48 protein-coding genes (2 of these 48 cut by a window edge) are annotated in these 57671 nt (G+C 45.9%); 22 read left to right on the top strand and 26 right to left on the bottom strand.

Annotated elements, in window-relative coordinates:
• The 5 genes from LZZ85_RS05105 to LZZ85_RS05085 all read left to right on the top strand — a co-directional run.
• Positions 1-91, top strand: the 3' end of a protein-coding gene (locus LZZ85_RS05105; protein WP_237869176.1) for a DNA topoisomerase IV subunit B. Its footprint begins 1805 nt before the window's first position; 91 of the gene's 1896 nt are visible here — the last part of the coding sequence; its start codon lies off the left edge, out of view; the stop codon is at positions 89-91.
• 114 nt (positions 92-205) lie between these two features.
• The gene (locus LZZ85_RS05100) at positions 206-1057 is read left to right on the top strand and encodes a DUF1835 domain-containing protein (RefSeq protein ID WP_237869174.1); all 852 of its coding nucleotides are present in this window, start codon (positions 206-208) and stop codon (positions 1055-1057) included.
• A gap of 1 nt (position 1058) precedes the next feature.
• On the top strand, positions 1059-1445 hold the full coding sequence (gene gloA2 / locus LZZ85_RS05095) for an SMU1112c/YaeR family gloxylase I-like metalloprotein (protein WP_237869172.1): 387 nt from the start codon (positions 1059-1061) through the stop codon (positions 1443-1445).
• A 173-nt stretch (positions 1446-1618) separates the two neighbouring features.
• Positions 1619-4144, top strand: coding sequence for a DNA gyrase/topoisomerase IV subunit A (locus tag LZZ85_RS05090; protein WP_237869170.1), 2526 nt, complete (start codon positions 1619-1621; stop codon positions 4142-4144).
• Positions 4145-4150: 6 nt separating this feature from the next.
• Entirely contained in the window at positions 4151-4798 is a 648-nt protein-coding gene (locus LZZ85_RS05085; RefSeq protein WP_237869168.1) for an MgtC/SapB family protein, read from the top strand.
• A gap of 118 nt (positions 4799-4916) precedes the next feature.
• On the opposite strand, the gene LZZ85_RS05080 is transcribed toward LZZ85_RS05085, so the two are convergent.
• The 6 genes from LZZ85_RS05080 to LZZ85_RS05055 all read right to left on the bottom strand — a co-directional run bounded on the left by LZZ85_RS05080 (position 4917) and on the right by LZZ85_RS05055 (position 13070).
• Positions 4917-5840 carry a hypothetical protein gene (locus LZZ85_RS05080; RefSeq protein ID WP_237869165.1) on the bottom strand — a complete coding sequence of 308 codons (924 nt, stop codon included), beginning with the start codon at positions 5838-5840 and terminating at the stop codon, positions 4917-4919.
• A 32-nt stretch (positions 5841-5872) separates the two neighbouring features.
• Positions 5873-6301, bottom strand: coding sequence for an SsrA-binding protein SmpB (gene smpB / locus LZZ85_RS05075; protein ID WP_284698420.1), 429 nt, complete (start codon positions 6299-6301; stop codon positions 5873-5875).
• 136 nt (positions 6302-6437) lie between these two features.
• A complete protein-coding gene (gene accD / locus LZZ85_RS05070) occupies positions 6438-7352 on the bottom strand; it encodes an acetyl-CoA carboxylase, carboxyltransferase subunit beta (protein WP_237869155.1) in 915 nt (304 codons plus the stop codon).
• Positions 7353-7546: 194 nt separating this feature from the next.
• Positions 7547-9490 carry a TlpA family protein disulfide reductase gene (locus LZZ85_RS05065; protein WP_237869147.1) on the bottom strand — a complete coding sequence of 648 codons (1944 nt, stop codon included), beginning with the start codon at positions 9488-9490 and terminating at the stop codon, positions 7547-7549.
• Positions 9491-9617: 127 nt separating this feature from the next.
• Entirely contained in the window at positions 9618-12074 is a 2457-nt protein-coding gene (locus LZZ85_RS05060; protein WP_237869145.1) for a S9 family peptidase, read from the bottom strand.
• Positions 12075-12182: 108 nt separating this feature from the next.
• Positions 12183-13070, bottom strand: a complete 888-nt coding sequence (locus LZZ85_RS05055) for a bestrophin family protein (protein ID WP_237869143.1) — start codon at positions 13068-13070, stop codon at positions 12183-12185.
• A gap of 106 nt (positions 13071-13176) precedes the next feature.
• On the opposite strand from LZZ85_RS05055, the gene LZZ85_RS05050 reads away from it, so the two are divergent.
• Positions 13177-14370, top strand: a complete 1194-nt coding sequence (locus tag LZZ85_RS05050) for a DUF5009 domain-containing protein (RefSeq protein WP_237869141.1) — start codon at positions 13177-13179, stop codon at positions 14368-14370.
• A gap of 159 nt (positions 14371-14529) precedes the next feature.
• On the opposite strand, the gene fbaA is transcribed toward LZZ85_RS05050, so the two are convergent.
• The 4 genes from fbaA to LZZ85_RS05030 all read right to left on the bottom strand — a co-directional run bounded on the left by fbaA (position 14530) and on the right by LZZ85_RS05030 (position 19856).
• Positions 14530-15600, bottom strand: coding sequence for a class II fructose-bisphosphate aldolase (gene fbaA, locus LZZ85_RS05045; RefSeq protein WP_237869139.1), 1071 nt, complete (start codon positions 15598-15600; stop codon positions 14530-14532).
• A 262-nt stretch (positions 15601-15862) separates the two neighbouring features.
• Positions 15863-16933 (bottom strand): hypothetical protein, encoded by a 1071-nt coding sequence (locus LZZ85_RS05040; protein ID WP_237869137.1) that lies wholly within the window; start codon positions 16931-16933, stop codon positions 15863-15865.
• A 141-nt stretch (positions 16934-17074) separates the two neighbouring features.
• On the bottom strand, positions 17075-17848 hold the full coding sequence (locus LZZ85_RS05035; protein WP_237869135.1) for a helical backbone metal receptor: 774 nt from the start codon (positions 17846-17848) through the stop codon (positions 17075-17077).
• 649 nt (positions 17849-18497) lie between these two features.
• Positions 18498-19856, bottom strand: coding sequence for a pyridoxal-phosphate dependent enzyme (locus LZZ85_RS05030; RefSeq protein ID WP_237869133.1), 1359 nt, complete (start codon positions 19854-19856; stop codon positions 18498-18500).
• Between the two features lie 278 nt (positions 19857-20134).
• Between LZZ85_RS05030 and LZZ85_RS05025 the strand changes: the two genes are divergently transcribed.
• Positions 20135-20542: a DUF4890 domain-containing protein gene (locus tag LZZ85_RS05025; protein ID WP_237869131.1), complete on the top strand. Its 408-nt coding sequence runs from the start codon at positions 20135-20137 to the stop codon at positions 20540-20542.
• Between the two features lie 14 nt (positions 20543-20556).
• On the opposite strand, the gene LZZ85_RS05020 is transcribed toward LZZ85_RS05025, so the two are convergent.
• The 3 genes from LZZ85_RS05020 to LZZ85_RS05010 form a co-directional block, all read right to left on the bottom strand.
• Entirely contained in the window at positions 20557-21585 is a 1029-nt protein-coding gene (locus tag LZZ85_RS05020; RefSeq protein ID WP_237869129.1) for a HEAT repeat domain-containing protein, read from the bottom strand.
• 238 nt (positions 21586-21823) lie between these two features.
• Positions 21824-22336 (bottom strand): anti-sigma factor, encoded by a 513-nt coding sequence (locus LZZ85_RS05015; protein ID WP_237869127.1) that lies wholly within the window; start codon positions 22334-22336, stop codon positions 21824-21826.
• A 17-nt stretch (positions 22337-22353) separates the two neighbouring features.
• Entirely contained in the window at positions 22354-22935 is a 582-nt protein-coding gene (locus LZZ85_RS05010; protein ID WP_237869125.1) for an RNA polymerase sigma factor, read from the bottom strand.
• Positions 22936-23287: 352 nt separating this feature from the next.
• Here LZZ85_RS05010 and LZZ85_RS05005 point away from each other — a divergent pair, with 352 nt between their 5' ends.
• Positions 23288-23707, top strand: a complete 420-nt coding sequence (locus LZZ85_RS05005) for a DUF6249 domain-containing protein (protein WP_237869123.1) — start codon at positions 23288-23290, stop codon at positions 23705-23707.
• Positions 23708-23852: 145 nt separating this feature from the next.
• On the opposite strand, the gene LZZ85_RS05000 is transcribed toward LZZ85_RS05005, so the two are convergent.
• Positions 23853-25445, bottom strand: coding sequence for a S41 family peptidase (locus LZZ85_RS05000; RefSeq protein WP_237869121.1), 1593 nt, complete (start codon positions 25443-25445; stop codon positions 23853-23855).
• A 161-nt stretch (positions 25446-25606) separates the two neighbouring features.
• Between LZZ85_RS05000 and LZZ85_RS04995 the strand changes: the two genes are divergently transcribed.
• From LZZ85_RS04995 to LZZ85_RS04950, 10 genes are all read left to right on the top strand, one after another.
• On the top strand, positions 25607-26452 hold the full coding sequence (locus LZZ85_RS04995; RefSeq protein ID WP_237869119.1) for an N-acetylglucosamine kinase: 846 nt from the start codon (positions 25607-25609) through the stop codon (positions 26450-26452).
• A 9-nt stretch (positions 26453-26461) separates the two neighbouring features.
• On the top strand, positions 26462-27277 hold the full coding sequence (gene murQ, locus LZZ85_RS04990) for an N-acetylmuramic acid 6-phosphate etherase (protein WP_237869117.1): 816 nt from the start codon (positions 26462-26464) through the stop codon (positions 27275-27277).
• Positions 27278-27606: 329 nt separating this feature from the next.
• Entirely contained in the window at positions 27607-30048 is a 2442-nt protein-coding gene (thrA, locus tag LZZ85_RS04985; RefSeq protein ID WP_237869109.1) for a bifunctional aspartate kinase/homoserine dehydrogenase I, read from the top strand.
• Between the two features lie 147 nt (positions 30049-30195).
• Positions 30196-31122 (top strand): homoserine kinase, encoded by a 927-nt coding sequence (locus LZZ85_RS04980; RefSeq protein WP_237869100.1) that lies wholly within the window; start codon positions 30196-30198, stop codon positions 31120-31122.
• 37 nt (positions 31123-31159) lie between these two features.
• Positions 31160-32461 carry a threonine synthase gene (thrC, locus tag LZZ85_RS04975; protein WP_237869098.1) on the top strand — a complete coding sequence of 434 codons (1302 nt, stop codon included), beginning with the start codon at positions 31160-31162 and terminating at the stop codon, positions 32459-32461.
• A gap of 183 nt (positions 32462-32644) precedes the next feature.
• On the top strand, positions 32645-33208 hold the full coding sequence (locus LZZ85_RS04970) for a hypothetical protein (RefSeq protein ID WP_237869095.1): 564 nt from the start codon (positions 32645-32647) through the stop codon (positions 33206-33208).
• Between the two features lie 447 nt (positions 33209-33655).
• Positions 33656-34339, top strand: a complete 684-nt coding sequence (locus LZZ85_RS04965) for a succinate dehydrogenase cytochrome b subunit (protein ID WP_237869093.1) — start codon at positions 33656-33658, stop codon at positions 34337-34339.
• 61 nt (positions 34340-34400) lie between these two features.
• Positions 34401-36377 carry a fumarate reductase/succinate dehydrogenase flavoprotein subunit gene (locus tag LZZ85_RS04960; RefSeq protein WP_237869091.1) on the top strand — a complete coding sequence of 659 codons (1977 nt, stop codon included), beginning with the start codon at positions 34401-34403 and terminating at the stop codon, positions 36375-36377.
• Positions 36378-36500: 123 nt separating this feature from the next.
• Complete coding sequence (locus tag LZZ85_RS04955) at positions 36501-37268, top strand: succinate dehydrogenase/fumarate reductase iron-sulfur subunit (RefSeq protein ID WP_237869089.1); 768 nt, start codon at positions 36501-36503, stop codon at positions 37266-37268.
• 257 nt (positions 37269-37525) lie between these two features.
• Positions 37526-39634: a S9 family peptidase gene (locus tag LZZ85_RS04950; RefSeq protein ID WP_237869087.1), complete on the top strand. Its 2109-nt coding sequence runs from the start codon at positions 37526-37528 to the stop codon at positions 39632-39634.
• Positions 39635-39680: 46 nt separating this feature from the next.
• On the opposite strand, the gene LZZ85_RS04945 is transcribed toward LZZ85_RS04950, so the two are convergent.
• From LZZ85_RS04945 to gyrA, 3 genes are all read right to left on the bottom strand, one after another.
• Positions 39681-40250: a GrpB family protein gene (locus tag LZZ85_RS04945; protein ID WP_237869085.1), complete on the bottom strand. Its 570-nt coding sequence runs from the start codon at positions 40248-40250 to the stop codon at positions 39681-39683.
• Between the two features lie 288 nt (positions 40251-40538).
• Positions 40539-41870, bottom strand: coding sequence for a hypothetical protein (locus LZZ85_RS04940; RefSeq protein ID WP_237869083.1), 1332 nt, complete (start codon positions 41868-41870; stop codon positions 40539-40541).
• Positions 41871-41894: 24 nt separating this feature from the next.
• Positions 41895-44537, bottom strand: coding sequence for a DNA gyrase subunit A (gyrA, locus tag LZZ85_RS04935; protein WP_237869081.1), 2643 nt, complete (start codon positions 44535-44537; stop codon positions 41895-41897).
• Positions 44538-44872: 335 nt separating this feature from the next.
• Here gyrA and LZZ85_RS04930 point away from each other — a divergent pair, with 335 nt between their 5' ends.
• Positions 44873-46336, top strand: coding sequence for a hypothetical protein (locus tag LZZ85_RS04930; protein ID WP_237869079.1), 1464 nt, complete (start codon positions 44873-44875; stop codon positions 46334-46336).
• Positions 46337-46543: 207 nt separating this feature from the next.
• On the opposite strand, the gene LZZ85_RS04925 is transcribed toward LZZ85_RS04930, so the two are convergent.
• Entirely contained in the window at positions 46544-47119 is a 576-nt protein-coding gene (locus LZZ85_RS04925; protein ID WP_237869077.1) for a porin family protein, read from the bottom strand.
• A gap of 193 nt (positions 47120-47312) precedes the next feature.
• Between LZZ85_RS04925 and LZZ85_RS04920 the strand changes: the two genes are divergently transcribed.
• Positions 47313-48812 carry a saccharopine dehydrogenase C-terminal domain-containing protein gene (locus LZZ85_RS04920; protein ID WP_237869075.1) on the top strand — a complete coding sequence of 500 codons (1500 nt, stop codon included), beginning with the start codon at positions 47313-47315 and terminating at the stop codon, positions 48810-48812.
• Between the two features lie 506 nt (positions 48813-49318).
• Here the strand turns inward: LZZ85_RS04920 and LZZ85_RS04915 are convergent.
• The 4 genes from LZZ85_RS04915 to LZZ85_RS04900 form a co-directional block, all read right to left on the bottom strand.
• A complete protein-coding gene (locus LZZ85_RS04915) occupies positions 49319-50647 on the bottom strand; it encodes a hypothetical protein (protein WP_237869067.1) in 1329 nt (442 codons plus the stop codon).
• 48 nt (positions 50648-50695) lie between these two features.
• A complete protein-coding gene (locus tag LZZ85_RS04910) occupies positions 50696-51394 on the bottom strand; it encodes an SIR2 family NAD-dependent protein deacylase (protein ID WP_237869065.1) in 699 nt (232 codons plus the stop codon).
• Positions 51395-51447: 53 nt separating this feature from the next.
• Positions 51448-52377 carry a DUF4349 domain-containing protein gene (locus tag LZZ85_RS04905; protein ID WP_237869056.1) on the bottom strand — a complete coding sequence of 310 codons (930 nt, stop codon included), beginning with the start codon at positions 52375-52377 and terminating at the stop codon, positions 51448-51450.
• 258 nt (positions 52378-52635) lie between these two features.
• Positions 52636-53049: an EVE domain-containing protein gene (locus LZZ85_RS04900; RefSeq protein WP_237869054.1), complete on the bottom strand. Its 414-nt coding sequence runs from the start codon at positions 53047-53049 to the stop codon at positions 52636-52638.
• A 162-nt stretch (positions 53050-53211) separates the two neighbouring features.
• On the opposite strand from LZZ85_RS04900, the gene LZZ85_RS04895 reads away from it, so the two are divergent.
• Entirely contained in the window at positions 53212-53760 is a 549-nt protein-coding gene (locus LZZ85_RS04895; protein ID WP_237869052.1) for a fasciclin domain-containing protein, read from the top strand.
• A 333-nt stretch (positions 53761-54093) separates the two neighbouring features.
• Here LZZ85_RS04895 and LZZ85_RS04890 read toward each other — a convergent pair whose 3' ends face one another.
• From LZZ85_RS04890 to pdhA, 4 genes are all read right to left on the bottom strand, one after another.
• Positions 54094-54813 (bottom strand): (Fe-S)-binding protein, encoded by a 720-nt coding sequence (locus LZZ85_RS04890; RefSeq protein ID WP_237869234.1) that lies wholly within the window; start codon positions 54811-54813, stop codon positions 54094-54096.
• Between the two features lie 21 nt (positions 54814-54834).
• Positions 54835-55329 (bottom strand): 6,7-dimethyl-8-ribityllumazine synthase, encoded by a 495-nt coding sequence (gene ribH, locus LZZ85_RS04885; RefSeq protein WP_237869050.1) that lies wholly within the window; start codon positions 55327-55329, stop codon positions 54835-54837.
• 2 nt (positions 55330-55331) lie between these two features.
• Positions 55332-56021: a tetratricopeptide repeat protein gene (locus LZZ85_RS04880; RefSeq protein WP_237869048.1), complete on the bottom strand. Its 690-nt coding sequence runs from the start codon at positions 56019-56021 to the stop codon at positions 55332-55334.
• A gap of 133 nt (positions 56022-56154) precedes the next feature.
• Positions 56155-57150 (bottom strand): pyruvate dehydrogenase (acetyl-transferring) E1 component subunit alpha, encoded by a 996-nt coding sequence (pdhA, locus tag LZZ85_RS04875; RefSeq protein WP_237869046.1) that lies wholly within the window; start codon positions 57148-57150, stop codon positions 56155-56157.
• A gap of 505 nt (positions 57151-57655) precedes the next feature.
• Here pdhA and recF point away from each other — a divergent pair.
• Positions 57656-57671: the 5' portion of a DNA replication/repair protein RecF gene (gene recF / locus LZZ85_RS04870; RefSeq protein WP_237869044.1), read on the top strand. The gene runs 1067 nt beyond the window's last position; 16 of the gene's 1083 nt are visible here — the first part of the coding sequence; the start codon lies at positions 57656-57658; its stop codon lies off the right edge, out of view.

The following is a 57671-nucleotide window of genomic DNA, read 5'->3' as shown; positions in this document are numbered from 1 at the left end:
ATATTACATGGGAAAAAACACCATGGACAGGCAGGAGTTTATCATTAACAACCTGAAAGTGGAACTGGATAAAGCGGAAGAAGCCGCATAATAAAAATTGAAAAGTAAAAACCAAAAAACTGCAAGGCTGTAATGGATCTTCTGATCTAAGTTTTTTAATTTTTACTTTTTAATTCAAATGTCTTTACATCTATAAACGACTTTTATGATACACATAGTTTTTAACGGCGTAGAAGTTGAGCTCATGCAGAAAGTAATGGAGCAGGACGAAACACTTGCCGGTGAAGTAGAAATAATCCGTGATGATTTTGCAGTGGGGCCACTTGCAGATCTTGATACAGAAGAAGGATGGAATGCGCGTCTTGAATGGTGGAAAACACTTTCGCAGGGTTCGCCTTACGCTGATGATTTGGTTGGCAGTTTTGACGACCGTAAAACAGTAGAAAAACTAAAAGAAAAACTGAAAGAAAATACAACGGAAGAGATCTGGATCTGGATGGGGCAGAATCAGCATGATGTAACCGGATATTACTGGCTGATGCCACAGCTCCGGGAATTCCAGGGTCGTGTGATGGTGTTGTACATGAATAATCTTCCTTTTATCAATGAGAAAGGGCAGATCTTCTACCCATCATGGCTCAGTGAGATCCAGCCCAAAGAGTTTTCCAAAGCAAAAAAACTCGCCAGACCGATCACTCTTAGTGAATTCGAAGTAGATCCTGACGAATGGAAAAAACTGGTGGAGGAAAATGCTGTCGTAAGAATGCTGGAAGGCGGTAAAAAGATTGCAGGCAAAGGCGATGATTTTTATGATCAGGAGATCATTAAGAACATCACCGGCGAATGGCAAAAAGCAAGCCGTGTATTGAGCAATACCCTGAACAGGATGAAGATCAAAACAGGGGATATTTTCATTATGTGGCGTATCCGGACTTTGATAAGTGAAGGAAAGATCGACGTAACAGGAGATACCACAAAGACATGGAAAGACTTTGATATCAAACTGGCCGGCGCCGCGAAAACGGAAAATGCTGCCGCTGAATCTGCCGCAGTCTAATATGCATATAAAAGCTATTCACCATATCGCCATACTAACGGATGATTACGAGAAAAGTAAAGCATTCTATACAGATGTGCTCGGCTTTACCGTGATCAGTGAAGTGTACCGGGAACAAAGAAACTCCTATAAACTTGATCTTGCCATTAATGGTCTTTATCAGATCGAGTTGTTCTCTTTTCCTGATTACAGGGAGCGCGCGTCTTTCCCGGAAGCAAAAGGATTAAGACATCTTGCATTCCTGGTGGATGATGTGGCTGCCTCTGCGGCAGAACTGAAGGCAAAAGGTGTAGACGTACAGGATGTTCGGATAGATGAATGGACAGGAAAGAAGTTCGTATTCTTTTATGACCCCAATGGTCAACCATTAGAATTGTACGAACAGTAAGTATCGCAAAGTTCGCTAAGATGGCGCAAAGGTCGCTAAGAACATCCTTCGCGCCCTTTGCGCAACCTTAGCGCCCTTTGCGATACTAAGAAGCAAATTTGGTTACGGGTTGAAAACAACAGAAGGCTTTAAGTACACACATTTAGGAATCATAGGAAAACAACAACAATAAGATGAGTGCTGCTAAGAACAAATTATCGGATGTACAGAATAACGACAGTGGATTGCACGGTCAGTATAAAACATGGTTCCTGGATTACGCTTCTTATGTAATTCTGGAACGTGCGGTCCCTTCTGTTGAAGACGGCTTAAAACCGGTACAGCGACGTATCCTTCACGCCATGAAAGAAATGGATGACGGACGTTTTAATAAAGTGGCCAATATCATCGGCCAGGCGATGCAGTATCACCCGCATGGTGATGCGTCCATTGGCGATGCGCTGGTGAATATGGGACAGAAAGACCTCCTGATCGAAACACAGGGTAACTGGGGCGATGTACGCACCGGAATGGACGCGGCTGCACCACGTTATATCGAAGCCCGCCTCAGCAAATTTGCACTTGAAGTGGCCTTCAATGCAAAAACTACCGATTGGCAGGTAAGCTATGATGGTCGCAAGAATGAACCCGTGACCCTTCCCATGAAATTTCCGTTGGTACTCGCCCAAGGCGCCGACGGGATCGCCGTAGGCTTGTCAACCAAGATCCTTCCGCATAACTTCTGCGAACTCATCGATGCTTCTATCAAATACCTGCGCGGCAGAAAGTTTGATCTGTACCCTGACTTCCTGACCGGCGGCATGGCCGATGTTGCCGAGTACAACCAGGGCAAAAGAGGTGGTAAGGTAAAAGTCAGAGCACATATCGAAGAGGTAGATAAGAAAACATTGGCTATTAAGAGTGTGCCCTACGGCGTTACAACAACCCAACTGATCGACTCGATCGTAAAAGCAAATGACCAGGGTAAGATCAAGATCAAAAAAGTAACCGACTTCACCGGCGCCGACGTGGATATCCACGTTGATCTTGCTGCCGGAATGTCTACCGATATCACTGTAGACGCCTTATACAAATTCACCGATTGCGAAATTTCCATTTCACCGAATACCTGCGTGATCGTGGATATGAAACCGCAGTTCCTTGGTGTAAATGATCTGCTGAAACTTTCTACCGACAGAACCAAAGACCTGCTGGAACTTGAACTGAAGATCAAGCTGGGAGAATTGCAGGAGAAATGGCATTATACATCTCTGGAAAAGATCTTCTTCGAAGAAAAGATCTATAAAGAACTTGAAAAGAAACATGACACCTGGGATAAAGTAATTGATGCGATCGATAAAGCATTTGTTCCGTTCAAAAAACAGTTGAAGCGTGAGATCACAAGGGAAGATATCCTGAAGCTCACAGAAAAACCTGTTCGCCGGATCTATCGTCTTGATATCGATGAACTGAATGCGCAGATCAAAGGATTGGAAGCTGAGATCAAACAGGTGAAACATGATCTCGCCAACCTGGTAGACTTTGCGGTTGCTTATTATGAAAATCTCCTGAAGAAATACGGTAAAGGCCGCGAAAGAAAAACAGAGATCAAACAGTTTGAAGTGATCGAAGCAAAGCATGTGGCTATTGCGAATGCAAAATTGTATGTAAACCGGGAAGAAGGCTTTATCGGTACAGGCTTGAAAAAAGATGAGTACGTGTTTGATTGCTCGGATCTTGATGATATCATTGCTTTCACCAAACGTGGTTTGATGAAAGTGATCAAAGTTTCAGATAAGACTTTTATCGGAAAAGACATTATTCACGTAGCCGTGTTCCAGAAAAACGATGAGCGGACTACCTATAACATGATCTATGCTGACGGTAAAGGAGGCATGAGCTATGCCAAACGTTTTCATGTTACCGGTATTACCCGTGATAAAGAATATGATCTTACCCGTGGAGATGACAAAAGCAAGGTGCATTATTTCAGTGTGAATCCGAATGGTGAAGCGGAGGTGGTGAAGATCATGCTTACACCCGGCAGCAGTGCGAGAAACAAGGAACTTGATTTCTATTTCGAAGAGCTGGAGATAAAGAACCGTAGCAGCATGGGTAACCAGGTAACGAAATACCCCATCAAATCCGTGAAATTCAAAGAAGCGGGACGCACTACCCTCAGCGGTAAAAAGATCTCCTTTGATGACCAGTTCGGTCGTCTGAATACCGACGGCAAAGGGCAGTTGCTCGGAAGTTTCGGCCCGGATGATCGTATACTGGTGGTCTACAAAGACGGCTACTACGAGATCGCTGACCAGGAACTGACGCAGAAGTTTGACCCGGACAATGTATTACAGATCGAAAAGTTCGATCCGGAAAAGATCATTACAGCGATCTATCTCGATAAGAAAAACCTTCAGTTCAATGTTAAACGCTTCAAGATCGAAACAACCACACTGAAGAACAAGTTCATGTTCATTAAGGAAGGGGATGGCAATTATCTGGAAGCCGTATCCACCGATGCGGAACCGGTACTGGCTGTACAAACCGGAAGAGGTGAGCAGATCAGAAAGGCAAAATTCAAGATCACCAAAGTGGCTGAAGTGGCCGGCTGGAAAACTGTTGGCACGAAATTGCTTGATTTCAGCAAGAGCGTACAAATGGAGTGGGTGAGAACGAAAGCTGATATTGCAAATCAAAACCAGACCGAATTATTCTGATAGCACATGACAGATCATTGGGAAATATATGACGTGTACAAAGCCCTGTTTGCATTGGCGGCAGGGGTTGTACTCGGCATGGAGCGCGAACTGAAGGATAAGGCAGCAGGGCTGAAAACGATCACCGTGATCTGCCTGGGCTCTGCTCTCTTCGCTGTGATCTCCCAGAAGGTGGGCGGCGCTGATGGCGAAACCACGCGCATTGCCTCTTACATCGTAAGCGGTGTCGGTTTTCTCGGCGCGGGTGTGATCTTTAAAGATCAGGTAAGTGTCTCAGGACTGACTACGGCAGGTATTATCTGGCTCGCTGCAGCGGTGGGCACCGCCATTGGATTCGGAGAGTTTTTCCTTGCATTGACATTTATGGTGGCCTCATTGCTGATCGTTTACGCGAGTCCGGTGATCAACCGGGTATTTAAGTCGAAGAAGCAGACCAGAACGTTGATCTTCACGCTGAACAAGGAGGATATTCATTTAAAGGAAGAGATCGTCTCCAGCATAGAAAAACAGGGAATACCTGTGGAGCAAAGAAAGCTTGAATCAAAGGAAGGGAAACTGGTGGTAACGATCGAAGCGGTGGTAAGGGTACAGAAAATGAAGTGGCTGGAACAGTATATGGTGGGTAATCCTTCAATTATTTCATTCAGTATTTAATACCTGGCAGGCGTATAAGTATCGCAGAGAACGCTAAGAGCCGCAAAGAACGCTAAGAAAATCTCTGCGTCCATTGCGGCTCTTAGCGTTCTCTGCGATACTTATACGCCAGATTGCATTAGGGTTTCTTCTTCCGTTTTATCCTGATCATCGCACTCTTCTCCAGGTTGCTGGATAACCGTATCTCATGTGTTTTATCTCCATCCGTTACGATCATCAGCGCCGTATTCGGAGGGATTGATCCCAGATTATCAGCAAACATCGCAAGCTCATTTACATCTTTTGTTGAATCAAGCACCAGGTCAAAGTGGACCGATCTTGTACTCAGCCGCTGTGAGAACGCGAGCAATTGCTGATTAAAGAATACAGAAATGGAATCTCCGTCAATTTCTCCATTGTCATAGAAATCCACTTTGAGGGAGTCTGACTGCACTTCGATCTCAGATGCAACGATCGTTTCTCTCTTTTTGAAATCACTTTCTACTACATAATTCACCACCTTGCGTTGAATGATCTTCACTGCAGCAACGGTATCTGTAGGAGAGGGTGTCCATACCTGGTAGGTCTCTTTATATTCCCGGATCGCCTTTAATACAGAATCTTTGACACTGGCATCGGTATTAAGCACAAGGTTGAAATTGATATCAAGGCAGGTGTATTTATTCTCCGGTAGCCCGGTAAATGCACCAACAAGGTTCGATCCGGCCTTTGCCGCCCGCAGACTGGCCCGCAGGTTCATTTCACAATCGATCTCCATTTTGGAGTTGGAGCCAAAGTACGTGACTGGAATATTGTACAGGTTCAACTCCCGGGTCTGCGCATTGTAGTTGCCTTTAACCTGAACGCTGCGGAAAGTGTTCTTAAAATAATAGTTCAGCACTCCTTTCACATAATTCTTTTCCGGCTGAAGGATCATTTCAACCAGGTAATTACTGGCAACCGCCGTCTTAACATTGCCATAGCCATACCAATAGCCGAATACAGTTTGACCGTAACCCTTAATGGTAAACAAAATTGTGGCAACAAGAAGGAACTTTTTCATGCTGAGGGTTTAATGGGAAAAGGTATAACCAGTTACTTAAGGTATCGTTTCATTTCACGCTCAACATCTTTCTGTTTGATGGTTTCGCGCTTGTCATGCAGTTTCTTTCCTTTAGCCAGACCGATCTCTATTTTCACCATATTCTTGTCATTAAAGAAAAGGCGCAAAGGGATCAGGGTATATCCTTTTTCCTTGAGTTTGGTTTCGATCTTTTTGATCTCTTTTTTCTGTAATAATAGTTTACGATCGCGCAGCGGGTCGTGATTGTTCAGATTGCCATGTGAGTATTCTGCGATATGCAACGATTTCACCCAGATCTCTCCTTTGTGGATAAGGCAATAACTATCATTAAAACTCACTCGCCCGCCTCTGATCGATTTCACCTCCGTTCCCAGCAATACCATGCCAGCTTCATATTTTACATCTATGAAGAATTCATGATATGCTGATCTGTTTTTCATCTCCGCCATCTGTAGATATATCCTTTTGCGAGCCAGGTATCAATTAAAAATTAAAAAGTAAAAATTAAAAAAGGATCTTTTCGAAGGCGCCTTTTTTACTTTTTACTTTTTAATTTTTAATTGATAAAGCTGCTTATTAATTTTTGAACAGGCTGATCACTTTCGCCAGCTTATCTTTTAATTCCGTTCTTGGTACAATAAAATCGAGAAATCCGTGCTCCAGCAGGAATTCGCTCCGTTGAAACCCTTCAGGGAGGTCTTTCTTGATCGTTTCTTTGATCACCCTTGGACCTGCAAACCCGATCAGCGCTCCCGGCTCAGCAATATTCAGATCGCCAAGCATTCCGAATGAAGCGGAGATGCCGCCAAATGTTGGATCGGTCAGTAAAGAGATATAGGGGAGACCTGCATCGCTCAGCTGAGACAGTTTACCGCTTGTTTTAGCAAGCTGCATCAAGGAGAATGCGCTTTCCATCATTCTGGCACCACCGCTTTTGCTGATTACCATGTAAGGCATCTTATGCGCGATGCAATGATCCACCGCCCTGGAAAATTTTTCTCCCATCACACTTCCGAGCGAACCTCCGATGAACTCAAAATCCATACACGCGATCACCATATCCTGGCCGCCAACTTTACCTACTGCCACCCGCATTGAGTCTTTCAGATCGGATTTGCTCCAGATCTCATCCAGCCGTTTTTTATATGGCTTAAGATCTGTAAACCCGAGATAGTCCTTTGAACGGATATTCTCAAACAGTTCTGTAAATTCTGCATTATCGAACAGGATCTCATAATATTCACTGCTGTTCACACGATGATGGTACCTGCATTTCGGGCAAACAAATAAATGCTCACGCAGTTCAGATACCGTGCAGATATAATTGCAATCCGGACATTTGGTCCATAATCCTTCCGGAGTTTCTTTCTTCTCTGAAGTCTTTGTATTGATGCCTTTTTTAATCCGTTTGAACCAGCTGGACTTTGTCTCTTCCGTTTTTCCCTCTTCACCAGCCAGGTTCGCATCGAAATCTTCGAATTCCTTCGCCATAACCTAGGTTTGTTAGGGTACAAATATAGGAAGTTTGTCGTATCGTTGACCGCAGACCGTTGTCCGTTGTCCGGAAGGGAAGTTTCGCGACACATGGCCCGAAAAAGATGATGCCTCCCGGTCAGGAGGCATCATACCAAAAAGTCTTCGAACTGATTCCGGACAACGGTGAACGGTCAACGGATAACGATCTCTTAGAACGCTTTCTTCCCATCACCACCCGATGTTCCCTTACCTGCGAGTTCGATCATAGCAGACAACTCCTGCACCAGCTTGTCATCGCTGCCGTCAAAGCCAACAGCCTTGAAACGGATATTGCCTTCTTTGTCGATCACGAATTTGGTCGGGATGCCATCTACTTTGAATTGCTCAACCACTTTGCTGTCGTTGTCCATCAGAACGTCAAAGCTGTAATTATTTTTCACCACAAAGTCTTTTGCATTCTTTTCTTTCTCATCTACCTGCTCCCAGGTGTCAACGAATACAAACTTCACATTCGGATTGTCTTTGTACTGATCCTGTGCTTTCTGCATGCCGGGGAAAGAAGCTTTACAAGGTCCGCACCAGGTAGCCCAGAAATCGACGATCACCACTTTACCTTTCAGGTCAGCGATATCGATCTTCTTGCCATCAAGATTCAATAATGCAAAAGCAGGTGCTTTTTCATTGATCATAGATTCTTTCAGGTGGGCGAGCATTGCAAGATGGCTTTCTTCTTTCAGCTTACCGATGTATGCGTCAAAACCTTCTTTTGATTTTTTCTCCTTTACATAGGCGCGTTCAAGGATCTCGGTGATGCCTGAAGTCGATTTACCATCTTTAACAAATTGCTCAAGTTCCTTTTTGTAAGTTTTTACCGGTAACACTTTTTCTGCCAGTAACGCATAAGTGCCGTTATTGTCAGCGCCTTTTCCTTCGTTGATCACGATCGCTGATTCCTTTGCATAGGGAAGCCCTTTTTTATACTGGCCGCGCTTGTAAAGGACCATCGCATAAGTATCTGCGTACATTGCATAAGTTGCCTTGCGTGCGCTTTCCCATTGTTTTTGCGTTTGATAATCCGCTTTTGGCTTTGTAGGAGCTTTCCATTGCTGTTTTGTGTAGGCAGCAGCAAAGGCAGACATTTTCTCGGCCAGCTCAAGATCACCACCGGATTCCTGGATATTCCATGCTGCGTTGTTATACAATGACGCCAGCTGTGCAGAATCCTTTACAGGGTTTGACTCAATAGCTTTTTTCAAACCAGCCCAGTCCTTTGCACCGATATAACCACTGAGGGCCATCATGCGGAAATTGGTCAGGCTGTTCCTGTAGTCTTTCCAGGCAGAATCTGTTTCAACTTTGTTGGTGATCTCCGCCAGCAACGCTTCTTTCTTTGCCGGATCTTTTTCGCTGTAGAACTTGTTCACCTGCTCAGCGATCGTCCATTTCCCATTTGGAAATTTCTCTTTCTTCAGGGTGCTGATCAGTTTCTGCTGTTGCGCCAATTTAGCGGAGAGATAGATATTCTCGAGATAGCTGTAATCAGCCTCTTCATTCAAACCGGCTTTCAGAATAGCTTCGATCTCTTTCTGAGTAGCGGCGGCTCCCGCAACAGCATTGTCTGCGGTAACCATGCGGAGATAACTGGCATAGTTGGCTTTCTTGCTTTCCGGGTACAGCTCAAACTCTTTCTCGTAGGCCTTCACTGCTTCCGCATTGTCTTTTTCACCACCAGCCTGGGTAATATAGTACTGGTGATAGAAAGACTTCTGGATATTGGCGGCACGCTTGATCTTCTCCTCATTGTTCAGCAGGAAGTATGCATAGCCTTTATTGAAGTTGTTATCAAACTTCTTGTCCACTGAAAAAGAAAAATACAGGAAGCTTCCGCTTGTATCTGTCTGTACAGTCCCTTTCAGTTTTCCATAACTCCTGGTGAGTTTTACATCAAAAGCTTTTGAGCCTTTTTCTCCCATCTGGTAAGCCACGGCTTCCACCAGTGCGGTAGTACCGGCAAGATCACCGGCTGGCTCATAAGTGATAGTGATCAGGTCGCCGGCCTTTGGCTTTTCCGGACTGATCGTAAGATTGTTCTGAGCAAACAGCTCCAGGCTGATCCCACAAAACAGCAGCAGCAGAATGTTTTGATACTTCATGGTTGAATTTTGAGTTGTTAAAACCAGTTTGCCATTGATCCCAGGTCATCCGACATAGCTTTTGCGACGGAGGACGATCTGAGGACAATGGCAAACAATACTAATCGGTGTCTCCCGAAGATATGTTTTAGTTTTTTAAAGTCTTCTCAAAAAGTTTAAAAATCCTTTTGTATTCATCTGTCCAGCTGCTGGGCTCCACAAAGCCGTGGTCTTCCATCGGGTAAGATGCCAGTTCCCAGTTGTCTTTTCCCAGCTCGATCAGTCGCTGTGACAGTTTTACGGCATCCTGGTAATGAACGTTCACATCAACCATTCCGTGGCAGATCAGCAGGTTGCCCTTTAGTCCGTCCGCGAAATAGAATGGGGAGCTTTTTTTGTAAGCGATGCTGTCGTTGAAAGGTTCGTTCAGAATGTTTGACGTGTAACCATGGTTATAGTTGGCCCAGTCCGTTACCGGCCTTAAAGCGGCGCCGGATTTAAAGACATTCGGTTCGGTGAACAATGCCATCAGCGAAATAAAACCGCCGTAAGAACCGCCATACAGACCGACATTGCCTGCATTTACACCGAAGTTTTTCACGAGGTACTGTACTGCATCCACATGATCGGTGAGATCCTTTCCTCCCATATGACGGTAGATCCCTGTTCTCCAGTCGCGGCCGTAACCTGCGCTGCCGCGGTAATCGATATCCATTACGTAATACCCGTTATCCACAAGCATATTGTTGAACATATACTCGCGGAAATAACTACTCCACCATTTGTGCGCATTCTGCAGATAACCTGCTCCATGTACAAAGAGTACGGCTGGTTTGGAAGGGGCGGGGTTGGCTGGTTTGTACAGGCGGGCATATACGGTTGCTCCGTCACGCGCAGTGAAGCTGATCACTTCAGGTTCGCGCCAGTTGTAGCTTTTGAATTCCGCGCTTTGGGCTTTATCGGTGATCTGCTCCATTTTTGCTCCCGGTTTATTTTCCTGGAGATAGAGCTCCCATGGTTTGTTGGAGTAGGAATAAAGGATGGCGAGATACTTTTCATCTGGTGAAAGTGTTACCTGGTTTGAACCGGTCATCGTTGTCAGGCGTTCTTTTTTGCCTGTAGCGATCGTCAGGCGGTAGAAATGCTGTTCTCCCGGATGCACTTCATTCGTGCTCAGGTAGAAGGTCTTTTTGTCTTTGGAAAGACGTGCCTGCTGTACCTCATACTTCCCTTCTGTCAATGCCTTCTTTTCGTTCGTAGCGGCATTGAACGTGTAGAGGTGGGAGTAGCCGGTAGCTTCAGACTGGAAATAGAATGTCTGATCATCGATCCAGCCAGTGCCGCCAAAGCCAATGCCGGGGCCGGCGATCCATGCCTCATCACGCTGACGGTCCAGCAGGTTGAGTTTACCTGAAGTGGTATCCATCAGCATCAGCCAGCGGTCTTTGCTGTCCTCTGCGCGGATATCAAGCACGGCGTATTTCCCATTGGGAGACCAGAAGGGCCCGCTGATACTTACGGCACGGGCTGCATTTCTTTTCTTTCTTTCTTCAGCCTGTTTTGGATAGTCTTTTACATAGTCGGGCAGGTCTCTGATACCGGGGATCGAGTCCGTTCTCACCAGCCAGACAGTGTCTTTTGCGCGATCATATACATAGAACTCCGTACTTCCCAGCGGCGCGCCGACTTTTGTGCGGGCAGGGATATCAGTAGTGAATCCTGATTCAGTTACATAACTGGGCACGATGGTCGACTTTGCATTTGCAGCTGCTTTGGAAAGGCGGTAGGTAATAAAGCGGCCGTCAGGGCTGATGTTCAACCCCTGCAGGGCCTTATCGCCGAGTGGAATGCTTTTCAGCTCTTTGGGTTTGGGAAGGGTTTTAGTATATGCTTCGCCTTTTTCTCTTTTTTCTTTGCGCGACTTCAATACTTCGAAGTAGCGGAGCTGATCATTTTTCATCCACTCTTCCTGCAGGTTTACATCAGCGCGGGGTGTGGGGGGAGCCGCACCGGCAGTAGCTGTTGGTGGTCCGGTTCTACGAGGGCCTCCCGCGCCAGCGCCAGCTCCTGCTGCTGCCGGGGCCGGAGAAGCTTCGCCTGCACGAATATTGGTCAGCTGCATGGTTTCTCCACCGGCAATGTCCCATGCGAACAGGTTCATGCTGCGTGAATAAACGATCTTTGTGTCATTGAATGAAAACTGGGCACCGGATTCTATTTCGGTGGTTTGCGTAATGCGTTTTGTTTTCCCGGTCTTCACATCCACAAAAAAGACATCGCCGTCACGGCCATATACATAAGCGGTGCGTGCCTGGTTGTAAACGAAGGTACCGGTGCTGCGGAGATCCTGTGTTTCGGTAACAGAGGCCTTTCTCGGTTTCTTATCTTTCAGGGAAATGTAATAGGCGGAGTCCGCGAGCGCTCCATCCGGGTTCCAGCTGAAATACAAATACTGTCCGTCCCCGGTCCATTGGGTGGAAGTAGGAGAAGTGCCCATCCATTTCGGATCGCGCATGATCTTGTCTACCGTCAGCGGCGCAAGAGTAGTTTGGGAAAACGACTGAATGCTGATCAGCAAACAGATAGCAATAAGCAGTTTTGGCATGATGAAGGAATTAAAAAGTCAAAAATCAAAAGTAAAAAATAAAAAAACTATTCGTTTGACGGCATTTTTACTTTTTACTTTTGATTTTTACTGGTATTCCTGAATTTTTTAATGGATGATATCATTCACATTCCGGTGGATATTGTGAGCGATCTTATCCGTGGGCACGTCATTCGCGTCACCGCCGAAGGGATCCTCGATCTCTTCAGCGATCAGCTCAAGGCTGGCCAGCACGTAAAAGATAAATGCAACGATAGGGATCACGTAGTAGCCCAGCTGGAACACAAAGCCAAAAGGCAATGTCATCACATATACGAAAATGAATTTCTTAATGAATACGCTGTAAGAAAACGGGATTGGCGTGTTCTTGATGCGTTCGCAGGCGCCACAGATATCTGTAAAAGACAACAGTTCCGCATTCAGATAGATCAGCTGTTCGCCTGAGATCACTCCGCTTTTGTGCAGCTGCTGGATATGCTGGTAGATCAGGGCCGCCAGCTGGTTTGGAATATGTTTTTCCCTGTCGATCTTTTCGAACACCTGTTTGTGTTCCTCCACATCAAACAACTCAACCCGTGTATGTTCTTTATGGAGGTGATTATGCAACGCATATGCATAGGCGGGAATGATCTTGCGGAAGAATGCGCGCTGTGCCTTCTCTTCAACGGGCAGGATCACATTCAGCTTCAGCGCGAGGTTCCGGCTGTTATTTACCAGGGCGCCCCAGAGTTTCCGGCCTTCCCACCAACGGTCATACGCAGTATTGGTCCGGAATACCAGCAGCATGGAGATCGCGAACCCGAGCAGGCTGTGCATGACCGGAATATGACTGACATAGCTCTTTTCAGACAGCTTCCAGTATTCCAGTTCCAGGTATGCGATAATGGCGGAATAAACACAGATACCCAGGATCAGCGGGGCCAGCTTGCGCACCGTATCTGCCTTGTGGATCCTGAAAATGAATGTGAACCAATCCTTGGTATTGTAGGAGATCATGGCTGAAATTAAGTAAAAATTCAAAAGTAAAAATAGGTTCTTCCATAGAGGGTGAAACCCGAGGTTTATAAAACTTTACTTTTTACTTTTGATTTTTACTCAAACAATGCAAGCCAATTCAAACCTCCGTATTGCGGCCATAGACGTATTGCGCGCCCTAACTATGCTGCTGATGATATTTGTGAATGACCTTTGGTCACTCACAAATATTCCGCAGTGGCTGGAACATACAGCAGCCGAAGAAGATGGAATGGGACTCGCGGATGTGGTCTTTCCGGCATTCCTGTTTCTGGTGGGAATGTCCATACCGCCTGGAATCAAACAGCGCCGGGCAAAGGGAGAGGGTGATGGCCGGATCTTGTTACACATCATTGAACGCTCTGTCGCCTTGCTGGTAATGGGTTTGTTCCTGGTGAATGGAGAGAACATGAATGAAGCGGCCACCGGTATTTCCCGCGGCTACTGGAACATGATCTGCTGCGGTTGCTTTATTCTTCTCTGGAACAGATGGCCGTCTTCGTTCAACCGGTGGGTCGTTCACCTGTTGAGATCTATAGCTATTCTAACACTGCTCTTTCTTGCCTTGAAATACAGAAGCGGGACCGAAGGCGATCTCCATTACTTCGAAAAGCACTGGTGGGGGATCCTTGGCCTGATCGGGTGGGCTTATTTTGCCAGTGCGATTGTTTTCCTGCTGGCGGGAGGGAACTTGATCATCTGCATCATTGCCTGGCTTGCTTTTGTGATACTTAATATTGCCAGTCATGCCGGAAGCTTGCCGGATAGTGAGCTCTTGCAGATCCTGATCTCCCCGATTGGCGAGGGAGCAATGGCTGCATTTACGATGGGCGGAGTGGTGATGACTTTGCTGCTGCTGCATTTCAGGAATACATATCAGCACAAGCGGATGATCGTTTCATTTTTCGTTATTGCGATCGTTCTGATCGCAGCCGGCTTTTACCTGCGTGGATACTGGGGCATATCGAAGATCCGGGCTACGCCAGCCTGGGTGTTGATCTGCAGCGGCATTACGATCGCCTGTTTTGTGCCGCTTTACTGGTTGACAGATATCCGGGATAAGAAATACTGGTTCAGGCTGATCGAACCGGCAGGCACCAATACATTGCTTTGCTACCTGCTGCCATATTTTGCTTACGCGATCATGGGAATGATAGGGTGGCATCTGCCTTCGGTCTTGCTTACAGGTGGTGTGGGATTATTACAGTCCTTCCTGTTCTCAATGCTGATGATACTTATAGCGGGATGGTTGGGAAAAGCTGGCGTCAAGCTGAAACTGTAGGATTTAAACTGGCGTAAGAGTATCGCTAAGGGTTCAAAGTAACCGCAAAGGGCGCCAGGATTTCTTTGCGCACTCTGCGATACGCTCACGCCAAATAAAAATGCGGACAGGCCGATCTGCATCTACCTGTCCGCAATATGGTGAGCATCTCAAAAACGCTTACGCATTCCTGTTGATACAGTTCAGATCTTCGAAAGCTACTTCCAAACGTTTAATGAACGCTTCTTCACCTTTACGCAGCCACACACGTGGATCGTAATGCTTCTTGTTTGGTTTGTCGTCACCTTCAGGGTTTCCTAACTGTCCTTGCAGGTAACCTTCATATTTTTTGTAGTTATCCAGTACGCCTTCCCAGAAAGCCCACTGCATATCTGTGTCGATATTCATTTTTATAGCGCCATAGCCGATCGCTTCGCGGATCTGGTGCTGAGGAGAACCGCTGCCGCCATGGAATACAAAATACACCGGCTTGGCGTTTGCTGTTTTGAATTCTTTAGCTACATACTCCTGGCTGTTATGCAGGATCTCAGGACGAAGTTCAACATTACCTGGTTTGTATACACCATGAACGTTACCGAATGCGGCTGCAACGGTGAACATATTGCTGATCTTGCTCAGCTCTCTGTAAGCATAAGCAACATCTTCAGGTTGTGTATAGAGTTTGCTGTTCTCAACATCGCTGTTGTCAACACCATCTTCTTCACCACCGGTTACACCGAGTTCGATCTCAATGCTCATACCGAGTGGTGCAAGGCGTTTGAAGTATTCAGCAGAAGTATGGATATTTTCTTCGATCGGCTCTTCGCTCAGATCCAGCATATGTGAGCTGAACAACGGCTGGCCTTTTTCTTTGTAGAATTGTTCGCCGGCGTCCAGTAAGCCACTGATCCAGGGCAACCATTTTTTAGCAGCGTGGTCTGTATGCAATACAACGGGAACGCCGTAGTATTTTGCCACGTTGTGGATATGCAATGCGCCAGAGATACCGCCGGAAATGTTCGCCTGCAATTTGTCATTCGGCATTCCTTTACCGGCAATGAACTGTGCACCACCATTGGAGAATTGGATGATCACTGGAGAATTCACTTTAGCAGCAGTTTCCAGTACGGCATTGATGGTATTTGTGCCGATCGTGTTTACTGCAGGCAAAGCAAATTGATTTTCCTTTGCGTCATTGTAGAGTGCTTCCAGTTCTTTGCCAAACAGCACCCCGGCTTTGTACTTGCTCATTGTTAGATTCTTCTTTAATTGATTATTAATGGATCATAGTGGCGCAATCGTTCCCGAAAGGAGGCGCTAATATAGGGTATTTCCTGGTTTTTTGACCGTCGTTTGGTCGTTGCCCGTTCTCCGTTGCCCGTTGACCGGGGTTTACAGAACGTAAACTCATACATTCTCAACGTAAAGAATATACTAAATCTCCGTTTTTCTATATGCTAACTTCTTTCGGACAACCGGGAAACGGTGAACGGACAACGGACAACGATTCCTGCTAGTCAATATTCTTCCCCATATTCCGCTGCACCAGCATCAGGTTCTTCTGCAATGTCTGCTTCAAATGGCGCTTTACGACCTGTCCCATGGACTGGCAACGATTGAAAGCCTGTGTATGAAGGTGTGAGTTGAGTTCGTTTTTCAGGGAGAGGATCTTTTCGGGAGTTGAGATCTCGTCTGTAGACATGGTGTCCAGCAGGTCTTTGATCCGGTACCGGGAGGATGCCAGGCGGAAAGTGATCAGGGTGCGTTCTTCTGCCTGGTACTGGGCGATCGACTCTTTGTTCAGGTGGGAGAGACAGAGCTCAACATAGGGATTGTTCTCTTTGAAAAATTGCGGCAGGTAGAAATTCTTGCGGCCTTCATAGCTCTGCTGATCAAAATCGATCGCGCGGATACGGTATTGATAGTCTTCAATGTCCGGCGTTACATCTACCACGAAATTATAACTGCGCATATCGCCCAGCAGCCGGACAAAGCAACGCTCATTGAACTTTACAAACTCCTTCGCCAGCCTGATCTTGTTGGTGTGCGGGTCTGAGAACATTTGCTGGATGAACAGGTCGCCGGGGATGCCGGGGATATGTTCTTCCACCAGTGTATTCCGGTCCGTGAAAAAGGTCATCCTGTTGGGAGAAAGGATATGTTCGAGCTCCAGGCCATATACCCGCGAAGCATCGGCGATCTTGATGTAATAGTGATCATAGTTATCGTTGAATTTATTCACGATCCTGATCCGGAACGGATGGGAATTTCCAAACGTACAGTAATCGATCCGGGATACGTCAAGATGGTTCGTAAAGCTGAAATCGCCTTCGGTTTTGAGGATCGCATAGATCTGGACAAGGCCTTCACGGATAAAATCCCAGTCGCGCTTGTCATAGATGGTTTTTTCCCAGAGCGTATCCTTACCGTTCTTGTCTTTGATCGGCACAGAAAAAGTATAATGCAAGAGGTCCTGGTAAGAGACGGGCAGTTTTACCTCGCGCCCGTGATGGCGGAGATAGGAGCGAAGCCCTTTGCTGATCGGGTACATGGGCTTCTTGCGGGAAGGTTTATTGCTGCTCATAAATGGAAGATACGCAGAGTTTTCACAAACAGAACTTCTGCCGTCCGGCGTAAGGAGTATCGCAGAGAACGCAGAGGATCGCTAAGGTCGCTAAGATCTCTTTGTGCACTCTGCGTGCCTTCGCGTTCTCTGCGATACTCCTTACTCCAGACGACGGAAATACTCAGCCGCGTAAAGCAACCTGCTTCCATACCAGCTGAACATCTCGCCATCCACCAGCATGATCTTTACGCCCGGCAACTGCAATTGCAATTCATCAATATGCTTTTGTTTGAACGGATATGGTTCTGATGAAAGAAAGAGGTATTCACAGCCTGATCGCTGTATGCCAGGAACGTCTACGACCGGGTATCGCGTCTGATCTCCGAATACATTTTCAAACCCGGCGGCCCGTAACATAGAATGAATAAACGTATCGTTTCCCACCGTCATATACGGGTCTTTCCAGATCAGGTATGCTGCTTTCCGCAGGGAAGCATATAGCGGCAAACCTGAAAATGACTGCCGGATCCCTGCAATGATCTTCGATGCTGTTTCGGTTGTCGAGGTGATACGACCAATTTCCCTGATCATCGTCAGCGCATCTTCCAGATCATTCACGTCACTGACCCAGACAGGAAAGGAATTTGCCAGGTCTTCTACCTGCTCTTTGACGTTTTCTTCTTTATTGGCAATGATGAGGTCGGGCTGCAATTGATGGATACGCGCTGTATCCAGGGTTTTTGTACCACCGACACGTGTTTTTGAGCGGAACCATTTCTCCGGATGAATGCAAAATTTGGTGATGCCGATAACTGCTTCGTCTAGACCAAGATCTGCCAGCAGTTCTGTTTGCGAAGGAACAAGTGATATGATACGTCGGGGAGGAGTAGAAATAAAAACAGTCTTCCCGGTTTGATCAACAAAAGCAGCCATCAATATTTTTGTCGAAGGTAATCCTTCTTATCAGAGCGCTTCGACTGCTTTAGTGAGTTCAGGGAAAACTGTAAGGAATGCTCCAGAGAAGAAATTCACCGCGCCTCCTGCTAAATAAAATTTAGCAGGAGGGTTCCGGACTTAATTTCTTTTCATGGATTTGGACACGGTGACTTGAACTTGAGGTCTTTTCAATTGGACGATTGGATGTTTGGACGGTTTTTTCTTGGATCTGGACCTCTTGGTTTTTCTGGCTAATGGACTTCGTTGGTTTTTTCTTAGGATTGGTTGGATTTTCTGGATTTCGGTTTTTCAAAAAGGAAGAAGTTGATCAATACTGGATTTTTCTTGGTTTTTCTAATGGATGTTGGATCAGGTTTTTTCTTAAGCTATTGGATCTGGTTTTTCGGTATTGGATTTGTTCTGTGATTGCTATCAATCAACTTCCGGATCAAAAATAATTATGATAGTTTTAATACGATAGCGCATTTTTGACCGATTTTGGGCTTACAGTATTTCCCACATTTATCGTAAACAATCGAATACCCGGATGCGGTAACAACGCTAATCTGAATAGTAGTTTTACTAAAAAAGGCTTCCGGAAACGTTCCCGGAAGCCTTTTTTATTTACGTATTAATATCCCCATTACTATTTGCCGAGTGCCTGCAGGATGTCATACTTCGTAATGATGTGATAATTGCCTGCTTCATCTTTAGATAGAATGGCACCATTTCCTTTGTTGATAAGGGGACTTAATTTCTCAACAGGGGTATCAAAGGTGACAATGGGTAACGTTGGCTCAAGCACATCCGCCACTTTAGAGCTTTTGATCTCGGGGTTGTTAAAAACTTTCTGGAACAGCCCGCTTTCACTTATGGAACCGAGCGGCCCTTCGTTGTTCATCACCGGGATCTGCTCGATATCATACTTCTTCATGAGTTCAACTGCTTCTGCCACAGTTTGCTGTGGTTCGATAGTGATCAATCTCTTGGTTCCCCTTGAGCTGATCACATCCTTGAAGGTCTTAACGTCCAGGAAACCGCGTTCGATCATCCATTGGTCATTATAGATCTTGGCAACATAGCGGCTGCCATGATCGTGAAATATGCACACCACCACATCGTCTTTTTTCAGTTTGCCTTTCAGCTGCATTAAGCCCTGTAAGCAACTGCCTGCGCTGTAGCCGCAGAAGAGCCCTTCTTCACGGGCAAGTTTGCGTGCCATTACGGCCCCGTCTTTATCAGTCACCTGTTCGAAGTGATCGATCACACTCATATCATAGTTCTTCGGGACAAAATCTTCTCCGAAACCTTCACTGATATAGGGATGCACCTCATTCATATCGATCTCGCCTGTGCGGAAATATTTTGTAAGCAATGAACCATATACGTCGATCGCCCAGATCTGTACATCAGGATTTTTTTCTTTAAGATATTGCGCGGTACCTACGATCGTTCCGCCGGTTCCCGCAGTGCAGATCAGGTGTGTGATCTTTCCACCTGTTTGTTCCCAGATCTCCGGGCCCGTCGTTTCATAATGGGCCAGGCGATTCGCGAGATTATCATACTGGTTCATGTGATAAGAATTCGGAACTTCTTTCGCCAGTCTTGCTGCGACGGAGTAATAGCTGCGCGGATCTTCGGGCATCACATTCGTTGGGCAAACGATCACTTCGGCGCCAACCGCTTTCAGTATATCAGCTTTTTCTTTCGATTGTTTATCAGTAGTAACGAAAATACATTTATAGCCTTTCACGACAGCTGCCAGGGCGAGACCCATCCCGGTATTGCCACTGGTTCCTTCGATGATAGTACCGCCGGGTTTCAGCTTTCCTTCCTGTTCCGCCACTTCTACCATTTTCAAAGCCATGCGGTCTTTGATGGAATTGCCGGGATTGAAGTAATCAACTTTCGCCAGTACTGTGGCGGGAATGTCTTTGGCAACTTTATTCAGCCGGATCATCGGCGTATTTCCAATCGTTTCGAGGATGTTGTTCTTGATATTCATTGTAAGGCTTTTAAGCGGCCCAAAGGTAAGGCTTCTAAGCTGACAGTCGTTAGTTTTTGAAGAGTCTTAACGTAAGGATTTTCATTTGGCGGCATAGGAGTATCGCAAAGGGGACCGCAAAGGCCGCTAAGTTCTTCTTTGCGCTCTTAGCGTAATCTCTGCGTCCTCTGCGTAGCTCCTACGCCACTCAGCCCCGCCTCGGGGCCGACGAACAGGTGTCCGCGCCCGGACCTGATTAAACCTTTCCGATCACTTCCAGTCTATTAAAAAAACAAAAAATGAAATTTTCAAACATCATCCGTAAAGCAGCTTTCGCCGCAGCATTTCTGATAGGGATCTCTTTTGCAGTATCTGCACAATCAGATTCTACCAAACATTCTCCTGAAAAACGCGCAAAAGCAATGACGGACAAAATGAAAACCGATCTTACACTCAGTGATGATCAATACAAACAGGTATATGATATCAATCTGAAATACGCGCAAAAGAACCAGGAAGCAGCCGGTGGAGAAGGCACACGTATGCAAAAAGCAAAGGCTTTAAAATCCGGTAATGCTTCGAAGAACGAAGAACTGAAAGCTGTGCTGAATAATGAACAGTTTGAAAAATATACAGAAGCGCAGAAAGAAAAGAAAGCGAACGCCAGGGAAGCATTAAAGAAGAGAAGAGATAACGGCGGCAAATAAAGAACGCTAAGACCTTACTGTTTCTTACGGATCGCATTCGTCCATTCATTCACTACCATTAACCTTTTTCCGGATGTGAATGCAGCGAAGATCTTTTCTTCAGATATTCCTGCTATCCGTCCCAGAATAATGAATGCGAACATGGCATGGCCCGGGTTTTTCCACCGGGCCATTTCTATGATCTGAGGCAACGATGTTCTTTCGATTTTATTAAGTACGGATTTGTCCCTGTTCGCCGTGAGCGACTCGAGGAGCATGGCGGACTTGTTCCGGTCTGTCCATACGATGGACTGCAGATGACGGATAAAATGTTCTGCGGGGATCTTTATCTCCGCAGTGGGGTGTTGATCAGCATACCGGGCAATCACCCCGAGTGCACGCGTGGCGTTGTTACGCACGGTTTCATCTTTATCATCACTGGCAATGAGCAGGTCTGCGATGATCTCTTTCTTATTCTTTGCAAAGCCAATGATCCAACTGGCGGCACGGCGGTGATCTGTAAATGTTGAACTCCTGACTACTGTTTTCAACAACGGCAGATTGGCAAATGCATAAGCGATCAGGCTGTCCTGGATCGGTTTTGCAGGTGGATAATCAAGCCAGATATGCCCCTGGTCATTATTTTCAGTGGCCTGTCCTGCCAGTACGGCTTCTCTTAAAACATTATTATAGCGGTCATATGTTCCCAGTATAAAAGAATCCAGCTTTGCGGCTCCGGATGGATCAGGACCGGGTTTGATAAGTTGCGCATTATGACCAGCCACACCAATATATAAGATCGAACGTCCCTGTACTTCTTCACAGCAGATCAACGTCACATCTGTATGGCTGATCCCCTTCACCGTTTTTATGCGTTTTTCGATCTCCGCTTTATTAAGAACAGACCGGTCGATACGATCTCCTTCAACTACACGGATCGCTGTTTTTATGGAAGCTATATTTTTATCTGACGCGCCATATATTTCAATAATACCCAGTCTGTCGGGTTGAGCATAGAGTGTTCCGGCGAAGAAAAAGGAGAGGAAGGGGAGCAGCTTTTTCATTGGATAAACTTACAGACAAAAAGTAAATGGTTGTCCTGTGTGTTGAATGAACTGTTGCGAAAGCAGTTGATTCTACAGAAACAAATGAAGAACGCTTCGCGAAAATAAGAATCCTGCCCGTCTTGCCGTGTCCGGTTTAAATTTTACCGGTGAGACGGGAAGCTACTTTTTGCAGTATTCCTAAAGAAAAGGGCCTCCCTGTAAAAGGAGGCCCGACCGGACTTAATGATCTGCATCATCAAGCTTCTTTATGCCGTTCTCTGCGTTTGCTCGCCAAATAGCGATCAAAAAGGAACAGCCCGAGCACTACATTCAGCATCATGAATATGTTGATATAGGTATTGTTGAACATCGGGCTGAGATCGATCTTGCTAAAGTCGACAGGTATCTTTGTTCCATCTGATCCGCTGCTCCATTTCACCTGTCCGATGCCATAGATGAGGAAGCCAGCGATAATCGTGATAAAGAATATCGCGATACCCCAGATGATCTTTTTGTTGATATAACTTTTAGCAGCTGGAGCGATCTGCAGCACTGCAATTTCTTCCATGATATTTTTTGTAAACCGCATGGATGGCTCTTCCAGTTCGGAGGAGAACATGAGCTGGTGCGCTTCGAGCAGTTCACCATATTTTGCACGCCATTCGGCATTTGCCTCGATCAGTTGATCGATCACCGTCTTTTCTTCGGGTGTAGACATTCCGTCTATATATTCCCAAAGACGTTCCTCCATTGTCAGTTGTTCACTCATATCTTTTCAATTTAAGATCAGTTCAGGTCATTTACTTCCGCTGCAAAGTGCTTTTGCATTTTCTCTCTTAATCTTGTTCTGGCACGATGCAGGCGTACTTTCACAGCGTTCGTTTCAATCCCCAGCACTTTGGCTATTTCGTCAAGCGATTGTTCGGCTTTATAGAATAAGGTTATTATTTCCGCATCATCGCTGCTTAGCAGGGAAATTGCCTGGTTCACCATATTCACCCTTGATTTTTGTTCTACCAGGTTTGCCCTCAAACCGGAATCCTGGCTGTCTGCCACTTCAAACACATTCTCATTATCCAGCGAATACACTTCCAGTCTTTTCTTTCTCAAAAATGTGATACAGGTGGTGTTCACAATGGTATAAAGCCAGGTGCTGAACTTGGATGCTCCCCTGAAATCAGCCAGCGCGCGATATGCTTTAATAAATATATCCTGCGAGACTTCTTCTGCGTCTTCCCGGTTCTTCGTAAAGCGAAGCGCGAGGGTAAACACATAACTTTTATAGCGGTCCACCAGCACGGCGTAAGCCTGCTGATCTCCCCCCAGCACGTTGCTAATGAGTTCATTATCATTTTGTCCGGTCGACATACAACAGGTTAGACTACGGGAGAGGGAGTTTGGTTACAGGTAAAGTAAAAAGTAACAAGTATAAGGTCAAAAGTAGAAAATCTATTGGATTGTTAGTTAACTACTCATATTGACACCCCGGGCATCTTACCAGGACTTGCCTTTTAGTGCAGCCCTCGGGCAACACCATCTGATCGCTGATTTTTCACTTTTGATCTTTTACTTTAGACTTTATCTGTAACCTCCCGCTTTAAGCCGTAGTCCTATATTCCAGAACCGGTTTTAAAAAAAGTTTTCGATGGCTGTAACCTGGTTGGAACAACCGTAGTCAAAGAGAGCAGAACAACATTAAAAGAATAATAAATAACAAGTTATGCAAGGCACAGAAATGCTCGTCGCGATACTGATCCCACTGAGCTTCTTTTTACTGATCTTCGGAATCGTCTATATGTATAAGCGGGAGAATCTCGCGATGATCGAAAAAGGGATGAATCCCAAGGAGCTGGCGGATCGTCCGGTTCCATATAAAAACCTGAAATGGGGATTGTTGCTGATAGGTGCGGGTGCGGGTCTTTTCCTCGCATACCTGGCTGATCATTTTATCATGCCGAGTGCGAGACACGATGATGGCAATGCGGCTATTTACTTCTCACTGATCGCTATCGGCGGCGGACTGGGCCTCTTTGGTTCGTATAAAGTAGAGAAGAAATGGTGGGATGAGAATGAGGCTAAACGGGAAAGAAGATGGGGCAAAGAGGACAGAGATACCATAGATCGTGGCACCGTTCTCTAAAGAGTACTGGAAATAAATAAACGAGAGCCGGAATTTCTTTATAAGGAATTCCGGCTCTCGTTTTATGTAATATGATAGTTGCTCCGTTTATCCGATGCACGGCAGCAGCCTGCGATCTGTCGTTCGTGATCCTTACCCGGTCGGTCTACTTTACCATTTCCATTGCTTTCGCGATCACCGCATCATCATGGTTCAACACCTGGTAATAGCCGTTGTTCCTCCAGCGGAAACGACCAAGAAATGCTTCCAGGCGACGCTGTAGTGTCTGTTGTTGTTTGGCATTTAAGGTGGAGAGATTGACAGAGTCTTTAGAGGCAGCATGCTGCACAAACTCATTCCACATCTGGCTGGATTGATTAAAATGCTGTGCGTAGTCAGTGGCATTTTTATATTGATCGATCACAGGGCGATTCTTCAGGTAATAAGAATATACAAAGCTGTTGATACTGCCGCTTGTGAAAATGCGGTTGATGCTTACAGGATAGGTTGATGTATCGATGGGAACAAAATAATCCGGCATGATGCCGCCGCCACCGTATACGATATGGCCCGAGGGGGTTTTATATTCTTTACCATGATTGACTTTGTTGGAATCTGCGTAAAGTACTTCTCCATTGTAATACCGCTCGGATATTTCTTCCATGTACACTTTTTTACCTTTGTCATAGGGACGCTGGATGCTTCTGCCAAGAGGAGAGTAGTAGCGGGCAACAGTGAGACGAATAGCAGAGCCATCGCTCAATTCATACTGCTCCTGTACAAGACCTTTTCCAAAGCTGCGGCGGCCGATGATGGTTGCCCGGTCCCAGTCCTGCAATGCACCCGCCAACACTTCACTTGCGCTGGCAGACAGTTCGTCGATCAATATGACCAGTTTACCTTTTTCAAACAGCCCCGGGCGTTTTGCACGGTATTCTCTCTTCTTGCTGTTCACCCCTTCTGTATATACGATGAGTTTATCACCATCAAGAAATTCATCAGCCATGTCAATCGCTTCATTCATAAAACCACCGCCATTGCCGCGGAGGTCGTAGATCAGCTCGTTCATGCCCTGTTTCTGGAGATCTTCAAGTGCCTGCATGAACTCTTCGTAGCTGGTAGCGGTGAATTTATTGAGCTTGATATAACCTGTTTTTGCGTTGATCATGTAAGCGGCGTCCACGGATGGTACAGGGATGCTGCCACGTTTTACATTTACCTTTTGAACTTTTGCATCACGTACGATGGTCAATACGGCGGAGGAACCGCTTTTACCCCTGATAAATTCGCGGATCTTCGAATTGGTGACTCCGGCTCCAACAAGCGAGGAATCGTTCACGGCAACGATCTTATCACCGATCCTCAGGCCGGCTACGTCACTGGGTCCGCCAGGTAAAACGTAAGTCACGTTAACGGTGTCAGTAAACACATTGAACTCAACACCGATACCATCGAAATTGCCCTGAAGATCTTCAATGGCTTCTTTGGATTCAACCGGAGGAAAATACACAGAGTGAGGGTCAAGCTCAGTCATCATTTCCTGGATAGCCCCGCCCTGGAGAGAATCCAGGCTTACTGGGTCAACATATTTTGAACGGATCAGGTCCAGCGCTTCCTGGAGCGAAGTGGGCCTGCTTGTTTTGAAAAAACCTTTGGAATTGCCGCCTTTATTCAATTTGTAACCGAAAAACATCCCTGCTATCAATACAACCGAAAAGAGAAGTGGTAACCAAACCTGTAATTTTTTATTTCCCATCATTTATTTTGCTGAAATTTGGCGCAAAATAGACAAAGTTTATTGTTTATGGATTGCCGGCTTTTGCGGGCACCCTGTTTGAAGGTTATTCCCTTGTTAAACATTTCCCAATAACCTTCTTACGCTCTAGCATCCAGCGATAAACGGGAACCTAAACTCAAATCATGCCTTCTGTCAAATTAATTTCAGACTGTGGTGCTACCAAATCAGAATGGACCCTGGTAGGCTCCGGTAAAGTAAAAACAGTGATCACACAGGGCATCAGTCCCTACTTTCTGAGCGGCGAGCAAATTCAGGAACTATTGCAGAAAGAACTCCGGTCAAAGCTTAAGAATGTAAGTGTCGATGAGATCTATTATTATGGAACGGGTTGCTCCAATCCGGATAATGTGGCGATCGTAAAAAAAGCATTGCGCAAGGTTTTTCCTGAGGCAACATCACTGGAAGTGACGCATGATATGCTTGCAGCGGCGCGCTCACTTTGTGGAGACGGCAAAGGTGTGGCGGCGATCCTCGGCACCGGATCAAATTCCTGTTTTTATAATGGTAAAAAGATCATGAAGAACAGTCCGGGGCTGGGCTATGTATTGGGTGATGAAGGTAGCGGTGCCTATTTGGGTAAAAAAGTAATACAGTATTATCTGTACGGCACATTTGACGAAGAGCTGCGTGGCCGTTTTGATCTGACATACATGACCAATGCGAAAGAGATCCTCGAAAACGTTTATAAAAAACCCTTACCGAACCGTTACCTGGCTGGTTTTGCAAAATTTCTTGCAGAAAACCGCAACCATTACATGATCGAGAACATTATTGAAGATGGGTTGAATGATTTTTTCTTCAATCATTTGTGTAAATACCGGGAAATATGGTCGCATCCGGTGAACTTTGTGGGCAGCGTGGCATTTGGTTTCCGTGACGTGCTGGCCCAGCTTTGCCATAGTTATGAATTTGAATTAGGAACAGTAATAAAGAAGCCTATGAGTGGGCTGATAGATTATCATAGTTAAAAGAGATACATGGCATTCGAAAAATTCACAGAGCAGGATAGTCCTTACCGTCATCTTGAAAAAATGAGTGTAAGAACTTTATTGGATAATATTAATAAAGAAGATCAGACCGTTCCCGCTGCAGTTGAAGCAGCTATTCCCCAGATCGAGAAACTTACAGAAGTAGTTAGCGATAAGATGTTGATGGGTGGCCGCTTGTTTTACATTGGCGCAGGCACGAGCGGAAGACTTGCGGTAGTTGATGCAAGTGAATGTCCGCCCACATACGGCGTTCCCTATGGCCTGGTGATCGCCGTTATTGCTGGTGGCGACAAGGCGATTACTACGGCAATTGAATTTGCGGAAGATGATCGTGAGCAGGGCTGGAAAGATCTGCAGGCATATAATGTATCAGATAAAGATGTGGTGATCGGCATTGCGGCAAGTGGTACTACTCCGTATGTGATCGGGGCATTGGACGAATGCCGCAAGAAGGGAATCATCACCGGCAGCATTTCCTGCAACCCTGATTCCCCGGTAAGCGCTGCAGCGGATTTTCCGATCGAAGTGGTGGTAGGCCCCGAATTTGTAACCGGCAGCACCCGGATGAAAAGCGGTACCGCGCAGAAGCTTGTATTAAATATGATCTCGACATCCGCCATGATCCAACTCGGCAGGGTGGAAGATAATAAGATGGTGAACATGCAGCTTACCAATGAGAAGCTGATCGATCGTGGAGTAAAGATGCTGATGGAAAGACTGAACTGGAGTGATTATGAAAAAGCAAAAGAACTCCTGGTAAAGCATGGCAGCGTTAAAAAGGCCGCGGAGTCAGTTACGAAGTAAGAAGTCAAAATTCAAAAGTAAAAATTAAAAAAAGCACCCTGAACGGTAGAGATTATCTATCATTATGGTGCTTTTTTTAATTTTTACTTTTGAATTTTGACTTTATTTGACTTTTTCATTTATATTGCATCAGCATTTTGGTAGGAAATAATAACCATATCATCTCTTCTTCTTTTGCAACGGCTCCTGTTGCAATGATGGCTATTATTACAACGATTACAACAATCCGCTAACGCGGATTAATTTACCATACTACCCCAGGGCCCCACAGGGCTGAATACCAAAGAGAATCGCTCTCATTCTATCAATTATCATTTAAATACAGATCCATGCAGGTCTTAAAGTTTGGCGGAACTTCCGTAGCCAATGCGGAAAATATCAGAAAGGTTGTCAGCATCGTTACAGCAGCAAAGCAAAAAGATAAAACGATCGTAGTTGTATCAGCACTGGGAGGTGTCACGGATCTGCTCTTATCCGCGTCTTCATTAGCGGCAGAAGGCGATGATTCCTATAAAGAAAAACTGGCGGTAGTGGAGCAACGGCATCTTGAAGCAGTAAAGCAACTTATTCCGGTTGCACAGCAAAGCCAGTTGCTCAGCTTGGTAAAGAAAAGTTGTAATGAACTCGAAGACATCTGCAGCGGGATCTACCTGCTGCGGGAACTGACCACCCGGTCAAAGGACAGGATCGCCAGCTATGGCGAATGGCTATCCTCCCGCATTATTGCAGAAACAATCTTATCAAATGGGGTAGAGGTTGCCTGGAAGGACAGCCGCGAACTGATCATTACCAATTCAAATTATACGGCTGCGGAAGTAGACTTTACTGCAACGGCTGAAAAGGTCAGGCAGTACTTTTCTTCTTCTGAGGCGGGTCTGTTCCTGTTGCCCGGGTTTATCTCCGCAGATAAAAAGGGGATCACCACAACGCTCGGGCGCGGTGGCTCCGATTATACCGCAGCGATCCTGGCAGCCTGTGTTGATGCTGTAAACCTGGAGATCTGGACAGATGTGAGCGGGATGATGACGGCTGATCCGAGGCTTACCGCCAACGCGCGCATCATTCCGCGCATTTCTTACCAGGAAGCAATGGAACTGTCGCACTTCGGCGCAAAAGTGATCTATCCGCCAACGATACAACCTGTGATGAACAAGCGTATCCCTGTATGGATCAAGAATACATTTGCCCCGCAGGACGAGGGCACGCTGATAGAAGCAGCAGCTTCTAAGACCGGAAACATTGTAAGAGGTATCTCGAGTATCAATAATATCGCTCTGTTAAGCCTGGAAGGAAGTGGAATGATCGGGATCCCGGGATTTTCCAAACGTCTTTTCGAAGCATTGAGCAATGAGCGGATCAACGTGATCCTGATCACGCAAAGCTCCTCCGAACACTCGATCTGCGTGGCGGTTGATTCCAGCGCGGCGGCGCTGGCAAAGCAGGTAGTTGATGCTGCATTTGCCAATGAGATCACCTTACAGAAAGTGGAGCCGCTGACCATCGAAAACGAATTGTCCGTTGCAGCTCTTGTTGGTGAGAATATGAAAAGCCACCCGGGGATCAGTGGCCGTATGTTCAGCGCAATGGGTAAGAATGGCGTGAATATCCGTGCGATCGCACAGGGTTCATCCGAAAAGAATATCTCTGCCGTTATCTCTACCAAAGATGTCCGCAAAGCGATCAACGTATTACATGAAGAATTCTTTGAAACGACTTATAAGCAGGTAAACCTGTTCATTGCAGGTACCGGGAATGTAGGGGCAAAATTATTAGGCCAGCTTCAGAAACAACTTGGCTTCCTGCAGCAGCAAATGAAATTGCAGGTGCGATTGGTAGGTGTATCAAATAGCCGTAAGATGTTGTTGAAAGAAGAGGGCATCAACCTGGAGAAATGGAAAGGCGAACTGGAAAATGGTGAGTCTGCCAGTCTCGAAAGTTTTGTGGAAGGTATTATCAGCCGCAATCTCCGGAATTCCATTTTTGTGGATGTAACAGCCAATGATAAGGTAGCAGCTGTATACGATAAGCTGCTGCAAAAGAGCATTTCGGTGGTGGCATGTAATAAGATCGCTGCTTCATCCGCTTACGAACAATACAAAAGATTGAAAGATCTGGCCAATGAGTTTAATTGCCAGTTCCTTTTTGAAACAAATGTTGGAGCCGCACTGCCGATCATTGGAACGTTAAATGACCTTTTAAGAAGCGGTGATCGTGTGAACCGGATCGACGCGGTGTTGAGCGGAACACTGAACTTCGTCTTCAATAATTATGATGGCAGCCGCCCGTTTGCTGAGGTGGTAAAACAGGCGCAGGACGAAGGGTATACAGAACCTGATCCACGTCTTGATCTCAGTGGTACAGACGTAATGCGCAAGATCATGATCCTTGCACGCGAAGCAGGAGAGAAGATCGAAATGAATGAGATCAGCAACGAAAGTTTTATGCCGGAATCCTGTATGCAGGGATCGGTTGCTGATTTTTATGCCGCGATGGCCAAAGAAGAAAAACATTTCAAAGCACTGTTTGATAATGCTGCCAAGGCAGGTTGCAAATTAAAATTCGTGGCAACATTCAACAACGGCAAAGCAGCTGTTGGATTACAACACATCGATCCTGCACATAACCTTTATCATTTGTATGGGAAAGACAATATCGTTCTTTTCTACACAGAACGATACCCGGAGCAACCAATGGTCGTGAAAGGCGCAGGTGCCGGTGCGGAAGTTACGGCGAGCGGAGTGTTTGCGGATATCATTCGTGCAAGCAGATAAAAACAGTTTAAAAGTTTAATAGTTTAATGGTTTAATAGTTTAATAGTTCAATGATTTGATTGTTACAGAATTTGACGGCAAAAGCCTGCCTTCCAACTTCTGAGCTGTTAAAATATAGAGCATTTGAGCCAAAATCTTTCCTAACGCATGTCAAAAATAAAAGTATTCGCTCCCGGAACTGTTGCTAACCTTGTATGTGGTTTCGATATTCTCGGACTTGCGCTCAATGAACCGTCCGATATCATGGAAGTATCGCTGCTGGACGAACCGAAGGTGATCATTCACAATCGTGATGAATACAATCTTCCGACAGATCCTGAGAAGAATGTAGCAGGTGTGGTATTCCTCTCTATCATGGAAAAGATCGGTGGCAACACGGGCTTTGAGGTCACTATAGAAAAGCATATCAAGCCTGGCAGTGGTATCGGCTCAAGTGCAGCCAGTGCAGCAGGCGCGGCAGTTGCAGCCAATCATTTACTCGGTAATATATTCAGTACGGATGAAGTGATCCAGTTTGCCATGAATGGTGAAAAACTTGCATCAGGTGTGAAGCATGCTGATAATATCGCGCCGTGTATACTGGGAGGTGTGAGCCTTATCAGGTCGATCCATCCGCTTGACGTAACTTCCATTCCCTGTCCGGAGCTCTTCGTTACTGTTATCCATCCGCAGATAGAAGTGCGTACATCTGACGCAAGGCAGATCCTTCGTCAGCAGGTGCAGCTGAAGGATGCGATCAGGCAGTGGGGGAATATCGCTGGACTGGTAGCCGGCTTCTGCAAAAATGATCTCGATCTGATTGGCCGTTCCCTCGAAGACGTGATCATCGAGCCTGTAAGAAGCATTCTCATTCCTGGGTTTGATGAAGTGAAAGCCAATTGCAAGGCAGCAGGAGCTCTCGGTGGGGGGATCTCAGGATCAGGTCCTTCTATTTTTATGCTAAGCAGGGATGAGGCAGCTGCAAAAAAAGTGGAAGCAGAAATGAAAAAAGTGTATGATAAGATCGGGATCGCTTATCACACTTATGTAACAACTGTAAATAAGAACGGAGTACGTATAGAGGCTTTGAAATAATACTTTACCCGGCTCATTGATCATTAAAACACCTATCGTGAAATATTATAGTCTGAATAAACAATCTCCCGCGGTTGACTTTAAAGATGCCACTATACTGGGGCAAGCCCCTGATAAAGGCCTTTATTTTCCGGAAACCATTCCTGTAAAAGATAAAGAATGGATCGGCAGGATAGAGCAAATGGCTGATGAGGACATCGCCTTTGATGTAATAAAGCCATATGTAGGATCAACCATTCCGGACGAAAAACTCAGGACCATTGTCAAAGAGACCTTGAGCTTTCCCATCCCTTTAGTTGAATTGAATAAGCAGATCTCGTCACTCGAACTGTTTCATGGTCCAACACTTGCATTCAAAGACATAGGAGCACGGTTCATGAGCCGTTGCCTTGGTTATTTTCTTTCGGGCGAATCAAAAAAAGTAACCGTGCTTGTGGCAACTTCGGGAGATACAGGCGGAGCCGTTGCCAATGGTTTCCTTGGTGTGGAAGGAGTGGAGGTGGTAATCCTTTATCCTTCTGGGAAAGTCAGCCCGGTACAGGAAAAGCAACTTACTTCATTAGGGAAAAATATCAAGGCCCTGGAAGTTGATGGGAGCTTCGATGATTGCCAGCAGCTCGTTAAGCAAGCGTTTGCAGATGAGGCCTTGCGCCGCAATATTTTTCTTACATCAGCAAATTCCATCAACGTAGCGCGATGGCTGCCGCAGCAGTTCTACTATTTCCTTGCCTGGAAACAATGGAAGGATAAACACAATCCGCCGGTGATCTCTGTTCCCAGCGGGAATTTTGGCAATATCTGCGCCGGTATCCTGGCCAATGCATCGGGTCTTCCGGTAAATCATTTTATAGCAGCCTGTAATGCCAATGACGTTGTGACAAATTATCTGGAAACCGGGGAATACAAAACACGTACCGCCATCCCAACCCTCAGTAATGCGATGGACGTCGGCAACCCGAGCAACTTCGTGCGCATTCTGGAGATCTTCCATCAGCAACTGCCGGACCTCAAAAAGAAATTATCATCTGCCACTGTTTCTGATACAGAAACAATGCAGGCGATCAAAGATATCTTCGACAAACACCAGTACCTGGCAGATCCGCATGGCGCTGTTGGTTATCTGGCTCTTGATCGCTACCTGAGCGAACACGTGGATCTGAAAGGTTTTTTTCTTGAAACAGCACACCCGGTAAAATTTCCGGACGCCGTACAGACCGCAACAGGAAAGCCCGTCGTCATGCCTCCATCATTGAAGTCTCTCATGAACGAAAAAAAGAAAAGCCTTTTCATGAAACCCGATTACAATCACCTCGCCCATATCCTGCTCAGCGGAAGTTAAGATGGGCGGCGGCTGAACCGGATGAGTAAAAGGATAAAAAGAGTTAAAAACTACCTGCCCGTTTTCCTCTTTTTTCCTCTTGGCTTATCTTTGCGGCATAAGAGACAAGGGAAAAAATACTGATCTGAAAATCGTTTTCAATCGTCACTCTTTTTTCTCTTTACCCTCTTTTCCTCTTAGCCTATGCATGATATAGAACCTTTTTATAACTGGCGGCACATATATGTTAGTGAAGAAGATGTCCGCTCGCCTTTTCATGGCCGGGCCTATTCTGAATTCGAATTCTCGCAAACAGTTTACAATTATTATATCCATCCTCAATGGGATGAATTTGGCAGCCGGACGCTTTACCTCAAAGTACTAATGGCGGACTATGAAGAACGGTATGCTATTATTGAAATGATTGGGGAGTGGAATGATGCGATTGAAGGAGATATGATGACGTTGAAACGGGATGTTTTGGAGAAGTTCATGTATGAAGGAATTAACAAGTTCATTCTTATTGCGGAAAATGTGCTGAATTTTCATAGTGGGCAGGCTGACTATTATGAAGAATTATATGAGGAGATCACTGATGAGAATGGCTGGGTTGTTTGTTTGAACATGCCGGAGCAGACGCAGTATGATTTCAGGAAAGCGAAACTGAACCGCTATATCGAATTGCAGGAACTGGATAACTGGCGGGTGTATAAACCGTTTCACCTGTTCAAAAAGATCGACGAGGAACAGATGTCGCGGCTCGACTGACATTAGCAGGATAATATGGTTCGACCGGCGTAGGAGGGCTGAACGATACGCGACGGACGCGATGAAAACTGCGCTGGAGTATTGTATTTTGCCGCGCCCGGCGAGTATCATTTCACCCGCCAGGTTCTTCCTGGAGCTGTTCGAAATCGTTGCCGGTCAGCACCTGTAATTATCATCAGAAATTTTAATTTAGTTCTTAACGCCGGTAATATCCGCTCTGGGCGTGGATTTTGCGGAAAAACAGGATGTTATGACAATTCTGCCGGTAACGTTTGCAAAAGTTTTTGTCATTTTTTCGTCATCCGATGCTAACTTTGCAAAAATTTAATCACCATCCTTTTGTTTGCGTATGAGTCGCCCTTATCAGAATATCCACGATCTTTCAGTGTCTGGTATGTTTTGATAGCGTAGGACCCATCAGCACGGATTAAATAAAAGAATATACTGATGAAATGGTCTGATTTCTTCACTTCCTCTGTCGGTAAGAAACTCATAATGAGTTTATCCGGCTTATTTCTCATTGCGTTTCTAGTAGTTCACGTTGGTCTGAATGCCTGTATCTGGGCAATGGATGACGGTGTAATGTTCAACAAAGCCGCTCATTTCATGGGCTCTAATGTCGTTCCCCGTGTATTGGAGATCGGGTTGTTTGCGACGTTTTTCCTGCACATCATCCAGGGACTTGTCCTGGAGTTCCAGAACCGTGCTAAAAGGAAAAAGGGGTATGCTGTAAAAATGGGTAGCAAAGGGTCTGCCTGGTACAGGAAATCAATGGGTCTGCTTGGAACACTGATCTTGCTGTTCCTGATCATGCATATCGCTCATTTCTGGGTGCCTTCACGTATTACAGGCCTGGAGCCGGTTTATATTGATGGTAAAGAATACCACAACCTGTTTGCCGAAATGGCAAGCGTTTTCAACGATAATCTGCTTGTCGTTATTCTATATGTTCTGGGATGCTTCTCCCTGGCGTGGCACCTTGTACATGGTTTCCAGAGCGCATTCCGTGCGCTGGGGCTAACAAATCATAAGTACATTGCCCTGATCAACTCAGTGGGTATTGGCTTCTCAGTGATCGTTCCCCTGGCTTTTGCCCTGATGCCGGTCAGCTTTTACCTGGGTTGGGTGTAACCAACCTGTATAACGTTAATTGAAATCATTCTAATCATACTAATAAGAGAAATCCTCGGTTATGTTAGATTCAAAAATTCCTGCAGGAAAACTGGAAGAAAAATGGGTAGATTATAAAGGCCATTGTAAGCTGGTAAACCCTGCCAATAAGAGAAAGATCGAGATCATTGTTGTAGGAACGGGTCTGGCCGGCGCATCTGCGGCCGCTTCACTCGGTGAGCTTGGCTATAAAGTAAAGGCTTTCTGCTTCCAGGATTCTCCTCGCCGTGCGCACTCTATCGCTGCACAGGGCGGGATCAATGCTGCAAAGAATTACCAGAATGATGGTGATTCTGTATTCCGTTTGTTTTATGATACCATTAAAGGGGGCGACTATCGTGCACGTGAATCGAACGTACATCGCCTTGCTGAAGTGAGTGTAAATATCATCGACCAGTGCGTGGCGCAGGGTGTTCCTTTTGCGCGCGAATATGGTGGCCTGCTGAACAACCGTTCTTTTGGTGGTACACAGGTGAAAAGAACTTTCTACGCGGCGGGTCAGACCGGGCAGCAATTGCTGATCGGTGCTTACCAGGCTCTCGAACGCCAGGTAGCCCTTGGCAACGTGCAGATGTACACACGTCATGAAATGCTTGACGTGGTTGTGATCGACGGAAAGGCCAGAGGAATTATCGCGCGCGACCTGATCAGTGGTAAAACAGAACGTCATTTCGGCCATGCTGTATTGTTGTGTACAGGTGGATATGGCAACGTATTCTATCTTTCCACGAATGCGATGGGAAGTAACGTAACCGCTGCCTGGAAAGCTCATCGTAAAGGTGCGTTCTTCGGAAACCCATGCTTTACGCAAATTCACCCGACCTGTATTCCGGTAACTGGTGATCACCAGAGCAAGCTGACCCTGATGTCTGAGTCATTGAGAAATGACGGCCGGATCTGGGTTCCCAAAAAACAAAATGACGACCGCAAGGCGAATGATATTCCTGAGGAAGAAAGGGATTATTATCTCGAAAGAAGATATCCTGCTTTCGGTAACCTCGTACCGCGTGACGTGGCTTCAAGAGCGGCCAAAGAGCGCTGCGATGCTGGTTTTGGTGTGGGCACGACCAAGCAAGCCGTATATCTCGATTTTCGCTTTAACCTGATCAACAAATACGGAAGGGTAGAGGCCAGCAAACTGGGCATCGAAAACCCTGATGAAGCGACACTGGTCCGCCTCGGTAAAGAAGTGGTAAAAGAAGAATACGGTAACCTTTTCGATATGTATGAAAAGATCACCGGTGAGAACCCTTATGAAGTTCCGATGAGGATCTATCCTGCGGTTCACTATACCATGGGTGGTCTTTGGGTGGATTATGAGCTGATGACAAATATCCAGGGATTGTATGCACTCGGTGAAGCTAATTTCAGTGATCACGGAGCAAACCGTCTCGGCGCCTCTGCGCTGATGCAGGGTCTGGCAGACGGATACTTCGTCATTCCTTATACCATCGGTAACTATCTCGCTGATGAGATCGGAACAAAACCAATTCCGACCACGCACGAAGCATTTGAGAAGGCGGAAGCTGCTGTCAGCGACAGGATCAAAACGCTGATAGGCATTAAAGGGAAGCAGTCAGTAGAAAGCTTCCACAAACGCCTCGGTAAGATCATGTGGGAGAAATGTGGAATGGCCCGTAACGAAAAAGGACTGAAAGAAGCGATCGTTGAGATCCAGCAATTAAAAAAAGAGTTCTGGAGTGATGTACGTATCCCTGGTAATATCAACGAAATGAACACCGAGCTTGATAAAGCAGGTCGCGTTGCAGACTTTATCGAACTGGGTGAACTGATGTGTAAAGATGCGTTGGATCGTAATGAAAGCTGTGGTGGTCACTTCCGTGAGGAAAGCCAGACAGAAGACGGAGAAGCACTGCGTCATGATGATCAATACATGTATGTAGCTGCATGGGAGTATAAAGGGGAAAGCGACTGGCAGTTGCATAAAGAGAAGCTGGAGTATGAGGTGATCAAGCCTAGTCAGCGGAACTACAAGTAAGAGAAGTTTAAAAGTTTAAGGTTTTAAAGTGTAAGAGTTAGACATAACACGAAGCAACATTAAAACTATTAAACTATTAAACTGTTAAACATTCTATTCAATCAAGAAAAAAGGTCTCGAAATATGGAGCACTATTCAATGAATCTTACGCTTAAGGTCTGGAAGCAACAGAATGCATCAGCTGAGGGTAACTTTGAAACCTACCAGGTGAAGGATATTTCTTCGGAGATGTCATTCCTGGAGATGTTCGATGTATTGAATGAACAATTGATCCACGACGGAAAAGAGCCGATCGCGTTTGACCACGATTGCCGTGAAGGTATTTGCGGTATGTGCTCTATGTACATAAATGGTCGTCCGCATGGTCCATGGCATGGTACAACCACCTGTCAGTTGCACATGCGTGCGTTCAAAGATGGTGACACTGTAGTGGTGGAGCCCTGGAGAGCGAATGCTTTCCCTGTGGTAAAAGACCTGGTGGTTGACCGTTCTTCATTTGACCGGATCATCCAGGCGGGTGGTTATGTTTCTGTGAACACTGGTGTTTCTATCGACGGTAATGCTATTCCGATCGAAAAGGATAATGCCGATAAAGCGTTTGCTGCGGCAGCCTGTATTGGTTGCGGCGCTTGCGTGGCAGCTTGTAAGAACTCTTCAGCAATGCTGTTCGTTTCTGCAAAAGTTTCTCACCTGGCGCTGTTACCGCAAGGTAATACGGAGAGAAAAAATCGTGTGATGAACATGGTTTCACAAATGGATAAGGAAGGTTTCGGCTCGTGTACTTTTACCGAAGCTTGTGAAGCCGTTTGTCCAAAAGAGATCTCTATCACAAACATATCGAGGTTGAATGGCGAGTATGCGAAAGCGAGTCTTGCTTCTGATAAGCAATAATCAGTCTTCTTCGTTACGATATCAATCAGGGGCTGCCTTTAAGGCGGCCCCTTTGTTTTACCGGCTTGTGTATGTGTTCCCGACGCCTTTTTCACGTCCGGAGTCCGTTACGATACTCATACGCCTAATGAAATGAATCATGCATCTTTATATCCGTATTTCGTATATTCAGGATGAAAGAAATTCTTATGAACCGCCTCATACTGTCAGCTGTTATAGTTTTAGTATTTACAGCATGCACCAATAATAGTAACAACGTGAAAAAAGAAACCTATAGCTGGCCGGAAAGCATTATACCGCCAGCAGCAGAAAAAAAGCAGAAAGAACTCATAGCGCATGGAGATACCCGTGTGGATGAATATTACTGGATGAATGATTTCTTCAAAAAAGGCCCGGACAGTGCCAACGTTGTAGAGTATCTAAAAGCCGAGAACGCATACCTGGACACAATGATGGCTGGAACAAAAGAGCTCCAAACACGTCTCTACGCAGAAATGAAAGCGCGTATCAAAGAGAAAGATGAGAGTGTTCCGGTGTTCAATAATGGATATTTCTATTATCACAGAACAGATGAAGGGAAACAATACTTCAAGTATTGCCGGAGAAAAGGCAGTATGGATGCTCCTGAAGAAGTGATCCTTGATGCTGATGCGATGGCAGAAGGTCATAGCTATTTTTCGGTAGGGGCATTAGCTGTCAGCCCCGATACGAAAAAACTGATCTATGCAGTGGATACAGTTTCCCGGAGGCAATACGTCCTTTACATTAAAGATCTTGAAACAGGCGAAACGCTGAAGGATCAGATAAAGGGTACGGGTACAGATATTGCCTGGGGAAATGATAACAACACGTTTTTCTATGTGCAGAACAATCCCAAAACATTGCTGTCGGAGAAGATCAAACGGCACAGCATCGGCACAGCTGCCTCGAAAGACGTTGTAGTGTATGAAGAAAAAGATCCGTCGAACTATATCGGCGTATCCAAAACCAGATCACGGAAATTTATCGTGATCTCATCGGAAGCAACGCTTTCATCCGAAGTGCGGATATTGGATGCTGACACACCGTTGCGGGAGTTTCAGGTATTTCAGCCAAGAATGAAGGAAGTGTTGTACGATATTGATCACTGGAATGATAAGTTTCTGATCGTAACAAATCTTGATGCGAAGAACTATAAACTGATGGAAACGCCGGTTAACAACACGTCAAAAGACCATTGGAAAGATGTTATCGGCCATAGGAGTGATGTATTGCTTGAAGACATTTCAGCATTTAAGGATTACTGGCTGATCGAGGAAAGGAAAGAGGGGCTTGTAAGATTGCGGATCAGGGAACTGTTGACAGGTAACGAGCATTATATCGATTTTGGAGAGCCGGCATATTCGGCGGAGGCTTCGTTCAATCCGGAGTTCAACACGTCTGTGATCAGGTTTGACTACGAATCGATGACAACGCCGCATTCAGTATACAGTTACGATATGCAGGCAAAGCAGAAGAAACTATTGAAGGAGACGGCTGTGCTTGGCGGATATAAAAAAGAAGAGTATGTCTCTGAACGGATCTACGCCACTGGCAGCAATGGCGTAAAGATCCCCGTTTCTATTGTTTACAAGAAGGGAACTAAAAAGGATAGCTCAGCACCATTGTTGCTGTATGCATATGGGTCTTATGGCTACAGTCTTGATGCTGATTTTGAAAGTGAAAGGATCAGTCTGCTTGACCGTGGTTTTATCTATGCGATGGCGCATATCCGGGGTGGTGAGGAAATGGGGCGTTATTGGTATGATGACGGAAAGATGATGAACAAGAAAAACACGTTCAACGATTTTATCGATTGTGGCAAATTTCTGATCGATCAGAAATATACTTCCATCGGACATCTTTATGCAATGGGCGGCAGCGCCGGCGGGTTATTGATGGGTGCTGTGGCGAATATGGCTCCGCAACTCTGGAACGGCATCATCGCAGATGTTCCGTTTGTAGATGTCGTAACTACAATGTCCGATCCGACGATCCCACTTACAACAAATGAGTATGATGAATGGGGAAACCCTGAGAACAAAGAATCATATTTCTATATGAAATCCTATTCGCCGTATGATAACGTGGAGAAAAAAGATTATCCAAGTATGCTGGTGATGACGGGTCTTCACGACTCACAGGTTCAATATTTTGAACCAGCCAAATGGGTTGCCCGGTTACGGGCAATGAAAACGGACAAAAACATTCTTCTGTTGAAAACCGATATGGAAGCTGGTCACGGTGGCGCTTCCGGGCGGTTTGATTACTTGAAGGATGTAGCGCTTCAGTACTCGTTCCTGATATTGCGCGAATCGAATACGCAAAACGCTAAGGAACACGAATAGGTTGTTTCTATCGAAGCCCGATTCGTTCAATTCTTGCAATTCGTGTTTATTTATTAGCGTTCTCAATGTCGGCGAGTTCGTTTTCGGAAAAGCCGGCGTTTGCAAGGACGGATACGATGAAAGCTGTTTTGCTTTTCCAGTATTGCTCCATTGTGATGTCAGGATTGCTGCAGAGGGTTTGCTTTAGTTGGGCGTACTGGTCAGCAAGGCGTGCGTCTTTAAGCAATGCGTTACGGAAGCCGAGGTGATTTTTGAGTGCAACGCTGTCCGCCAGGCAAACATATAGATGATGGTTTTGCCAGGTGTCTTTTGTGGCAGTTTGCGGCGTTTGACTGGAGGTTTGGCGGAAGGCGAAGCGCCCGGGGATGCCTTGTTCACCTTTAGGCTGATAACCGATTTTTTCAAGCTTTTGATGGATGAGCTGAAGTTGCGCTGGATCTGAGATGATGATGTCGATGTCCAGAATTGGTTTTGCGATCATTCCCGGAATGGACGTGCTGCCGACGTGCTGGATATCGATCGGGGGATTCAGATCGGAGAGTTCATTGCGAAATACATGATAAAGCTTTTCAAATTCCGCTTTCCATGAAAGGCCGTACGGTTCAATGAATTTCATATCTAAGTATAGTGTTGCAAGTTAAGTCTTTACCCCTTTCAGCGCTAGCTTTCTTCTTATAATTTACATTATGTTAAATAGAATAAACGACTTTAAACCCCTTCGCTGGCTTTGCTTCGGATATCCGGATGGTTGCCGATAATCTTGTCCTGCCATCCTCCTGTTTACGACTTAGAAAATTCGCTGTTCCAGCGGACGTAATGCTTTAATCTGGGAATTCGAACAAAAAAAGCCGGAGAGTTTTCACTCCCCGGCCTGATCTTTTACATTATCACGCAAATCCCGTAATTAACGGATTGTGCCGTAAATGTCATTCCATTTCTTTTCCTGCTCGGTGTATTTAGCGATCTCTGCAGGTTTTCCTTTCGCTTTATCTTTTTTATACGTGTAGATATCGCCAAGATATCCAGCTACGTTTTTGTATTGCTGTTTTTCCGGGCCAGAAAGGTTGGTTTTCTTCGCAAACAGCTCGCCTGCTCTCTCGTAATAAACGCGTGCTGATTCGTAAGTTTCATCAAGTTCTTTATCCACAGCTTCTTTTTTAGCGACATTCTCTTTTGAAGGCTGTGCACCTGGTTTTGTGGCTTTTTTAATTTCAGCAGATACCGCATCTTTTTTATCGTTCAATGCAAGCGCCTTGTTGATGAAATATTCTCCGAGATAAAGATTCGGGAGAACTTCTTTTGCATCAAGGTCAGAAGCTTTCTTGAATGTGCTGATCATTTTCGTTTCAAGTTCAGCCGCATTAGCCGGTTTAACCGCACCTTCTTTATCAGAGTACAGTGTGTCGTAGATCAACTGGCCGAGCAAAAGACTTGATTTGTAGTTGTTCGGATCATTAACCAATACCTGCTCAAGGCCTTTGATCTTTGCATCGAGGGTTTCTTCCAACCCAACTGCGAAGTCGGTTTGATCGTATTTGAAGAATTCGCTTTGTGGATACAGCTGGGTACCGAGAGCCCGGTATTTATCGAAGGAAGCCATATCTTTTTTAGTAAAGCTGTGGCGAACGAGGAATTTGTAAATATCCTCAAAGCCCTGACCCTGGATCTTTGCATCTGCAAGGCGTGCATAGTATTTAGCGGCAATGTCAGTCTTGCTGTCATTTTCAGCCATGATACCAGCAAGGATCAGTGCATTCGTGTCAAGTGGTGCGCCAAACAATTTCTTCTCGATCATATAGTCTGACAGAGCAACCACTTTCTCGAATTTTGGCAATCCTTCACCCCATTTTTTCTCCTGGTAGTCTTTGTAACCAGCGTTGAAATAAGTTGTGTGCAGGTATGTAGGGCCATTTTTGTAAGGGATATCCTCCAGCAATTTGCCATCCGGCTGCATTTCCTTGTATTTGTTGAATGCATCGAATGCTTCCTGGCGGAGCTGTTCACTTTGTGCAGCATTTTTGGGATCGTCAGCCAGTGCAGCGTAAACGGTTGCTTTCAGGATGTAAGCCTCTGGTTTTGACTTGAACTTTTCATTGCTCATCCCTTTATCGATATCCTTTTTAGCTTCATCGAATCTGCTAACCAGGATATTGGTCTTGATGTCTTCGTAACGCTGCGCCTGTCCGGCAATAGCGAACGCCATCATGGTCGTTAATAAAAACGTGGTCTTTTTCATTATTTTGATTGAATTATGAAATAATTAAATAGGTTCGTCACTGTTATTATCTTCTACAGATGGTTGATCAGGCGTTTCAGTTGCGTCATTACTTTCGGCCGCTCCGGGTTCAGCCGGCTCGATGATGTCGGTCACGGCAGGAATGCTTCCATCGGCGAGCTCCTCCAGTATCGCGACTACTTCCGGTTCTTCATCGAGTTTTGTGATCGCAGCGATTTCGTCGCCTTCATCCAGGCGGATCAGTTTTACGCCCTGCGTTGCCCGTCCCTGTTCGCTTACATTGGCCACTTTCATACGGATGGTGACGCCGCTCTTACAGGTGATCATCAGGTCTTCGTTCTGCGTAACATCGAGCATTCCTACCAGGCCGCCTGTTTTATCTGTTACGTTAATGGTTTTCACGCCTTTACCGCCTCTGTTGGTAAAGCGGTACTCATCAACAGGTGTACGCTTGCCAAACCCTTTATCACTTACAACCAGTACTGTTTTGGATGCGTCGGTGTCTGGGTTTACACAAATCATACCAACAACCTCGTCGTTTTCATCATCAACTTCAATACCTGCTACGCCAATTGCTCCACGGCCTGTTGCACGTACTTTTTCTTCAGAGAATCTGATCGCACGGCCGCTTTTTACAGCCATCATGATCTCGGAATGGCCATCAGTCATTTTGGCTTCCAGCAATTCATCTCCTTCTACAACGGTGATCGCATTCACTCCGTTCTGGCGTGGTCTGCTGAATTCTTCCAGTTGTGTTTTCTTGATGATGCCTTTCTTGGTACAGAGAACGATATTGTGTGAGTTCACAAACTCTTCATCTTTGAGATCTTTCACGTCAATGATCGCGCGGACTTTATCGTCCGGAGTCAGTTGGATAAGGTTCTGGATCGCTCTTCCTTTACTTGTTTTTTCACCTTCGGGGATCTCGTACACATTCAGCCAGAAGCAACGGCCTTTCTCGGTAAAGAACAAAAGCGTATGGTGGGTGGAAGCTACGAAAAGATGTTCAATATAATCTTCATCCCTTGTTTTTCCTCCGAGCACTCCCCGTCCGCCACGGCGTTGTGCGCGGTATTCGTCAGCGGGGGTACGTTTGATATAGCCTAAATGGGAGATCGTGATCACAACAGCTTCTTCTTTGATCAGGTCTTTGATACGCACCTCATTATCGAGGTAAGTGATCTCAGACTTTCTTTCATCACCGTATTTCTCTTTGATCTCGAGCAATTCCGTCTTGATCACGCCATAGCGTAATCCTTCATTGGCCAGGAGTTCACGCAGCTCTCCGATCAGTTTCATCAATTCGTCGTATTCCTCTTTGATCTTATCGCGCTCCATGCCGGTAAGACGCTGCAAACGTAATTCGAGGATAGCTTTGGCCTGGATCTCATCCAGCCCCCAACCGGCGTTGACCAGGTTGTTTTTTGCTTCGTCAGGTGTCGCCGAACTTCTGATCATGGCGATCACTTCATCCAGGTGATCAAGTGCAATCAGATACCCTTGCAGGATATGTGCTCTTTTCTCTGCTTCCCTCAATTCGAACTGTGTACGGCGTACGATCACTTCGTGGCGAAACTCTACGAACTCAAGGATGAGATCGCGGAGGTTGAGTGTTTTGGGTCTGCCTCTGACGATCGCAACGTTGTTGATACCATACGATGTCTGCAGTTCAGTGAGTTTATAAAGCTGGTTAACGATCACGTTCGCTACGCCATCTCTTTTCAGGTCGATAACGATACGTGTGCCTTCCTTGCTGTTTGATTCATTGTTAACGTGAGCAATGCCATCGATCAGTTTTTCATTCACCAGTTCACCGATACGGTTGGTGAGTGAATCCCTGTTCACCTGGTAAGGAACTTCTGTAATGATGATCTGTTCGCGTCCGCTTGGTTTTGTTTCAATATTGAGACGGCCTCTTAAAACAACTTTTCCGCGACCGTAATGCATAGCGGACTTGACACCTTCCATACCGTAAATGATGCCGGCAGTCGGGAAATCTGGCGCTTTCACATGCAGCATCAGTTCGTCCACCGTAATATCCCGGTTATCGATATAGGCAATACAACCATCGATGACTTCTGTCAGGTTGTGCGGCATCATGTTCGTTGCCATACCTACGGCGATACCGCTACTACCGTTAACGAGCAGCTGGGGGATCCTTGTAGGCAGGATCGATGGCTCTTTCTCCGAGTCATCGAAGTTCAGTTGGAAATCCACGGTGTCTTTCTCGATATCGTCCAGCATATGTTCGCCGAGCTTATCGAGTCTTACTTCCGTATACCTCATTGCCGCCGGATCATCACCATCCTGGTTACCGAAGTTACCCTGACCATCAACGAGTGTATAACGCATATTCCATTCCTGGGCAAGCCTGGCCATGGCGAAATAAACGGACGAGTCTCCATGCGGGTGATACTTTCCGAGCACCTCTCCTACAATACGCGCTGATTTCTTGTAGGGTTTATTGTGGTTTAGACCAAGTTCATTCATCGCAAATAGAATGCGTCTGTGTACTGGCTTAAAACCATCTCTGACATCCGGCAGTGCCCGGCCTACGATCACTGACATAGAGTAATCGATATAAGCCGTTTTCATCTGCTCCTCGATATTTACCGGTATGATCCGGTTGATATCATTCGTTTCCTGGGGTTCAAAATTCTCTTCCATAATAATTCGGGATCTTTGTATGTTTTCACCTCAAAATCAGCGGTTTTAAGGGCCTGCAAATCTAACTTTTTTGGCACTCAAAACCTGACGGCCTAACTGAATTTTCCACCTATTTTTCCACCTCTGTGGATTATTGTGCGCCCTTTGACCTTCCCGCGTTTTATAACATCTTCTTTGCACTTGACGGCATGGGTTTTACGTTCTATTTGGTGTTGATTCTACGAAAAGTTAAATGCGGACAGCGTTGAGAATAAAGCGCGATTTTTGTATTCTGTTCATGTCCTGGGTTCGTGAATCAGCCGGCCCCGGGCCATTAACCAGCAAATGTGAATGATATGGCGAACTATCTCCTGTTGCGTGATAACAAAGAAACCGGTCCTTTCTCCCTGGAAGAGTTGATATCGTATGGCCTGAAGCCCTATGATCTTGTCTGGGTTGCGGGGAAAAGTGCTGCATGGCGTTATCCCAGTGAGCTGAATGAGTTGAAACCTTATGCGCCCACCGTCGAGGAGCAGCCATTTGACCGGTTTTATAAAAAGACCTCGCTGGAGGAAGCAGAACAACCGGCGTTGAAAGCTGCTCAGACATCATCTGTCAACGATCAATACCAGGCATATGCGCCGAAGGTGCAAGCAGAGACGGAAACAGTGAAACCTGTTGCACGTAAGTCTGTATTTGTAACGATGCCCGGACAAACGGCGGCAAGTGCCCAAAAGGTGGCGGTTAAGTCAGCACCTGTTCCCAAACCTGTGCCGGCCCCGATTCCTGATTATACGCTTCCGGATATGGATGAAACGATCAGCGTTTCCGAAAAGCAGGTTGCGAAGGTCAAATATTCGCAGCCTTTGGATGAGATCAAGGAGATGTATGTAAAAACGCTGAAAGACCGGAAAGACCGTATTGCCCGCGAAGGGTTTCTCAGGATCAGTGTGAAAAGAGCGGCAGTTGTTCTTGGATTGATCGGCGTTGGCGTGTTAGCTGGTTTTATCCTGAAATCAAGACCAGCGGATAACGGCAGCCTTGCCAGTCAGGTACCCCCGGCAGCAGGCAGTCTTGCGGTGAATGGCGAGGTGGAAAATGTACCATCATCAGATGAGCAGTCGGCAAACCCTATTACGGAGAGTGCACTTGAGGGTGATCAGCAGGAAGATGTGACATACCCTGCTGAGAGCAAAACAGTTTCTTCAAAATTAAACAGCGATAAACAAGCTGCCAGTATTTTGACGCAGGCAAACGACGCTCCCCCCACTTTTAAAAAAGAAGACAATAATGCTTCACAGGAGAAGAAGAAGCCTTTGGCAGTGATGACGCCCGGTGAACCTGGAAAACCTGATCAGGAGCAGCATGAGTACGCTCCTTCGGAAGTCAATTCTTCGACCGGCGAACGCACCAGGTCGGCCAGAAAGACATTGAATGAAATGACGATAAAAACGGCGACTGAAAATGCAAACCACTCTTCTACCGCATCCGCTCCGGTTTCTGCGGTGCCAGATAATGCTTTATCAGGGTTGGGAAGCCAGGTGTCGGTGGTGAGTAATGATTACAAGCGTGTGGCACTTGGCGGGATCCGTAACCTGGAACTGACGGTCACCAACCGCTCCAAATATGCCCTGGATGAAGTTGCGGTCGAGTTACAGTATTTCAAGCCGAATGACCAGGTCCTGAAAACACAGGTGGTCCAATTCAAATCGGTCGCAGCAAATGAATCAGAGACACTCAGGATACCAGATACGAACCGTGGGGTTAGAGTTCAATATAAGATCGTCAGGATCGGAAGCAGCCAACTTGCGGACCGGTAGGCGAAGGAAATGGTCTTTTATGATTTCGTGTAGCCGTTACTACTGTAAAAAGCCGATCAACGATAAAATAGCCTGATGGGAATAGTATAATGCTAAAAATGCCTTCTGTAATACAGAAGGCGTTTTTGTGCGGGTCATGTCAGGCTAGCCAAAAAAGAAACCCTTCCGGTCAGAAAGGGTTTCCCTGATAATTAATTTAAACCGGTATTATTTACCGAATGCCCAGAAGATACCAGCCTGGATCACGCTGTTCTTGAAATCAGGATCGATGTTACCAACGCCGCTGAAATCACCGACTTTAGACAAACCGGCAAGGTAACGGGCTCCGATACCGAAACCGCCTGCACTCTGGAAGCCAAGACCTGCACCAAGGGAAAGGTCAAGGTTTTTCGCAAAGTCGTTAATGGTTGAATTACCCACATCCTCACTGATCTTAAAGCCAAACTGCGGACCGGCTTCCAGATAAAAGCCGCTGCTTGTTTTGAATTTAGCCATGATAGGAACAGTGATATAAGTCAATTTGAAGTCATAGCTTCCTGATACATCCTCTGCTTTAGCACCCTGAGTGGACACCAGAGCCTCGGGCTGAATAGAGAAACCTCCAAAGGCGATATTCAGAAAACCGCCCGCATGAAAACCGATGAGTGCTTTTTTATCGACGTTCTGAAAATTGCCACCGGTAAAGTTAGATACGTTCACACCTGCTTTCAAACCGCCTGAAAGATTCTGACCGAAACCGGTAACACCCGCCAGTAAGAAGACAGCTACAAATACTTTTTTCATAAAAATTAGTTTGTTAATGACTAGCGCAATTCAAATAGAATGCCAATGACAGGTTCACATATCAAACCGGCGGTCATTGTAGAGGTAAAAAGTAGCCGTTCAAAAGTAAAATGACGGTTGTAAAAATGACCCGCTGTCAGGAATGGTATATTTCTTCTATAATAGTTTTATATTCATCCCAGATTATTGTTACATGAAAAATATACTCTTGTTTGGTGCAGGAAAATCTGCAACTGTACTGATAACTTATCTGCTGGAACACGCAATCGAAGAGGATTGGAAGGTGGTTGTTGCTGATGCGAACCTCGCACTTGCAAACGAAAAGATCAATCATTCCCCCCACGGCGAAGCTGTATCATTTGATATAAGGGATGACGCCAAAAGGCATGAATACATCATGGGAGCTGACCTCGTTATTTCGATGTTGCCACCTTTGTTACATAATACAGTAGCAAGGGACTGTCTCCGGTCTGGTAAACATTTGCTCACTGCATCGTATGTTGATGATGAAATGAAGGGCATGGCAGATGAGATAAAAAAGAAGGGATTGCTTTTTCTTTGCGAGATCGGACTTGACCCGGGGATCGATCACATGAGTGCGATGAAGATCATTGATGAGATCCGGAGCAAAGGGGGAAAAATAACCTCATTCCGTTCGCATTGCGGAGGATTAGTCGCACCTGAAAGTGACGACAATCCGTGGCATTATAAGATCAGCTGGAATCCGCGTAACATCATTCTGGCGGGTAAGGCCGGTGCACATTATCGTGAAGACGGACAGGAGATCCGGTTGAAGTATGAAGAGTTGTTTTCTCCGGATAGAATTGTAACAGTGCCGCAGCATGGAACTTTCAGTTGGTACCCCAATAGGGATTCACTAAGCTATGCGCCATTATATGGCTTGGAAGATACAGTAACGTTTGTGCGTACTACGCTCCGACATCCTGAATTCATGCTTGGGTGGAAGAATGTGATTGAATTGAAAATGACAGATGAAACTCCTGCTTATGAAAGCGATGGTCGCACTTTGCAGGAATTGCTTCGGGAGCATCTGGATAAACATGGCTTCCAGCAATGGCTGGAACGATTAACGTCTGGTTTTTCGCGGACAAATAATCTGTTGGAGAATTTGTTGAAACTTGTTGAAGCGGAAACGCGGGTGACGGATAAAGGAGTGGAAGTTCCCGCATCGTTTCTCGCGACTGATGCGGCCGGCAGGTTGCAGGAGATAGAGATTGGCCAGGTAAAGGCAGAAGCTGCGTCGCTTGTAAGTACGCAGATACATGAGGCAAACATTGTGCTGAAACAGCTTTTTTATCTGGGACTGGAAGATAAGCACACGATGGTCAACAAAGGTTTTTGCAGTCCGGCGGATCTGCTGCAGTTAGCGGTGGAGAAGCGCCTCAGCCTTCAGCCGCAGGACAAAGACATGATCGTAATGTTGCATGAGTTCGGTTATGAGATGGGTGGGCAGCGTCATTCGCTGCAGAGTTCGCTTGTTGTGAAAGGTGAGGATAGTTTGCGTACGGCGATGGCAAAGACAGTGGGGTTACCATTGGGGATTGCTGCAAAGCTGATTTTGAGGAATGAGATATCGTTAACGGGATTGCATATTCCAACAGGAAAGGAGATTTATGAGAAGGTGTTAAGGGAACTGGAGGATTATGGGGTGCGGTTTGAAGAACGCGAATGAGATACGAATGGACGCGAATGGACTTCCTGGAATTATTGGATGGCCGGATTGGATTGAGGGTTTGGGGGCGTAGATAGTTGGGCGGGCTTTGCGTGGACGAAAGGAGGGATTCTTCAAACCTGGATAATCGCGACTTCCCCCACCATCCCCCTTGGGCCCTCCCCCGCCACCACCACCAGGGTTCCTGGATGCCAGGACTAAGTCTCGGACAATACCTGTCCGTACCAGCAACGCTCCACGCTGGCTAAAACTCCCTTTCGGTAAGGCTAGACAACAATACCTCCTCTTGTGCACCCAAGTTGAATATCATCAACACAAATATCCCAAAGGCACAAAGATGGGCAAAGAGAAAAAAACAAAATTTTTAAGTAAAATAACGAGAGAGAAATGATGAAAAACTGCTAAAGAATGCCCATGCATTTTTAACCGGACACAACAGGTTTGACGCTCCCCATTCGGATCCTTTGATATTGATCCACGTCACATCCGGGCTTTCCGCCATTCAATTATTGCACCTGTTTTTCCCTCACATTCAACTGCTGATAATCGATTCCCCGGAACACCAGCTTATATCGCCCCGGTTTCAGATACAGGCTGTAATATCCATAATCAGACGCAATATATGTTTGATCAGCCGGTACCAGTTGTTCCAAAGGAGCGCGATTAAATTCATCTTCATAATAAGCCTGCACCAGAAACAGGTTTCGTTCCTGCGGAGATACAGACACTTCTTTCCTCTCTCCATTTAACGACAGCCAGGATGGCCGGTTATTTTTATATGACGTCGCGGGATGCACCACATAAATATCATACCCTTCCTGTTCGATCAAAGTATATGGTTTACGGCCCTTCAACAAAACCACCGGCTCATCGATCCTGATCTTTTGCATCAGCTCTTTGTGATATACCCTTCCAAAATCGGTGGTACTGCCTTCGGTAAAGTTTGTCTGATTGACGGTCAGCGGATCAATGCCGGTTTGCATTTTAAAAGCAAGCCCCATAGGAACGACCGCAGCTCCCAAAGCCGCTTCTGAGACGTGCCCATATCCAGCATGGACCAGGATCCTGGCCGCAGGATCCTGCTGAATGATCTTATAAATATTTGCAGCCTGTATGGAATCCCTTACAGAAGCTGTATGACGGGCCCCTGCCGTGTCTTCATAAGGCACAAGTGTGTAACCAAGAGACAGCGCTTTGCGGATAAGTTCGCCGGCAACAGGTTCCTGGGCATAATAACCGGTGGTATGATCAAGCTTTGTCAATGAGGCATTGCCGTGATTATTCAGCATTTCCATCGCGAGATAACGATATCCCTGCTGATAAAGAGGCTCAAGCAAACTGTAGGTAAATGCACGGTGCAAAGGCTTATCATGGGCTTCATTGATCATCACAACTTTTGCATCGAGCGCGCGGCCAGCGATATATGTAGCAGCACTGATCGACTGCAGGTCTTTGATCTGCTTTACCTGTTGCTGTATGAATGTGTGCCCGTCAGCGGATAACGTGTCAAGGTTTCTGTTAGTGTAGATCTCCGCGGTTTTATAATCTCCTACAGCGGCGAGTTGCTGACTGAAAATATCATTGAAGCTTTTGTCGCCATATATCTTCTTTACACGATCCTCCCATCCGATCGCCTCGTACAGTGGGCGCAGATAGTTGACCTCCCCCGGCTTGAATGCCTTAAAGAAATTCTGATAAACAGAATCATCTTTTCCGCGGGCCTTCGACGAAACATAACGCCGGATCTGCTCTACCGGCGTCACTTGTTGGGCTGGCAATGAATAGGCCAGCAATAGTATCACTGCAAGTGAAAATAACTTTTTCAATTTTGTCATATCCGCCGCAATATTAAGGAGCCTGCTGTTACCGAAAGCCTAAAGTTGTCAACGCATGGATTGCAGCCGGTTAGTCAGCTCTATGATCCCTTCCGTTGCAGGTTTCTCGATCCTGAAAAGATTCTCCATCGGCGAAGTGGACGGGATCCGTTTATCAACAATGAACTTTGGCGTCGCCGGGTCAACGTAATGTAGCAGACCCGCAGCGGGGTATACAACCAGGGAAGTCCCTATGACCACAAAAATATCTGCTGTATGGACAATGGGAAGAGCTTCTTCGATCTTTGGTACGGGCTCTTCAAACCAAACGATCGCGGGGCGCAATTGATGCCCGTGCTCATCCCTGTCCCCTATCTTCATATCCTCCCGGATCTCGTAAAGGATATGTTCGTCATATTCGCTGCGCATTTTGAAGATCTCCCCGTGCAAATGCAACACACGGCTTGATCCGCCACGCTCATGCAGGTCATCAATATTCTGCGTAATGATCGTCACATTAAAATCCTTTTCAAGTGCGGCAAGACCAGTATGTGCTGCATTCGGCTCAGCGGCTGCCACATCTTTACGTCTCATGTTGTAAAAATCGAGCACCAACTGAGGATTACGCCGCCATGCACGCGGTGTGGCCACTTCGGTCACTTCATATCCTTCCCACAACCCATCGCTGTCACGAAAAGTTCTCAGCCCGCTTTCAGCACTGACGCCCGCCCCTGAAAGCACAACAAGGTTCTTTCTTCTATTATTCACCTGAAATATTTCCTGAAAATTAAATCAAAAAAGTAAGTGCTGTGATCATCCTGTCAGGAAACTTTCAGCCGTTTAAATTTTCTTTTAAAGATCCAGTACCCGAGGAGTATAAACAACCAGAGCGGCCAGACTGCAATGGCTGATAGAAGCAACCAACTGACCCAACTCATACCTGTACTCAGCGCGTTTTTCAGTTGAGTTACAAAACCGGGATCATCGGACTTCTTCGCAGCCGCATTCAATACCTGGAAATAAGTGAAATTGATCGTGCTGTAGGCGGACGCATGTCCAAGATAATTTAATCTCCCATCAGCAGCTTCAATATCTTCCTGGATCGAATTGATCTCTTTCTCCACGGTAAACACATCCTCCATGGTTTTGGCCATACCAAGCAATTCTGTATAACGCTGACGAACTTTTTTCTTTGCCATCATTCTCGACCGGGTATCGATCACCTCTGCTGTTACGTCCTGTGACGAGATCTTTCTTTGCACGACACTTAGAACGTCTTTATCAATACCTGATATAGCATTATCAAATTGCGTAACAGGTACTTTTATGACAAGATGGTTCTGTATGCGATAATCATCCTGGTTTTGTTCTTCGCTGGAGATATATCCGCCAAGATTTTTGACTTTCTGATTTAGTAAATTATAAAATAGCTGATGATCTTTTACTTCCACATTGATCTCTGCTGTTTTAATGATCTTCCTTGACCAATCCTGTGCTTCAACATGTGTTACGGTACGGGACGGCTGCTTCGCGCCCGGCGGCTGCTGTTCATTTTCCTGATATTCCTTTTCAAAATCAGTAGGCGTATCCTGTTCCGCCTCTGGAGGCGAAAACTGTTTCAGTTCCGTTACTGCAACATTCGCTTCCGTTTCTTTTTTGCTTACTGAATCAGCTTTTTCGTTGGTTGAATTACACGACAGGAACGTCAGCATTGACACGGCGATCAATGCTCCATACTGAAGCAATCTCATAATGTTTTTATTATTGTTGAATAGATAAAATAGATATCACCTGAAGAACAGGTGAAAAACATAAGCCTGCTGTAAGATGCTGTTTTGAATAAAATGCATAACTGCAAAAGATATTGGATAAACGGCTGCGAAAATGAACTAGCAATACTTTATACAGGCTACAATTAAAAGGTAACCTTCCATCTACCCCTTTCTGTAAAAAATATAAAAAGAAAAGGCTGCGAAAACGCAGCCTCTATGTTGTCTCGATATTTTAAACTATACTTTTTCTCCAGCCATCTCCATCACGATCTTCCATTCCTTATCAGTCACGGGTTGAACAGATAACCTGCCCAGTTTGACCAATGCCATATCAAGAAGCTCTTTCGTGCCTTTTATATCAGCAAGACTTACCGGTTTTTTGAGTTTTTTATGCGGAGCGAAATCAACGGCTACCCAGGCCTCTTCAGGAGTTGTCGGGTCCTGGTATGCTTCTTTCACGACCTTAGCTATACCAACGATTTCAAGGCCTTCATTGCTATGATAAAAGAATGCAAGATCTCCTTTCTTCATTGCTTTCAGGTTATTCCTGGCGGCATAATTGCGCACGCCATCCCAGAAAGTCTGCTTGTCTTTTTCGAATTGCTCCCAGGAATATTTAAACGGTTCAGATTTGATCAGCCAGTGTGCCATACGTTATAAGTGCTTTTATGGATTTCAAATTTAGCAGAAGTTCAATAAAAAAAATCATTTGAAGACGGCAATCCGGATGGAAACCATTCTCCGTAACTAACTGTGACTGTTGCGCGGCAAACTCCAACAATAATATTACACTTATCAACTCAATCAATTATTATGAAAAAGATCAGAACATTCAGCGTATTACTGGCCTCATTATTTTTACTGAATACTTCCTATGCACAAAAAACGGTAGAAGTGGGAGGTGCTCCAATGTATCCTTCCAAAAACATTGTGGAGAACGCTGTAAATTCAAAGGACCATACTACCCTCGTTGCCGCCGTTAAGGCTGCAGGGCTTGTTGAAACATTACAGGGTAAAGGACCATTCACCGTGTTTGCACCCACAAATGCAGCGTTTGATATGCTGCCAAAAGGAACGGTTGAATCACTGGTAAAACCAGAGAATAAAGACAAACTTACTACTATCCTCACCTACCATGTTGTTGCAGGTAAACTCGATACCAAAGAACTCGACAAATGGATCAAAGCAGGTAATGGAACGGCTGAACTGAAAACCGTACAGGGTGGTAAACTCTGGATCATGAAGAAAGACGGTAAATACTGGGTGAAGGATGAAAAAGGCGCTACTGCAGCTATCACTATAAAAGATGTTTATCAGAGCAATGGCGTGATCCAGGTCATCGACCACGTTTTAATGCCTTAAACAACTCATCAATCGCGATTTCCTCCACTAAAAAAGATTGAACCCCGGCAATCCGGGGTTCGATCTTTTACGTATATATTACCTGACTAAAAACATTTTGACCCGTTCCCTATAAGACTGATGGCAGCCCGCCATTTAAGAATTTGATTCAGGGCAAACCAGGCCGGATTCTCTTCGTGAGAGCCGGCCATTTTCGTTGACGGCTAGACCCTATCCTTTTACAGGTAAACATTCAGCGTAGCTGACCAAAATTCACCTATGTGCGGATCTAAATGAAAGTCGCGGGAAAATGCAGATGGACGACAATGCAGTCAACCCTAATGGCAAATCAACTCACCATCCGTTTGCCAGCACATCCGCGAGATGCAATGCCTGTATCGGGTAACCTTTATGCTTGATATAACCCTGCAGGTGCATCAGGCAGGAAAGGTCTGTAGAGATCAGATATTGTGCGTCGGTGGCAACAGCGTTCTCGACTTTCTGTTCAGCCATTCCGATCGAGATTGGTTCGAATTTAACGGCAAATGTGCCTCCAAAGCCACAGCAGGTTTCCACGTCATTCATTTCTGCGATCTCCAGGCCCTGCACCCGGTTAAGAAGACGGCGCGGCTCTGCTTTGATCTTACACTCTCTTAAACCCGCGCAACTATCATGGTACGTTGCCCGGCCATTCAGGACAGCACCAACATCCTCCACCTTCAGGACCTGCACCAGGAATTCAGAAAATTCGAACAGGCGCTTGCTCACATCGGCTACCTCGTGGTGCAAAGAAGAGTTTTCAAACAGCTTTGTATAGTAATTACGGACGAATCCAACGCAGCTGGCACTTGGCGCTACGATGTAATCAATACCCTGGAAGTCTTTCAGGAATTTAGTGCAGACCGATTTTGCTTCGTCCCAAAATCCGGCGTTGAATGCCGGTTGACCGCAACAGGTCTGCGAGGAATTATAACTCACCGTACACCCGGCTTTTTCCAGCACCTTCACCATGTTAAAGGCGGTTTCCGGAAAAAGCTGGTCAACAAAACAAGGAATAAAGATCTGTACATTCATACTCACAAATACCGGAACAGGTTATTTAATTGATCGTTGCAGTGAGATCATTTTCAATGCGGTGATCGCGGCTTCTTCGCCCTTGTGACCATGCTTTCCCCCAATACGTTCCTGTGCCTGCTCGTCAGTATTTACTGTAAGCACACCAAAGATCGTTGGAGCTGACAGGAGAAGATTAAGCTGGGTCACGCCATCTGTCACCGAACTGCATACATACTCAAAATGCGGTGTATCCCCCTTGATTACGCAGCCCAGTGCAATGAAAGCTGAAGGCTTCGGACCTGTTGTCCTTTCCCAGAATTGCCTGATCGCAAAAGGGATTTCCACAGCTCCCGGGACAGTGAGGACCACAATTGAACCCACTTTATACTTTTCCAGAACGCTGACGCAACCCCGCTCCAGCTCATCGATAATTGCGGCGTTCCACTCGGTTTTCACTAAAACGACGCAGGCATCCTCCATCGGGAGAATGCCTGTGCCTGTATGTAATAGTTTACTGTTTGCTATATCAGCCATGATCAGTTTACATTATATTCACCCAGCAGCGCCAGGTATTTATCTGCCTCAAATCCTTGCTGGGTCATTGGGTATTTCTGTTTCAGCTCGGTATACAAAGAAACCGCTTCTTTCTGATCTTTGATCACATTGCCTGCCAGGTAAGCAGCCATGAACAAAGCTTCTGCAGATGCAGTCTGATCCTGCTCAAAATGATGAGCTGCTTTTTTATAGTTCTCCAGTGCTTCTTTGCTCTGGCCAAGATCTGCGTAAGCATCACCGAGGAGCTTATATGCACGCTGCTGGATTTGTTTTGCGTCTGTGCTGAAGTCTTTCAGATGTTTAACCGCATTCTGGTTGTCGTCCAGTTTCAGATAGCAACTGCCCGCATAGAAATGAGCGAGATTACCGGCTTTCGTACTACCATACTCGCTGATCACTTTCAGAAATCCAGGATACTGACCGTCGCCATTCAGCGCCTTTTGGGTTGAGTCCATGCGGAAGTAATCTTCTGCTTTGAACATCGCTTCAGTCGCTTTTTCCTCCTTGGGAATGGTCACGAAATGCTTAAATCCCCAGTAGCCTGCAACACCTACGAGCAAACCAACTCCTACTGCGAGGATGACTTTGCTGTTCCTGGTCCAGAAATCCTGTGCTTTGGCAACAGCCACTTCACTTTTTTCAACACCTGTTGCCTGAATATTGTCTGACATTTTATCTGCTTGTTTTTGGTGGAATTTCAAATTAAAAAATAAAAACTCGAAAGTAAAAATTCCTATTTCAAATTGGAATACCCCATACTGGAGGAAGCCTCTTTTCTTTTGAAATTTTACTTTGACTTAATATCTAGTCGACGATGAACGGATAGTTCTGATCAACATAAATATCCTTCAGAACTTCGTCATCATTCGGCCATGGGCTTTCTTCTGCGAATTTAACTGAGGCATTAACGATGTCGTCTACCCTTTTATCGATGGCTTCGAGGTCTTTCTCAGCAGCAAATTTGTTGTTGAGGATCACATCCCGCACCAGAGCGATCGGATCTTTCGCTTTGTATTCATCCACTTCTTCCTTTGTGCGATATTTCTGTGGATCGCTGATTGAGTGGCCTTTATAGCGATATGTTTTAATTTCAAGTAAAGTAGGGCCGCCACCTTCACGTGCTCTTTTCACCGCACGGGCAACACCTTCATGCACGGTTTCAGGATGCATGCCATCCAGCTGGTCCGCAGGCATTTCGTAGCCATCAGCCAGTTTGTAGATATCCACCACGTTGGAAGTCCTTTCAACGGATGTACCCATTGCGTAGTTGTTATTCTCGCAGATGTAGATCACCGGGAGCTTCCAGAGCATAGCGAGGTTAAAGCTTTCGTGCAGGATACCCTGGCGGGCAGCTCCATCGCCGAAATAGCAGAGAACCACGTTGTCTGTACCATTATATTTTTCAGCAAACGCGAGTCCGGTACCAGTACCGATCTGCGCACCTACGATCCCGTGTCCACCGAAAAAGTTTTCCTTTTTGCCGAAGAAGTGCATACTTCCCCCCTTTCCTTTTGCGCAACCGGTAGCTTTACCATAAAGCTCCGCCATACAGCTATCCACCGATACGCCTTTGGCAATAGCCAGACCGTGGTCGCGATAAGCCGTAATGAACTTGTCGTCAGGTTTTGTAGCAGTCATACATCCTGCGGCAATCGCTTCCTGGCCAATGTAGGCGTGGAAGAAGCCACGGATCTTACCTTCCATTTTATACTTTTCTTCTGCTATCAATTCGAACTGGCGGATGAGCTGCATCAGCTCATACCAGTAGAGGTAGGTTTCTTTGGAGAATTTTGATGCCACCGATTACAGATTTGGGTTTTTTAGCTCTTTTTTACGGGAGGCAAAAATAAGGGAAAGTTGGTGGAATTTCATCTAAAGTTTTCTGGGCCAGTTTATAGGGATCGGCTGAGGCTACAGCGCCCTGAACAGTTTCCCGGTCTGCCAATACTCCCACTTCAGAAGTTCTCCCGCCGGTGGCACTGCGGCGGAGTGGGCAATGCCGGTAAGTGAATGGTTTGTCCTGGGCTTGTCCGATGGCCGATGGCCGGACTCCGCAATTTGATAGTGCCTGAAAAAACGGCATCTTCAAAGGGCAACATCGACAAATGCGAGATGTTTTCTATATGTTTCTTTCTTTCGGCCATGCCATCGGTGATACAGGAAGATTTTTCTAACTACATTGGGCAGAATCGGTGAGTAGGTAAAAGAAAAGACTGAAGGTTTGCACCCCGGCCAACGTTCCACTCGTGCTCAAGCCTGAACGACCTTTTCAGCCAAACCTCCTAATTCGCTATCTTGCAACCCCATGCTTCGCATTGAAT

The sequence above is a fragment of the Terrimonas ginsenosidimutans genome (assembly GCF_022012415.1).
GTDB lineage: Bacteria > Bacteroidota > Bacteroidia > Chitinophagales > Chitinophagaceae > Terrimonas_A > Terrimonas_A ginsenosidimutans.
This window is presented reverse-complemented; position numbering and strand designations above follow the sequence as displayed.

Coding starts and splice junctions, on each gene's coding strand:
- LZZ85_RS05015 (WP_237869127.1), bottom strand. CDS start 22,336: ATGAGTGAACAACTGACAATGGAGGAACGTCTTTGGGAATATATAGAC.
- LZZ85_RS05050 (WP_237869141.1), top strand. CDS start 13,177: ATGCAAGCCAATTCAAACCTCCGTATTGCGGCCATAGACGTATTGCGC.
- murQ (WP_237869117.1), top strand. CDS start 26,462: ATGGCATTCGAAAAATTCACAGAGCAGGATAGTCCTTACCGTCATCTT.
- LZZ85_RS04945 (WP_237869085.1), bottom strand. CDS start 40,250: ATGAAATTCATTGAACCGTACGGCCTTTCATGGAAAGCGGAATTTGAA.
- LZZ85_RS04960 (WP_237869091.1), top strand. CDS start 34,401: ATGTTAGATTCAAAAATTCCTGCAGGAAAACTGGAAGAAAAATGGGTA.
- thrA (WP_237869109.1), top strand. CDS start 27,607: ATGCAGGTCTTAAAGTTTGGCGGAACTTCCGTAGCCAATGCGGAAAAT.
- gloA2 (WP_237869172.1), top strand. CDS start 1,059: ATGCATATAAAAGCTATTCACCATATCGCCATACTAACGGATGATTAC.
- LZZ85_RS05035 (WP_237869135.1), bottom strand. CDS start 17,848: ATGGCTGCTTTTGTTGATCAAACCGGGAAGACTGTTTTTATTTCTACT.
- LZZ85_RS05085 (WP_237869168.1), top strand. CDS start 4,151: ATGACAGATCATTGGGAAATATATGACGTGTACAAAGCCCTGTTTGCA.
- LZZ85_RS04930 (WP_237869079.1), top strand. CDS start 44,873: ATGGCGAACTATCTCCTGTTGCGTGATAACAAAGAAACCGGTCCTTTC.
- LZZ85_RS05000 (WP_237869121.1), bottom strand. CDS start 25,445: ATGATGGGAAATAAAAAATTACAGGTTTGGTTACCACTTCTCTTTTCG.
- smpB (WP_284698420.1), bottom strand. CDS start 6,301: ATGAAAAACAGATCAGCATATCATGAATTCTTCATAGATGTAAAATAT.
- LZZ85_RS05025 (WP_237869131.1), top strand. CDS start 20,135: ATGAAATTTTCAAACATCATCCGTAAAGCAGCTTTCGCCGCAGCATTT.
- LZZ85_RS05060 (WP_237869145.1), bottom strand. CDS start 12,074: ATGCCAAAACTGCTTATTGCTATCTGTTTGCTGATCAGCATTCAGTCG.
- accD (WP_237869155.1), bottom strand. CDS start 7,352: ATGGCGAAGGAATTCGAAGATTTCGATGCGAACCTGGCTGGTGAAGAG.
- LZZ85_RS04880 (WP_237869048.1), bottom strand. CDS start 56,021: ATGTCAGACAATATTCAGGCAACAGGTGTTGAAAAAAGTGAAGTGGCT.
- LZZ85_RS04995 (WP_237869119.1), top strand. CDS start 25,607: ATGCCTTCTGTCAAATTAATTTCAGACTGTGGTGCTACCAAATCAGAA.
- LZZ85_RS05040 (WP_237869137.1), bottom strand. CDS start 16,933: ATGAGCAGCAATAAACCTTCCCGCAAGAAGCCCATGTACCCGATCAGC.
- LZZ85_RS05065 (WP_237869147.1), bottom strand. CDS start 9,490: ATGAAGTATCAAAACATTCTGCTGCTGCTGTTTTGTGGGATCAGCCTG.
- LZZ85_RS05010 (WP_237869125.1), bottom strand. CDS start 22,935: ATGTCGACCGGACAAAATGATAATGAACTCATTAGCAACGTGCTGGGG.
- LZZ85_RS04940 (WP_237869083.1), bottom strand. CDS start 41,870: ATGAAAAAGACCACGTTTTTATTAACGACCATGATGGCGTTCGCTATT.
- LZZ85_RS04900 (WP_237869054.1), bottom strand. CDS start 53,049: ATGGCACACTGGCTGATCAAATCTGAACCGTTTAAATATTCCTGGGAG.
- LZZ85_RS04905 (WP_237869056.1), bottom strand. CDS start 52,377: ATGAGATTGCTTCAGTATGGAGCATTGATCGCCGTGTCAATGCTGACG.
- LZZ85_RS04925 (WP_237869077.1), bottom strand. CDS start 47,119: ATGAAAAAAGTATTTGTAGCTGTCTTCTTACTGGCGGGTGTTACCGGT.
- ribH (WP_237869050.1), bottom strand. CDS start 55,329: ATGGCTGATATAGCAAACAGTAAACTATTACATACAGGCACAGGCATT.
- LZZ85_RS05100 (WP_237869174.1), top strand. CDS start 206: ATGATACACATAGTTTTTAACGGCGTAGAAGTTGAGCTCATGCAGAAA.
- LZZ85_RS05005 (WP_237869123.1), top strand. CDS start 23,288: ATGCAAGGCACAGAAATGCTCGTCGCGATACTGATCCCACTGAGCTTC.
- LZZ85_RS04965 (WP_237869093.1), top strand. CDS start 33,656: ATGAAATGGTCTGATTTCTTCACTTCCTCTGTCGGTAAGAAACTCATA.
- LZZ85_RS05020 (WP_237869129.1), bottom strand. CDS start 21,585: ATGAAAAAGCTGCTCCCCTTCCTCTCCTTTTTCTTCGCCGGAACACTC.
- LZZ85_RS04920 (WP_237869075.1), top strand. CDS start 47,313: ATGAAAAATATACTCTTGTTTGGTGCAGGAAAATCTGCAACTGTACTG.
- LZZ85_RS05055 (WP_237869143.1), bottom strand. CDS start 13,070: ATGATCTCCTACAATACCAAGGATTGGTTCACATTCATTTTCAGGATC.
- LZZ85_RS05030 (WP_237869133.1), bottom strand. CDS start 19,856: ATGAATATCAAGAACAACATCCTCGAAACGATTGGAAATACGCCGATG.
- LZZ85_RS04970 (WP_237869095.1), top strand. CDS start 32,645: ATGCATGATATAGAACCTTTTTATAACTGGCGGCACATATATGTTAGT.
- LZZ85_RS04890 (WP_237869234.1), bottom strand. CDS start 54,813: ATGAATGTACAGATCTTTATTCCTTGTTTTGTTGACCAGCTTTTTCCG.
- LZZ85_RS04955 (WP_237869089.1), top strand. CDS start 36,501: ATGGAGCACTATTCAATGAATCTTACGCTTAAGGTCTGGAAGCAACAG.
- LZZ85_RS05090 (WP_237869170.1), top strand. CDS start 1,619: ATGAGTGCTGCTAAGAACAAATTATCGGATGTACAGAATAACGACAGT.
- fbaA (WP_237869139.1), bottom strand. CDS start 15,600: ATGAGCAAGTACAAAGCCGGGGTGCTGTTTGGCAAAGAACTGGAAGCA.
- LZZ85_RS04895 (WP_237869052.1), top strand. CDS start 53,212: ATGAAAAAGATCAGAACATTCAGCGTATTACTGGCCTCATTATTTTTA.
- LZZ85_RS04980 (WP_237869100.1), top strand. CDS start 30,196: ATGTCAAAAATAAAAGTATTCGCTCCCGGAACTGTTGCTAACCTTGTA.
- gyrA (WP_237869081.1), bottom strand. CDS start 44,537: ATGGAAGAGAATTTTGAACCCCAGGAAACGAATGATATCAACCGGATC.
- LZZ85_RS04915 (WP_237869067.1), bottom strand. CDS start 50,647: ATGACAAAATTGAAAAAGTTATTTTCACTTGCAGTGATACTATTGCTG.
- LZZ85_RS05080 (WP_237869165.1), bottom strand. CDS start 5,840: ATGAAAAAGTTCCTTCTTGTTGCCACAATTTTGTTTACCATTAAGGGT.